At 70.4% G+C, this 57,671-nt stretch carries 48 protein-coding genes, 1 other RNA gene and 2 pseudogenes (1 of these 51 cut by a window edge); 28 read left to right on the top strand and 23 right to left on the bottom strand.

The window, feature by feature from the left end; translation table 11 throughout:
- The 5 genes in view from M878_RS79695 to M878_RS79675 are tightly spaced (at most 3 nt apart) and all read left to right on the top strand, a layout consistent with a single transcriptional unit that may run on beyond the window.
- On the top strand, positions 1-654 hold the 3' portion of the coding sequence (locus tag M878_RS79695) for an ABC transporter substrate-binding protein (RefSeq protein ID WP_023551188.1). Its footprint begins 963 nt before the window's first position; the window shows 654 of its 1,617 coding nt (coding positions 964-1,617); the start codon falls outside the window, past its left edge; it ends in the stop codon at positions 652-654.
- Positions 655-657: 3 nt separating this feature from the next.
- A complete protein-coding gene (locus M878_RS79690) occupies positions 658-1,617 on the top strand; it encodes an ABC transporter permease (protein WP_023551187.1) in 960 nt (319 codons plus the stop codon).
- A complete protein-coding gene (locus M878_RS79685) occupies positions 1,614-2,537 on the top strand; it encodes an ABC transporter permease (protein ID WP_023551186.1) in 924 nt (307 codons plus the stop codon). Before M878_RS79690 ends, M878_RS79685 begins: the two co-directional genes overlap by 4 nt.
- Complete coding sequence (locus tag M878_RS79680; RefSeq protein ID WP_037730972.1) at positions 2,534-4,225, top strand: dipeptide ABC transporter ATP-binding protein; 1,692 nt, start codon at positions 2,534-2,536, stop codon at positions 4,223-4,225. The genes M878_RS79685 and M878_RS79680 overlap by 4 nt, the downstream gene beginning before the upstream one ends.
- Positions 4,222-5,280, top strand: a complete 1,059-nt coding sequence (locus M878_RS79675; protein ID WP_023551184.1) for an LLM class flavin-dependent oxidoreductase — start codon at positions 4,222-4,224, stop codon at positions 5,278-5,280. The genes M878_RS79680 and M878_RS79675 overlap by 4 nt, the downstream gene beginning before the upstream one ends.
- Positions 5,281-5,709: 429 nt before the next feature.
- Here the strand turns inward: M878_RS79675 and M878_RS000000101140 are convergent, their stop codons facing one another.
- Positions 5,710-10,824 carry a DUF6531 domain-containing protein gene (locus M878_RS000000101140; protein ID WP_158692809.1) on the bottom strand — a complete coding sequence of 1,705 codons (5,115 nt, stop codon included), beginning with the start codon at positions 10,822-10,824 and terminating at the stop codon, positions 5,710-5,712.
- Positions 10,825-12,209: 1,385 nt separating this feature from the next.
- On the opposite strand from M878_RS000000101140, the gene M878_RS79660 reads away from it, so the two are divergent.
- Complete coding sequence (locus M878_RS79660) at positions 12,210-12,890, top strand: erythromycin esterase family protein (protein WP_078630436.1); 681 nt, start codon at positions 12,210-12,212, stop codon at positions 12,888-12,890.
- Positions 12,891-13,804: 914 nt separating this feature from the next.
- Here the strand turns inward: M878_RS79660 and rnpB are convergent.
- From rnpB to M878_RS79650, 3 genes and pseudogenes are all read right to left on the bottom strand, one after another.
- Positions 13,805-14,208: RNase P RNA component class A (rnpB, locus tag M878_RS92790), an RNA gene on the bottom strand.
- 118 nt (positions 14,209-14,326) lie between these two features.
- A pseudogene (locus M878_RS000000101955) lies at positions 14,327-15,043 on the bottom strand (DMT family transporter); the annotation flags it as partial.
- An 85-nt stretch (positions 15,044-15,128) separates the two neighbouring features.
- Positions 15,129-15,950, bottom strand: a complete 822-nt coding sequence (locus M878_RS79650) for an AraC family transcriptional regulator (RefSeq protein WP_023551179.1) — start codon at positions 15,948-15,950, stop codon at positions 15,129-15,131.
- A gap of 272 nt (positions 15,951-16,222) precedes the next feature.
- Here M878_RS79650 and M878_RS79645 point away from each other — a divergent pair, with 272 nt between their 5' ends.
- A complete protein-coding gene (locus tag M878_RS79645) occupies positions 16,223-16,969 on the top strand; it encodes a MerR family transcriptional regulator (RefSeq protein WP_023551177.1) in 747 nt (248 codons plus the stop codon).
- Positions 16,970-16,974: 5 nt separating this feature from the next.
- A complete protein-coding gene (locus M878_RS79640; protein WP_023551176.1) occupies positions 16,975-17,541 on the top strand; it encodes a hypothetical protein in 567 nt (188 codons plus the stop codon).
- Here the strand turns inward: M878_RS79640 and M878_RS79635 are convergent.
- Entirely contained in the window at positions 17,528-18,961 is a 1,434-nt protein-coding gene (locus M878_RS79635; protein ID WP_023551175.1) for an RNB domain-containing ribonuclease, read from the bottom strand. The genes M878_RS79640 and M878_RS79635 overlap by 14 nt on opposite strands.
- 73 nt (positions 18,962-19,034) lie before the next feature.
- On the opposite strand from M878_RS79635, the gene yaaA reads away from it, so the two are divergent.
- Complete coding sequence (gene yaaA, locus M878_RS79630) at positions 19,035-19,826, top strand: peroxide stress protein YaaA (protein WP_023551174.1); 792 nt, start codon at positions 19,035-19,037, stop codon at positions 19,824-19,826.
- A 98-nt stretch (positions 19,827-19,924) separates the two neighbouring features.
- Positions 19,925-20,605: a bifunctional 4-hydroxy-2-oxoglutarate aldolase/2-dehydro-3-deoxy-phosphogluconate aldolase gene (gene eda, locus M878_RS79625; protein ID WP_023551173.1), complete on the top strand. Its 681-nt coding sequence runs from the start codon at positions 19,925-19,927 to the stop codon at positions 20,603-20,605.
- 55 nt (positions 20,606-20,660) lie between these two features.
- Here the strand turns inward: eda and M878_RS79620 are convergent, their stop codons facing one another.
- The 3 genes from M878_RS79620 to M878_RS79610 are packed head-to-tail and all read right to left on the bottom strand — an operon-like array spanning position 20,661 to position 23,466.
- On the bottom strand, positions 20,661-21,842 hold the full coding sequence (locus M878_RS79620; protein ID WP_023551172.1) for a bifunctional RNase H/acid phosphatase: 1,182 nt from the start codon (positions 21,840-21,842) through the stop codon (positions 20,661-20,663).
- Between the two features lie 32 nt (positions 21,843-21,874).
- Positions 21,875-22,618, bottom strand: coding sequence for a zinc ribbon domain-containing protein (locus tag M878_RS79615; protein WP_078630677.1), 744 nt, complete (start codon positions 22,616-22,618; stop codon positions 21,875-21,877).
- On the bottom strand, positions 22,615-23,466 hold the full coding sequence (locus tag M878_RS79610) for a Nif3-like dinuclear metal center hexameric protein (RefSeq protein WP_023551170.1): 852 nt from the start codon (positions 23,464-23,466) through the stop codon (positions 22,615-22,617). The genes M878_RS79615 and M878_RS79610 overlap by 4 nt, the downstream gene beginning before the upstream one ends.
- A 188-nt stretch (positions 23,467-23,654) precedes the next feature.
- Here M878_RS79610 and M878_RS79605 point away from each other — a divergent pair, with 188 nt between their 5' ends.
- Positions 23,655-25,118: a hypothetical protein gene (locus M878_RS79605; protein WP_023551169.1), complete on the top strand. Its 1,464-nt coding sequence runs from the start codon at positions 23,655-23,657 to the stop codon at positions 25,116-25,118.
- 95 nt (positions 25,119-25,213) lie between these two features.
- Positions 25,214-25,372, top strand: a complete 159-nt coding sequence (locus tag M878_RS98505; protein ID WP_023551168.1) for a hypothetical protein — start codon at positions 25,214-25,216, stop codon at positions 25,370-25,372.
- A 54-nt stretch (positions 25,373-25,426) separates the two neighbouring features.
- Here the strand turns inward: M878_RS98505 and M878_RS79600 are convergent, their stop codons facing one another.
- From M878_RS79600 to M878_RS79590, 3 genes are read right to left on the bottom strand one after another with little or no spacing between them, the layout of a single operon-like run.
- A complete protein-coding gene (locus M878_RS79600; RefSeq protein ID WP_023551167.1) occupies positions 25,427-26,368 on the bottom strand; it encodes a 3-oxoacyl-ACP reductase in 942 nt (313 codons plus the stop codon).
- A gap of 10 nt (positions 26,369-26,378) precedes the next feature.
- Positions 26,379-27,455: a Zn-dependent alcohol dehydrogenase gene (locus M878_RS79595; RefSeq protein WP_023551166.1), complete on the bottom strand. Its 1,077-nt coding sequence runs from the start codon at positions 27,453-27,455 to the stop codon at positions 26,379-26,381.
- Between the two features lie 29 nt (positions 27,456-27,484).
- On the bottom strand, positions 27,485-28,360 hold the full coding sequence (locus tag M878_RS79590) for a MaoC/PaaZ C-terminal domain-containing protein (RefSeq protein ID WP_023551165.1): 876 nt from the start codon (positions 28,358-28,360) through the stop codon (positions 27,485-27,487).
- 326 nt (positions 28,361-28,686) lie between these two features.
- Between M878_RS79590 and M878_RS79585 the strand changes: the two genes are divergently transcribed.
- Positions 28,687-29,958 (top strand): sensor histidine kinase, encoded by a 1,272-nt coding sequence (locus M878_RS79585; RefSeq protein ID WP_023551163.1) that lies wholly within the window; start codon positions 28,687-28,689, stop codon positions 29,956-29,958.
- Here M878_RS79585 and M878_RS79580 read toward each other — a convergent pair.
- Complete coding sequence (locus M878_RS79580) at positions 29,936-31,525, bottom strand: alpha-L-arabinofuranosidase B (RefSeq protein WP_031226259.1); 1,590 nt, start codon at positions 31,523-31,525, stop codon at positions 29,936-29,938. The genes M878_RS79585 and M878_RS79580 overlap by 23 nt on opposite strands.
- Before the next feature lie 301 nt (positions 31,526-31,826).
- On the opposite strand from M878_RS79580, the gene M878_RS79575 reads away from it, so the two are divergent.
- Complete coding sequence (locus M878_RS79575; protein WP_023551161.1) at positions 31,827-32,468, top strand: response regulator transcription factor; 642 nt, start codon at positions 31,827-31,829, stop codon at positions 32,466-32,468.
- Between the two features lie 13 nt (positions 32,469-32,481).
- On the opposite strand, the gene M878_RS79570 is transcribed toward M878_RS79575, so the two are convergent.
- From M878_RS79570 to M878_RS79555, 4 genes are all read right to left on the bottom strand, one after another.
- Positions 32,482-33,237, bottom strand: a complete 756-nt coding sequence (locus M878_RS79570) for a hypothetical protein (protein ID WP_245238252.1) — start codon at positions 33,235-33,237, stop codon at positions 32,482-32,484.
- A 35-nt stretch (positions 33,238-33,272) separates the two neighbouring features.
- On the bottom strand, positions 33,273-33,812 hold the full coding sequence (locus M878_RS79565) for a SigE family RNA polymerase sigma factor (protein WP_023551159.1): 540 nt from the start codon (positions 33,810-33,812) through the stop codon (positions 33,273-33,275).
- A gap of 52 nt (positions 33,813-33,864) precedes the next feature.
- Complete coding sequence (locus M878_RS79560) at positions 33,865-35,337, bottom strand: MFS transporter (RefSeq protein WP_023551158.1); 1,473 nt, start codon at positions 35,335-35,337, stop codon at positions 33,865-33,867.
- An 85-nt stretch (positions 35,338-35,422) separates the two neighbouring features.
- Complete coding sequence (locus M878_RS79555) at positions 35,423-36,634, bottom strand: lipid-transfer protein (RefSeq protein WP_023551157.1); 1,212 nt, start codon at positions 36,632-36,634, stop codon at positions 35,423-35,425.
- A 163-nt stretch (positions 36,635-36,797) separates the two neighbouring features.
- Here M878_RS79555 and M878_RS79550 point away from each other — a divergent pair, with 163 nt between their 5' ends.
- The 6 genes from M878_RS79550 to M878_RS79530 all read left to right on the top strand — a co-directional run bounded on the left by M878_RS79550 (position 36,798) and on the right by M878_RS79530 (position 44,414).
- On the top strand, positions 36,798-38,549 hold the full coding sequence (locus tag M878_RS79550; protein WP_023551156.1) for an MFS transporter: 1,752 nt from the start codon (positions 36,798-36,800) through the stop codon (positions 38,547-38,549).
- Positions 38,550-38,709: 160 nt separating this feature from the next.
- Complete coding sequence (locus M878_RS79545; RefSeq protein ID WP_023551155.1) at positions 38,710-39,363, top strand: class I SAM-dependent methyltransferase; 654 nt, start codon at positions 38,710-38,712, stop codon at positions 39,361-39,363.
- A 22-nt stretch (positions 39,364-39,385) separates the two neighbouring features.
- Entirely contained in the window at positions 39,386-40,327 is a 942-nt protein-coding gene (locus M878_RS79540; protein WP_023551154.1) for an N-acetylmuramoyl-L-alanine amidase, read from the top strand.
- Between the two features lie 120 nt (positions 40,328-40,447).
- On the top strand, positions 40,448-42,154 hold the full coding sequence (gene iscB / locus M878_RS49305; RefSeq protein ID WP_342452734.1) for an RNA-guided endonuclease IscB: 1,707 nt from the start codon (positions 40,448-40,450) through the stop codon (positions 42,152-42,154).
- Between the two features lie 343 nt (positions 42,155-42,497).
- The gene (locus M878_RS79535; RefSeq protein WP_209445569.1) at positions 42,498-43,298 is read left to right on the top strand and encodes a DUF5336 domain-containing protein; all 801 of its coding nucleotides are present in this window, start codon (positions 42,498-42,500) and stop codon (positions 43,296-43,298) included.
- 105 nt (positions 43,299-43,403) lie between these two features.
- Positions 43,404-44,414, top strand: coding sequence for an LLM class F420-dependent oxidoreductase (locus M878_RS79530; RefSeq protein WP_023551151.1), 1,011 nt, complete (start codon positions 43,404-43,406; stop codon positions 44,412-44,414).
- On the opposite strand, the gene M878_RS79525 is transcribed toward M878_RS79530, so the two are convergent.
- Entirely contained in the window at positions 44,411-44,983 is a 573-nt protein-coding gene (locus M878_RS79525; RefSeq protein WP_031226253.1) for a hypothetical protein, read from the bottom strand. The genes M878_RS79530 and M878_RS79525 overlap by 4 nt on opposite strands.
- Before the next feature lie 128 nt (positions 44,984-45,111).
- Here M878_RS79525 and M878_RS79520 point away from each other — a divergent pair, with 128 nt between their 5' ends.
- The gene (locus M878_RS79520; protein ID WP_031226252.1) at positions 45,112-45,408 is read left to right on the top strand and encodes a hypothetical protein; all 297 of its coding nucleotides are present in this window, start codon (positions 45,112-45,114) and stop codon (positions 45,406-45,408) included.
- 11 nt (positions 45,409-45,419) lie between these two features.
- Here M878_RS79520 and M878_RS79515 read toward each other — a convergent pair whose 3' ends face one another.
- The 3 genes from M878_RS79515 to M878_RS79505 are packed head-to-tail and all read right to left on the bottom strand — an operon-like array spanning position 45,420 to position 48,693.
- Positions 45,420-46,490: a prenyltransferase/squalene oxidase repeat-containing protein gene (locus M878_RS79515; protein WP_023551148.1), complete on the bottom strand. Its 1,071-nt coding sequence runs from the start codon at positions 46,488-46,490 to the stop codon at positions 45,420-45,422.
- Positions 46,487-47,233, bottom strand: a complete 747-nt coding sequence (locus M878_RS79510) for a class I SAM-dependent methyltransferase (protein ID WP_023551147.1) — start codon at positions 47,231-47,233, stop codon at positions 46,487-46,489. Before M878_RS79510 ends, M878_RS79515 begins: the two co-directional genes overlap by 4 nt.
- Entirely contained in the window at positions 47,227-48,693 is a 1,467-nt protein-coding gene (locus M878_RS79505) for a glycosyltransferase family 4 protein (RefSeq protein WP_023551146.1), read from the bottom strand. The genes M878_RS79510 and M878_RS79505 overlap by 7 nt, the downstream gene beginning before the upstream one ends.
- A gap of 220 nt (positions 48,694-48,913) precedes the next feature.
- Here M878_RS79505 and M878_RS79500 point away from each other — a divergent pair, with 220 nt between their 5' ends.
- Entirely contained in the window at positions 48,914-49,549 is a 636-nt protein-coding gene (locus M878_RS79500; RefSeq protein ID WP_023551145.1) for a TetR family transcriptional regulator, read from the top strand.
- Between the two features lie 11 nt (positions 49,550-49,560).
- Here the strand turns inward: M878_RS79500 and M878_RS79495 are convergent, their stop codons facing one another.
- Entirely contained in the window at positions 49,561-50,445 is an 885-nt protein-coding gene (locus M878_RS79495; protein WP_023551144.1) for a helix-turn-helix domain-containing protein, read from the bottom strand.
- Positions 50,446-50,661: 216 nt separating this feature from the next.
- Between M878_RS79495 and M878_RS79490 the strand changes: the two genes are divergently transcribed.
- Both M878_RS79490 and M878_RS79485 read left to right on the top strand, forming a co-directional pair.
- Positions 50,662-51,045 carry a peptidase inhibitor family I36 protein gene (locus M878_RS79490; RefSeq protein ID WP_023551143.1) on the top strand — a complete coding sequence of 128 codons (384 nt, stop codon included), beginning with the start codon at positions 50,662-50,664 and terminating at the stop codon, positions 51,043-51,045.
- Between the two features lies 1 nt (position 51,046).
- Entirely contained in the window at positions 51,047-51,973 is a 927-nt protein-coding gene (locus M878_RS79485; RefSeq protein ID WP_023551142.1) for a hypothetical protein, read from the top strand.
- Between the two features lie 31 nt (positions 51,974-52,004).
- Here the strand turns inward: M878_RS79485 and M878_RS79480 are convergent, their stop codons facing one another.
- On the bottom strand, positions 52,005-52,238 hold the full coding sequence (locus tag M878_RS79480; protein WP_023551141.1) for a ferredoxin: 234 nt from the start codon (positions 52,236-52,238) through the stop codon (positions 52,005-52,007).
- Between the two features lie 3 nt (positions 52,239-52,241).
- Positions 52,242-53,693: an aldehyde dehydrogenase gene (locus M878_RS79475; RefSeq protein WP_023551140.1), complete on the bottom strand. Its 1,452-nt coding sequence runs from the start codon at positions 53,691-53,693 to the stop codon at positions 52,242-52,244.
- Positions 53,694-53,823: 130 nt separating this feature from the next.
- Between M878_RS79475 and M878_RS79470 the strand changes: the two genes are divergently transcribed.
- The 4 genes and pseudogenes from M878_RS79470 to M878_RS79455 form a co-directional block, all read left to right on the top strand.
- The gene (locus tag M878_RS79470) at positions 53,824-54,849 is read left to right on the top strand and encodes a Strvi_7410 family MBL fold metallo-hydrolase (protein ID WP_023551139.1); all 1,026 of its coding nucleotides are present in this window, start codon (positions 53,824-53,826) and stop codon (positions 54,847-54,849) included.
- A gap of 393 nt (positions 54,850-55,242) precedes the next feature.
- Positions 55,243-56,454, top strand: coding sequence for an SCO2321 family membrane protein (locus M878_RS79465; RefSeq protein ID WP_023551138.1), 1,212 nt, complete (start codon positions 55,243-55,245; stop codon positions 56,452-56,454).
- The gene (locus M878_RS79460) at positions 56,451-57,095 is read left to right on the top strand and encodes an SCO2322 family protein (protein WP_023551137.1); all 645 of its coding nucleotides are present in this window, start codon (positions 56,451-56,453) and stop codon (positions 57,093-57,095) included. Before M878_RS79465 ends, M878_RS79460 begins: the two co-directional genes overlap by 4 nt.
- A gap of 10 nt (positions 57,096-57,105) precedes the next feature.
- Positions 57,106-57,671 (top strand): annotated as a pseudogene (locus tag M878_RS79455) (energy-coupling factor transporter transmembrane protein EcfT); the annotation flags it as partial.

Below are 57,671 nucleotides of genomic sequence, written 5' to 3'. Positions count from 1 at the left end.
CGCAAGCAGATCGCCGACACCGTGTTCCCGACCGGCACCCAGCCGGCGACCAGCGTCCTGGCGCACACCACGCCCGACTACACCGACCTCTCCTCGGACCTCGCCTTCGACGCGGCCAAGGCGAAGTCCCTGCTGGAAGCGGCCGGTTGGAAAGCCGGCAGTGACGGCATACGCGCCAAGGACGGCAAGAGGCTGAGCCTGACCATCAGCTGGTTCCCCAACGCCGCCACCAACCAGCCCGCACTGGAGCTGGTCCAGCAGCAGCTGAAGGCCGTCGGGATCGACGTGGTGCTCAAGCAGCGTCAGGTCAGCCAGTTCGCCACCACGCTCCAGGGCGGTGACTTCGACCTGGTGTGGAGCAACGTGACCCGCTCCGACCCGGACATCCTGCGTACCTCCTTCTCCTCCCGGCTGGCCAACTTCTACCGCCTGCCCGCCACTTCCCTGGACACGGCGCTGTCCGGGCAGGCCGCGACCACGGACACCGCCAAGCGCGAGCAGCTGGTGGACGAGGTGCAGAAGCTGATCGTGCAGAACGCGTACAACGTGCCGGTGGTGGAGCTCCAGACCCAGCTGGCCGTGTCGAAGAAGGTGCACAGCCTCGACTTCGACTCGGGCAGCCGCATCCAGTTGCACGACACCTGGATCGGCTAGCGCATGCGCCGCTATGTGATCAAGCGACTGGCACAGGCGGTCGGGGTGCTGTGGGCGGCGTACACGGTGTCGTTCCTGGTACTGAACTGGCTGCCTGGTGACCCGGTCACCGCGATGGCCGGTGCCGGGATGGACTCGGGGGACGTCGACCCGGCCCGGCTGGCCGCGCTGCGGCACGAGTACGGCTTCGACAAGCCGGTGCTGGTGCAGTACGCCGACTACCTCGGGCGGGCGGTGCGCGGAGACTTCGGCGACTCGGTCGCCACCGGCCGTCCGGTCACCTCGACGCTGGCCGACGCGCTGCCGCAGACCCTCCAACTGACCAGTGCTGCCCTGCTGTTGGCGGTGCTGCTCGGCGGTGGTCTGGCGGTGCTGGCGACCTACACCGCTCGGCGCTGGCTGCGGCAGCTGCTGCTGTCGTTGCCGCCGCTGGGGGTGTCCGTCCCGACGTTCTGGGTGGGGCTGCTGCTCGTCGAGACGTTCTCCTTCCGGCTGCACTGGTTCCCCGCGTTCGGCAACGACGGCCTGAAGGGGCTGGTCCTGCCGGCCCTGACTCTGGCGGTCCCGACCGGCGCGCAGGTCGCCCAGGTGCTCGCCAAGAGCCTGCTCACCGCACTGGACCAGGCGTATGCGGAGACCGCGCGGGCCAAGGGTGCCGACCGGTGGCGGGTGCATCTGCGGCACGCCCTGCGCAATGCGTCCCTGCCGGCGCTGACGGTCGTCGGCCTGCTGGTCGGGCAGCTGATCGCCGGTTCGGTGGTCGTCGAGACGGTGTTCTCCCGCGACGGCCTCGGGCGCGTGACCGCGGCGGCCGTCACCGCCCAGGACATCCCGGTGGTCCAGGGGGTGGTGGCCTTCGGGGCGCTGATCTTCGTGACGACGAACCTCGTCATCGACCTGGTCTATCCACTCCTCGACCCGCGGATCGTGGTGGCCTCAGGCAGAAGGGCGGCACTCGCATGAGCCAGAGCCTTGTCGACGACCCGGCCGAGGCGGCGCTGGGGCTCGCCCGCCCGGTCGAGGCGGGGTCGGGTCCGGAGCCGGGACGCCGCGTGGATGTACGGCGGCTGCTGCGCTTCGCGGTGCGCCGCCCGGGACTGCTGCTGTCGGTCGTCGTCCTCGTGCTGGTGGTGCTGGCCTCGTTCTGGCCCGACCTGTTCACCTCGCAGGACCCGCTGAAGGGCGTGCCGTCGCAGAACTTCCGCGGACCGAGCGGAAGTCACTGGTTCGGCACCGACGAGCTGGGCCGCGATGTGTTCTCGCGGGTCGTCCATGGCGCCCAGCTGTCCCTGAAGGCCACGCTGATCGCGGTGCTGGTGGCGTTCGTGGTCGGCGGACTGCTCGGGGTGGTCGCCGGGTTCGTGGGCCGCTGGGTGGACGACGTGCTGATGCGCTTCGTCGACGTACTGCTGTCCATCCCCGCGCTGTTCATGTCCCTGGCCCTGGTCACCGCGCTGGGCTACGGCACGGTGAGGGTGGCCGTCGCGGTCGGCATCGCCAGCGTCGCCGCGTTCGCCCGAGTGGCGCGCGCAGAGGTACTGCGCGTGCGGCAGGCGGTGTTCGTGGAGGCGTCGCGCGCGAGCGGGGCCCGCTGGTACTCGGTGCTCGGCCGACATGTGCTGCCCAATGCCGCAGGCCCGGTGATCGTCCTGGCCACCCTCGACTTCGGATCCTCCATCCTGGCCGTCTCCGCCCTGAGCTTCCTCGGCTACGGCGCTCCCCCGCCCGCCCCGGAGTGGGGCACGTTGATCTCCGACGGCCGCAACTACCTCGCCAACGCCTGGTGGCTGACCGCACTGCCCGGTCTGGCGATCGCCGCGACCGTGCTGGCCGCCAACCGCATCGCCCGCGCGCTGGACGGCGAATGGTCCCGGCAGCCATGACCGACGAACGTGAGAACGGTGAGGACGTGACCACACCCCTGCTGGAGCTACGCGGCCTGTCTGTGTCGTACCGCACCCGGGGCGGCACGATCCCGGCGGTCCGGGGCGTCGACCTCGACGTGTGGCCGGGACAGGTGACCGCGGTGGTCGGCGAGTCCGGCTCCGGCAAGAGCACGACCGCGCACGCCATCACCCGGCTCCTGCCGACGAACGGCCGTATCGACGCGGGTACGGTCCGCTTCGGCCGGCACGATCTCGCCGCCCTCTCGGAAGCCGAACTGCGCACCGTCCGCGGAGCACGGATCGGACTGGTCCCCCAGGACCCGACCGTCTCCCTCAACCCGGTCCAGCGGATCGGCGACCAGGTCGCCGAGGTGCTGCGCATCCACGGTCTGGCGACCCGCCGCTCGGCCCCCGCCGAGGCGGTCGCCGTCCTGGACCGGGCCGGACTGCCCGACGCGGCCACCCGCGCACGGCAGTACCCGCACGAACTGTCCGGCGGAATGCGGCAACGCGCCCTGATCGCCATCGCCATCGCCGCGCAGCCCGAACTGATCATCGCCGACGAGCCGACGAGCGCGCTCGACGTCACCGTGCAGCGGATCATCCTCGACCATCTCCAGTGCCTCACCGAGGAGTCGGGCACCGCGGTCCTGCTCGTGACCCACGACCTCGGGGTCGCCGCCGACCGGGCACAGCGGCTGGTGGTGATGTCCCAGGGCAAGGTCGTCGAGGCGGGCCCCACCCGTGACATCCTGGCCGACCCGCGGGACGACTACACCCGGCACTTGCTGGCCAGTGCCCCGAGCCTCACCACCGCCCGGCCCCGCACCCCGGTCTCCATCCCGGAGGCGCAGACGGCGCCCCTGGTAGAAGTGCGCAACCTGGTCAAGGAGTTCAGGCTGCCCCGCACCGGGGACGGGCCCCGCACCCTGCGCGCCGTCGACGACGTCAGCCTCACCCTCCACCGGGGCCAGACCCTCGCCCTGGTCGGTGAGTCGGGCTCGGGCAAGTCCACCACCGCCCGCCTGGTGCTCCGCCTTGCCGACGCGACCGCGGGGCAGATCCTCTTCGACGGCACCGACGTCACCACCGCGCGTGGCGCCCAGACCAGGCAGCTGCGCCGCCGCGCCCAACTCGTCTACCAGAACCCGTATGCCTCGCTCGACCCGCGCTTCTCCATCGGCGAGGTGATCACCGAGCCGCTGCGCGCCTTCAAGGTCGGCGACCGCGCCTCGCGGCTCGCCCGGGCCCGCGAACTGCTCGACCGGGTGGCGCTTCCCTCCGCCACACTGGAGCGCCGGCCGGCGGAGCTGTCCGGCGGACAGCGGCAGCGCGTGGCGATCGCCCGCGCGCTCGCTCTCTCCCCCGACCTGGTGGTGTGCGACGAGCCGGTCTCCGCCCTCGACGTGTCCGTGCAGGCCCAAGTCCTGGAGCTGCTTGCCGAGTTGCAGGCCGGCACGGGGGTGGCCTACCTCTTCATATCGCACGACCTGGCCGTCGTACGGCAGATCGCGCACCAGGTCGCCGTGATGCGGACCGGCCGCGTCGTCGAGACAGGCCCGCCGGAGGAACTGTTCACCCGCCCTCGCCACGAGTACACCCGCGAACTGCTCGCGGCGATCCCCGGCGGCCGTGTCCCCTCCCCCGCCCCCGAGACCACCACGAGCCGAGGACCAGCGTCATGAGCACTCCCACCATCACCTCGTTGGCCTTCCTCACCCCGGGCAACTTCGCCGACGACGACCCCTATACGGGCCTGGAGGAGACCCTCCAGCTGTTCGAATACGGCGAACGGCTCGGCTACGACGGGGCCTGGATTCGCCAGCGCCACCTCGAGCACGGCGTCGGTTCCGCCGCGGTGTTCCTCGCCGCGGCCGGCCAGCGCACCGAGCGGGTCGAGCTGGGGACCGCGGTCATCCCCATCGGGTACGAGAGCCCGTTCCGCCTGGCCGAGGACCTCGCGCTGGCCGACGTACTCTCCCGCGGCCGCCTCCAGGTCGGCTTCAGCACCGGCATGCCGCACGCCGAACTGCTCGGCGACCTGGTGTACGACGGGGACTGGCGCGGCTTCGACCTGTCGTACGGCAGGATCGCCCGCCTCGTCGACAACCTGCGCGGCGACTACCTCGGCGGCCCGGACACGGTGATCCACTCGCCCGGCAACATCCAGCGGCCGCGGCTACAGCCGCACAACCCCGGTCTGGTGGAGCGGATCTGGTATGGCGGAGGCAGCCTGCGCTCAGTCCGCTGGGCCGCCGAGAACAGTCTCAACCTGCTGTCCGGCAACATCGTCTCCGGCGAGGGCACCGACGACTTCACCACCGCCCAGCTGAACCTGATCTCCGAGTACCGGCGCACCCTGGGCGACGACCGGCCGACGGCGCGGGTGGCGCTGGGACGGGTGATCGTGCCGTTCGACAGCGCCGACGCGGCCACCCGGGTCCGCTACCGGGACTACGCGGCCAGCCGGCACGAGCGCACCCTGAAGCCGCAGACCCTGGCGGCGCTGGGCCCGAAGCGGTTCCTGTTCGCCCCGGACGTGGTCGGCACCGCGGAACAGATCCTGGAACGGCTGGCGGCCGATCCCGTCCTCGCGCAGGTGTCCGAGCTGCGCCTGGAGCTGCCGTACGAGTTCCATCGCGAGGAGTACGAACAGATCCTGCACGACGTACGGCACCTGATCGCCCCCGAGCTGGGCTGGCGCGCCGCTTCCCCGGCGGTTCATGAGGCAGGCCGGTGAGTCCTGGTCCGGAGCGCCCGGTCCGGCTGGAGGTGCACGCCCGCGAGCCGTTCGCAGAGGCCCACCGCTTCCACGGCGCCGGGGAGTACGAGGCGCTCACCGCCACCGCCCCTACACCAGTCTCAGTTGCCTGCCCGCTACGGAAACTATGTTGCCCGCCCATCGTTTGCGTATCCCAAAGCTTCCCTAAGGGTAAGGAATCGACATTCCCCAGTGGCAAGGTCTACCTGAACAGGGAGGTTTCCGCCGAGTCGGCGGCTAGTGTCACCTTCCAGGAAGGCGACACTGTTATATTGAGCGATGAGTTTATCGCCTGTGACGACTACTTTATCCTCGACAATTCGGACTGGGCCCATTGAGGCCTGACGCTCGTCCAGGTAGCGGCGCGCCAACTCCAGGCCTTCCGCTCGATTTAGCATGTCACTCCTTTCACAGGTTGTCCGTCCTCATCACAAGGAAGCCGTCCCAATTGTCCAGATGAAAGGCGACACCTTGTTGCGCGTCAATGAAAGCTACCCGACCACCATCATTGATGGCGTTGAAGTAGTGACCAATTTCACTACCCTTCTTCGGTAGCCCCAAGATTATCGCACGAGATCCGGGGCCCCACCGCTTCAGATCGCCCACAACTCCAGTCAAGCCGTTTCGGTGGCGCCAAGTACCCCCCATGAAGTCTGCGAAGGGGCCAGCTTCGATGGGTACCCCGTTGGCGGGTACCTCCTGTGGCGGCCTCCGTCCCGCCAGCGCTCCGTCGGCGGAGATAGCGCACAGTGCGCAGTTCATTTGACCGTCTCCGGGGTTGACGGCGTCTTTGAGCCCGGGTGTTTCGGGGGTGTAGTAGTCGACGCCGTTTCGCGTTCTTCCCGCAGCTTTCGTCCACCATCCGGCTCGACCACCAGCCAGACTGGCGCGCTCTCCCAGAGTAATGCCTCTGAAGGCGTTCCACGCTGGTTTGAACAGGTTGCCCAGTCCGCCCGTGAGCGCTCCGACGAGGAGGTCGGTGGCGGAGGTCGACTGGCATTGAGCGGTGTTGATCGCCCACGTCAGCCCCATGCCGATGGTGGCGTCGGTAACCGTGGCGACGGCGAGGGCTCGTCCGCCCTGCAGCCCGAGCTGGGCGGCGAGGCTGGTGCCGGCGGGTGCGAGGAAGCCTCCGACTGCTCCGGTGACGGCGCCCTCTGTGGTCGCGACGGCGAAGTCACGCCAGCTGAAGTCGTCCTGGTGAGTGAGGGCGTAGACGCCTCCGCCGACGACTGCTCCGATGGCTGCGCCGATGCACATCGGGCAGTTACCGGAGGGATCAGAGAGATCAGTGGGGTCGTTGTCGGCGTAGTTGTAGGGGGACTGGTTGGGGTTGTCCGCGGCTGCTGCGGCCGGGTCCTGTGTGGTGAAGCGGTGCTGGGTGGTGTCGTAGGAGCGGGCGCGGAGCTGGAGTCGGTCGGGGAGGTACTGGTCTTTGTACTGGCCGGTGTAGCCGTAGGGGCTGGTCTCGCCGCCGGTGATGGTGGCTTTCCCTGTGGGTGTTCCCCAGGCGCTGTAGGTGTAGTGGTAGTTGTCGGTGCCGGCGGCGTCGTAGACGGCGCTTACGGAGTTCTGGCGGTCCTGTGTGAAGTAGTAGGTGCCGGCGGAGCGGTCCATGGAGCGGGCCGTGCCGTCGGGGTCGTAGTGGTAGTCGGCGACCAGGGCGCCGGAGGCGCCTGTGTCGGTGGCTGTCTGGGGCAGGGGGTTGTTGAGGTCCCAGGTCGAGGTGCCGACGAGCGTGTTGTTCTTCTTGACGGCGGTGCGATTGCCGTCTGCGTCGTTGGTGAAGGCGTAGGTGTTGCTGCCGATGGTGGCGGACTTGAGCCGGTTGGCTGGGTCGTAGGCGTAGGTGCCGTCGTTGTCCTTGGTCTGGTTGCCGTCGGCGTCGTAGGTGTAGCTGGTGGTGGTCGTGCCGTTGGTGGTGGAGGTCAGCTGGTCGCCGGCGTCGTGGGCGTAGGTGGTGGTGGATCCGGAGGTGGTATCTGTCTTGAGGTTGCCGACCTTGTCGTAGGTGTCGGTGGTGCCGGCTGTTCCCGTCAGGCAGGAGGTGGCGGAGACGTCCGTGCAGGTGCGGGTCATTCGGCCTGCGTCGTCGTAGCCGTAGCGGGTGGGGTACCCGGTTCCGGGCTTGTCGCCGATCAGGCGGTCGTTCTCGTCGTAGGTGTAGGTGTTCTTGAGGGTCGGCGTGGTCAGGGTGGTGAGCCGGCCGACGGTGTCGTACGTACGGTTCTCGTTGCGTGCCGTGGTGGTGGGCAGGGCGACCGAGGTGAGGTTGCCTGCCTTGTCGTACCCGTAGGTGACGGCCTTGCTGTTGGTCGTCTGGGTCTTGATCCGGCCGACCTTGTCGTAGGTGTAGCTGGTCGTCCGGCCGTCCGGGTACGTGCGTGAATTGAGGGTGTTGTCGGTGTTCCAGCTGTAGCTGAACGGCTTGGCCGCGCCGGGGGACGTGATCGAGGTGATCTTGTTGCCGACGTCGTAGGCGAGGGTGCGGCTGCCGGTGGCGTCGGTGACGCCGGTCAGGCGGCTGGCGTCGTCATAGGAGTACGACTGTGCCGGGGTGCCGTCGGAGTAGACGATCTTCGTGGGCAGGTTGCGGGCGTCGAGGGTGGTGGTGATCGTCTGGGCGCGGGCGTTGGTGTACTTGGTGCGGTTGCCGTCGAGGTCGTACTCGTACGAGACCGTCCTGCCCAGCGGGTTCTTGACCGACGTCAGCTGGCCTTCGGCACCGTGCCCGTAGGTGGTGGTGTGGCTGTTGGCGTCGGTGCTGGTGGAGAGGAATCCGGCGGTGTCGTAGGTGAACTTGGTCGTCCCTGTGTCCGGCGCGGTGACCGTCGTCGGCCGGTCGAGTTCGTCGTACTCATAGAGCGTCGACTTGTTGCGTGCGTCAGTCACTGAGGTGACGTTGTTAACGCCGTCGTAGCCAGTGGTGTGCGTGTGACCGAGCGGGTCGGTGACCGAGGCCGGGTTGCCGGCCGGGTCGTAGCCGTACGTCCAGGTGTACTTGGCCGGGTCGGCGCCGCTGGCGTTGCCGCGCGGGTCGACGACGGTCTGCAGGTGGCCGTCGTCGTCGTAGCCGTAGGTCGTGCGCTCGGTCTCCGGGGAGGTCTCTGCCGACAGGTGGCTGTCGTCGTCGTACTCGTAGGCGGTGACGTAACCGGCCCAGGTCTTCGACGAGGACAGACGATGGTCGGCGTCGTAGGTCAGAGTCGTGCCGTGGCCGAGGCCGTCGCTGGTCGTGAGGGGGTTGCCGTTGCGGTCGTAGGTGAGGGTGCGGGTGTGGTTCAGCGGGTCGGTGACTGACAGCGGGCGGTTGTCCGCGTCCCAGGAGAAGGCGGTGGTCTTCTTCAGCGGGTCGGTGACGGTCTTGCGGTTGCCGACCTTGTCGTAGCCGATCACCCAGGTGTACTTCGTCGGGTCGGCTCCGGTGTCGTTGCCCCGTGCGGTGACGACCTGGATCTGGTTGCCGGCCTTGTCGTACTGGTAGGTGACGGTCGCTCCGCGGCGGTTGGTCTCCTTGTTCAGGCGTCCCGCCGGGTCATATCCCAGGACGGTCTGCTTCTGGGCCGGGTCCGTGATCGTGCTCAGCCGCCCTGCATCGTCGTGGTCGTAGACGGTGGTGCGCTGCAGGGCATCGGTGACCGTGTGGAGGTTGCCGGCATCGTCGTATCCGTAGGAGGTGGTGTGGTTCCGTGCGTCGGTGACCGTCTTGATGCGGTCCGAGTCGTAGTAGGTGTAGGTGGTCGTGTACTTCGTCGGGTCGGCGCCGCTGACATTGCCACGTGGGTCGACGACCGTGTGCACCCGCTCCGACGCGTCGTAGGTGTAGGTGGTCTTGTTGCCCTTCGGCGTGGTGAGCGACGTCAGATTGCCGTCCGCGTCGTAGCCATATCGGGTGGTCTTGCCGCGCGGGGTGGTGACTGTCTCCAGCAGATGCGTGGTGGGGTTGTAGCCGTATGTCGTCGTTTTGTGCAGCGGGTCCTGGACTGTGGTCAGCTGGTTCAGGTCGTTGTAGCCGAAGGCGGTGGTGTTGTACTCACCGTCTTCGTACGTGGCGACGTTGCCGTTGTCGTCGTAGGTCCAGTCCTCGCGCGACGCGTTGCTGACCCGCGAGGTCATCCTGCCCGCGTTGTCGTACGTCCACTTCACCTCGCGGATCTCGGCGTCGATCGCGCTGGTGCGGTTGTAGAACTTGTCGTAGCTGTAGTAGCTCTTGTTGCCCAGCGGGTCGATCTGTGTGAACAGGACGTTCTTGTAGTAGATGTCCGTCCAGACGCCCTGGTCCGGGGCGGTGGTGTCGACCTGGTCGAAGACGCCGTTCTTCGAGTAGCTGAAGAGGGTCTTGTGGTTGAGCGCGTCCGTCTGGGAGGACACGCGGCCCTGGGAGTCGTACTCGTTGAAGGTGACCGTCTTGTGGAGAGCGTTCGTGATCGTGTTCAGGCGCCCGGAGCCGTCATAGCCGTAGGTGTCCGTCTTGCCGTCCAGTGAGGTGACTCCGGTCAGCTGGTCGCCGGTGTAGCTGTAGACGATGCTCCGGCCTTCCGCCAGCGTCACTTTGTTCAGCCGGGCGCCCGAATACGTGAGGGCGGCCGCGTGCCCAGCGCCATCCGAGATCGTCGTGGGCTGACTGCCCGTGTAGGACAGCGATAGGCCCCGACCAGTGCGGTCCTTGACCGCCGTCAGCTGTCCGGAAGCATTGAAGCCGTAGGCCGAGTGGTTGGCCGTGGTCAGCTTGTAACCGCTGCCGTCCGAAGCCAGGGTGGAACGGGCCTCACCGGGAGTGTCGAACGTCCCGCCCGACTCCTTCGTATAGAGGTGCCGGCTTCCGCCTTCGCCGACGAGCAGGGCGTTGCCGCTGGAGTCGAACTGCAGCCGTGTCTCCCAGGGAAGCTGCCAGCCCTTGCCCAAGGCGCCCACGGACGAGTTGTCCGAGGAGTAGACCCGCCCGACCGTGAACGGCACACCCGGCGCGTCGACCTGAGCATCAGTGAAGGACTCCGTGAACGCACCCGTTGCCGTGTTCACCGGATCTGCGCGCATCACCGTCGTACCGGCCGACCCGCTCGCATCCCCGCACACGGCGCTGCAGGCGGCACCGTCCGGCAACTGAGGCACGATGTCGTACGCGTTGTACGAACCGCAGCTCTCCGTAGCCCCGGGATCGTCGGTGACCGTAGTGCAGGCGTAGAGGAAGTAGCGCGGGACCGGCTGGGTGCAGTCCGTGGTCGGCACCGTGATCGATGCGTTGACGACCGGAAACGTCTTGTCGGTGTTCAGCGTCGGCGCCTGCACCGTCTGCCCGAAGTCGAACCACTTGTCGTCATCCTGGTTCAGACGGCAGCTGTAAGCGTCCAGTTTCCAGCGCACCTTGACCGGGTGCACCTCGCCATCCGCACCACCGGCCTGCCAGATCGCCGCCGACAGCTGCAGCGGCTCCCCCGGAACCGCAGCACCGATGTGATTGCCGAGCGCCATCAGCCAACCACCCTGCTGGGCAGCCGCATTGCCGAAGGGGTCAGTCGTCACCTGATACAGGGCGCCACTGGAGTAGGACGTAGCTGCCGCAGCGGTTGTCCGAGAGGTGAAGGACGCCTGGTGTGCTCTCCCAACGATAGGGGCAGGCGAACCGGCACGCTTGGGGCCGGCGACGCGCATCTCCCGCTGGTTGCGCTTCAGCAGAGTGATCTGCGCAGCCGTGGCCGGCTTGCTCTTCGTCGTCGGCAGCCCATGAGACCTGGTCGGCTTCGCCCGATCCTTAGTCTCCTTACGGCGCTGCTTAGGCGAGATAGCCTTCTGATGCGCGGCCGGTTGCGGCCCTCGGTAGGCGTAGCTGCTGTCGTCGCCTGGATCGCTGGCAGAGACTCTGATCAACCAGCCGCCACCGGCAACCACAGCCAGCACGAGCGCGATCACCAACATGCGCAACCGCGCGGACACAGACGTCAACATCCCCCACCACTTTCACATCACGCGCAGAAGGCTCACGGTTTGTGCGCAAGTTCAAGATCATGAGGGTTTACGGCCCTGCAGACAACAAGCGGGCCAAAGTTGGCCGATTACTACGCTTCCTCACTCCGGCATGAAGTAGTCAACTCTGGGCCTCGTCAAGCAAGTTCACCGGTTTCCTGCATCAAACCATTTCCAGGCGCCAGCTCTGCCTGTGGCTTGATTTACGCGACTTCCACACAATCACGCATCGTGAAGATAACGAGCCAATAACGACACGTGATCATTCAGGGCCCACTGCGCCAATTCACCCTTTTCACCCTTGCCCTTCAGTTAACGAGGGCGGCAAAGTCTTCACGCAACAGGCACACAATGTTTTCCAATGCATAGCTGTTACACGGGGGCGGGAAGTCTGCAAGCCTGCGCATGAACCCTCAATAATCCTGGCGACGCATCCCTTACAACAGGAGCGCCGAGTGAACCGTCGCGGGCACCATCGCCAAAGCCGGCGAAAACAATGACTCATTGCGCTCCGGCTCCCCAATTGTGCAGTTGCTCATCGTCCTGCCCCGAGAGCTGTTGCCAAGCCCCGGACTCTGCGATTTCCTCACAGACTCAAACGGGCTCACCAATCGAAGTGGCCAGCCGTTCGATAAGCCTCAGATCCCATGCCGTCGGCATCCTCTTGTCGACCCCTAGTCAGCCACCTCGGCTATTTTATATGTTGATACATGCCAAGGAACATCGATCCGCCCATTCGAAAGCGGGGGAGAAAATAAACAGAAAGGTAAAAAATAGCGGGTGTTATGTTGGCGGGCTCTTGTTTCTCGGTGCAAGCCCTGCCTACGCGCTCTCGGCGGCGACCGGCGGACATTTACCGGTGGCCGGCACACTGGCGGAAGCCAGGACAGGATCCCTCGTGGCCCAGGGCCCCAGTTCCTTGCCGAAGCACGTGACCTGGAGCGATTCCTCCAGGAAGAGCGGCCCCGGCTTGCCTCGCACATCGGGGACGCGGCCACGATCAAGCACTCAGGCATGCGCGCCTGATCGTGGCCGCAGCCGACGTGGCCTCCCGGCCACCGCGCGGCGACGGCGAGGAGACGTGCGCGCTGGCCGCCCGGGACCGCCACATGGCTCACGCAGTGATCTCCCTGGAGGAGGGGTCCGCCGGGAAGGTGGCTGTCTGGGCCCACAACGGCCATGTCTGCACCGACTGTTACGCCCGAAACATTCCCGCCATGGGACAGCACCTCAGGGACCACTATGGCAAGGGGTACTACGCCCCGGGCCTGCTGTTCGGCGAGGGCGCCTTCCGCGCCCGCCCCGGAAACTCCGCGACACGACCGCCCCGGCAGCACACCACCAGTGCGGCGGGTCCGCGCTCCGTCGAGGCCCAACTGGCCTCGGTCACCTCCGAGGACCACTTGATCGACCTCCGCGCCGGCCGGACCGAGCCCGCCGTCGCCGAGTGGCTGGAGAACCCGCAGTTCATGCGGTCCTTCGGCGCCGGCGTGCCACGCGTGACGTACCGCTTTCTCCATGACTCAAACGGTGCTCATGCGCGAGTACGACGGATTGGCGTACGTGGCCCGCTCGACACCTTCGGTGCCACTGAACTGAGAAGTGGTGTACGGGCTCCCACCTGATCCGGACGTTTGCTCGGGCGTCGGAGTGAGCGTCCTGATACGAGAAACGCCACCGGCTGACAACCTACCGGTTCAGCCGGACAACGGTCTGGATCACGAGCCGGCCGCCCCCGACCGGCGATTTTCCTGTTCCCATGTTCTGTTTCCCCCGCCCGAGACTCGAACCTGCGGCCAGGCGCGGCCGCAGGACCACCATGACGTCCGGCCAACCTGCCCGTGCGGGCGATGACAGGGCCGTTCGTCCCATCCCGGCCCCCAGGGTGCGATCATCCGAAACGCTCGGCCCACGCGGTCATACGCGCCGCCCCTCCGAACTGACTCGTGATTCAGCTGCGTCCAGCCGCGATCCAGCCGGCGTGCAGAGAACGACGGATGACGACAGGTGACGAAGCGTCAGTTCATCCAGCCAAAATCCAGCCACGGGCACACGAACGGGGTCGACCCGAATCCGGGCCGACCCCGCCTGACCTGGCGTTTTGCTAATTCGCCGGATCCACGGTAATGCGTGGCTTACACATTGAAGCGGAACTCCATCACGTTCGCAGACATGCTCCTCAGCGCCGCTGAACTCCCCTACGACGCCCAGGGCCCTGCCACACCTCGCCAGGGCTCGACAGCCATGACCCGTCACCCGGCACACGACACCGCTCGGCTCCAGGGATACGGACTGTCCTGCCGCTGAGACGCAACCGTCCAACGGTTCAGGCTGGAGTCTCTTGGCGGCCCAAGTAACGCCGCCCGGTGCGCTCCGCCAACGTTTCCTGCGAGACAGCCACTCCGACGCAGCAAGATCAATACACACCCCGTGCACAACCGCGCGGGAACTCCCAGGAAACCGCAGGTACAGGCGGGAACTCCGGCCGGACGCATTGGGGCTCTGACCAGGTAGTTTCCCCTGGTCAGAGCCCCAAAGGCAGACGAGTCGGGCTATACGCCGGGTTCTGTTCCGAGGGTCCTCGCGGAGTCCTCGGCGACGGCCATCCATCTAGGGTCGGTGTTGCCACCGGCCTCGTGCGGTCTACCCGCGGACTCGGGCGGGCAGCCCTCGTGCGTCCGCGCAGGGCGCTTTTCACGGCGCCCCTTTTGACCTTGCTCCGGGTGGGGTTTACCTAGCTGCCCAGGTCACCCTGGGCACTGGTGGTCTCTTACACCACCGTTTCACCCTTACCAGGGGCCGAAGCCCCGGGCGGTTTGCTTTCTGTGGCACTGTCCCGCGGGTCACCCCGGGTGGCCGTTAGCCACCACCCTGCCCTGTGGAGCCCGGACGTTCCTCGGGAAGCCCCCTAGGGGGACTCCACGCGGCCGTCCGCCCGGCTCGTCTGCCGTGTCGACCATGGTACCGGGCGCCTGGAGCGGCGAGGACCGGCAGCCGCCGTCGCCAGGACCGAGCCCGCCAGGATCAGGGCGAAGGCCGCCAGGACCGTGGGAGTCAGCCGCTCGTTCAGGAAGAGCGCGCCCGCCGCCACCGCCACCGCAGGGTTGACGTACGTGATCACTGTCGCCCGCGTGGGGCCAGCCTCCTTGATCAGCTCCAGGAAAGCCACGAAGGCCACCGCCGTGCAGAGCACGCCCAGGCCGGTCAGGGCCGCCAAGGCGGAAGGGGAGGGGAGGGAGGTCGGGTGGGCGAGGGCCGCCAGCGGGGCGTAGACCACCGCCGCCAGGGTCAGGCACGCCGCGGTCAGGTGCAGAGACGGGACCTCCTTGAGGCGGCGGGCGGCGATGACGGGGGCCGTCGCATAGCCCAGCACTGTCACGAACACCTCGGCCAGGGAGCGGGCGTCGCCGCCGGTCAGGTGGGGAAGGGTCAGGACCGTCACACCGCCCAGGCCAAGCGCGAGGCCGGTCAGGCGGCGGGCTCCGAGGTGTTCCGTGTCGCCCAAGAGGCGGGCGACGATCACTCCCACGATCGGTACGCCCGCGATCAGCAGGCCCGCCGTCGAGCTGGACAGGTGTCGTTCGGCGTCGGTCAGCGTCATCCAGGGGATCAGGATCTCCAGGCACGCGAAGGCCAGCATGGGGCGCCAGTGGGTGCGTATCGTCCGGGGCAGGCCGCCCTGGCGCAGAGCAAAGGGGAGGAGCAGGACCGCGCCCAGCGCGCAGCGCGTGAACACGACCACCGGCGGGGACACCTCGTCCACCGCCACTTTGATCATCAGATAGGGGACGCCCCAGACCACTCCCATGAGGGAGAACAGGAACCAGCCACGTGCAGTCATGCGGTGAGTTTCGGCCAAGACCTCACCGGGAGTCTTGAACGCTGTTGCGGTACACCGCCGGCGTCACCCCCAGCACCCGGCGGAACCAGCGGGTCAGATGCGCCTGGTCGGCGAATCCCACCAGCGTCGCCACCTCCGCCGGGCGCAGGCCCGCCGCCAGCAGTGCCCTGGCCCTGCTCACCCGGTACTGGGCGAGCCAGGCGTACGGGGGTATGCCCATGGTCGTACGGAAGGCCCTCAGGAGCTGGTAGCGGGACAGGCCCAGGTCGGCGGCGAGGCCGGCCAGCGGGGGCGGTGCCGTGAGGTCGTCGGCCAGGCGGTCGCGGACCAGCCGGGCGATCGCGCCGGCGCCGGGGATCACGTCGGACGCGGGGCGGGCCGTGGAGTGGCGGCGGGCCAGGGCCGTCAGCAGCCAGGGGAGGCGGGATTCGGCTTCGAGGGGGTCGGGGCAGGCGCTGAGCTCCGTGTGGGTGAGACGAAGGGCGGCGGCCAGCTCGGGGTCGTCGAGGAGGGGTTCGCGGAAGTGCGGCAGGCCGCCGAGGGTGCCGTCGGCCAGCAGCGACGGCCCGGCGTACAGGGCGCGGTAGGCGTAGCCGTCGGTGGCGTTGCCGGGGCCGCCGGTGTGCATCTCTCCGGGGTCGAGGACGACGATGGTGCCGGGGCCGGTGCGAATGTGGCCGCCCCGGTAGTCGATGACCTCGCTGCCGCCGACGCAGACGCCGATCGTGTACTCGTCGTGGGCGTGCGGGGCGTAGGTGTGCCGGCGGAAGTTCGCCGTCAGGAGGTCGAGCGGGGGGCCTTCGTGGCCCAGCCGGGCGCGCGTCCACAGCGCCTGTTCCGCCATCCCGCCTCACCCCTTCCGGGTCCCGCTATGGATGCAACGCCTTCGGGCCCCGGTTCCATGCCGCGTTCAGACCGGCGTCGCCGGGAAAGTCACCGGGAAGGTCGCCGGGAAAGCGGCCGTGGATCTTCAGGTTGACCACCGTGCCGTGGGCGAAGGCCCGGACCGCGGAGGACACGGACGCCAAGGAGCTGCCGGAGGCCCCGGAGCGCTGGCTCGGCGTGCCGCACGCCGCCGCTTGACCCTGCCGCGACGTCAACGTCTGTACTGGTCCCATGCGGATCGGAGAACTCGCCGCCGCCGTCGGCGTCACGACGCGCACCGTGCGGCACTACCACCACCTGGGCCTGCTGCCCGAACCGGAGCGCCGGGCCAACGGCTACCGGCACTACACCCTCCGGCACGCCGTCGTCCTCGCCCGGATCCGGCGGCTGACCGAGCTGGGACTGGGTCTCGCCGAGGTGCGGGACGTGCTCGCCGACGACGCCGGGAAGGACCTCGTCGAGGTGCTCACCGAACTCGACGAGGACCTGGCCCGGCAGGAGGCCGCGATCCGGGACCGCCGACAGCGGCTGCGGGCACTGCTGGACGCCGGGGAGCTGCCCGCCGAGGGGCCCGTCTCGCCCCAGTTGGCCGGGCTGCTCGCCGCGCTGCCCGGCAGCGACTCCCCCATGGCCGCCAAGGACCGCGAGGTGCTCGCCCTGATCGACACCGGGGCGGCGCCCGAGGACCGGGAGCGGATGGTGTCCGCGCTGCGCGGCGCCCTGGACGACCCGGACGTCCTGGCGCGGACCCGGGAGGCGTACGCACTGCTCGACACGCTCGTGGACGCCGCACCGGACGACCCGCGCGTGGCCGAGGCCGCACGGGCCCTGGCCGGCTGTGTGCCGCCGGACCTGGTGTCCACCGAACCGCTCGACGGCGACCACGCCGTACTCCGTGCCCTCTACGCCGACTTCGCGCCCGCCCAGGCCGAGGCGATCCGCCGCACGTTGAAGATCCTGGCAGAGGAAGGGAGTTGAGGAACATGCAGGCACTGAGGCGGCTCGCGCGGCATGAGGCGCGGGTGTACGCCAGTCTCGCGCTGTGGCTGGCCCGGCGCACCCAAGGGACCGCCGGTGGGCGGGCGTTCGGCTATACGCGCGGGCAGGGTGCGACGATGGCGGCGCTGGTCTTCGTGTGCGTGGTCGAGACGGTCGGCGTGTCCGTGCTGCTGCGCGGCATGCCCACCGCGCACGACGTGCTGCTGGCGCTGGACGTCTACACCGTGCTGCTGGTCATCGGCCTGCACGCGGCCTGCGTGGTCCGCCCGCACGTGCTGACCGGGGACGCACTGCGGGTGCGCCACGGCGCCCATGTGGACCTGCGGATCCCGCTGGACTCGATCACCGCCGTACGCCGGGAGACCCGCAGCACGCACGAACCCGCGCGGGGCGCACTCGATCTCGCCGTCGGCTCCCAGACCTCGGTCACGCTCGAACTCGCCGAACCTGTCACTCACTTGACGCTGCTGGGCCGCCACAAGGACGTCAGCGTGGTACGGCTGCACGCCGACGACCCCGGCGGTCTCGTCCAGGCACTCACGCGGCCGTGAAGAGGACCTTCGACGTCCCCGGATCGGCCTGAGCGAGCCGGACCCTGAGCCGTTCACCGAGCGGGAGACGGTCGCCCTCGATGCGGCCGATGACGGCCGGGGAGATCAGCTGCACGGTGCCGACGGTCGGCCGGTGTTCGTCGACGTCCACCACACAGCCGTCGAAGACGTCCCCGACCCGGTCCTTGAGCAGGGCCGCCTCCACGATGTCCACGCACTCGCGCTCGACCGTGCCGGCGATACGGGCGCCGTCGGCCATCCGCCGGGGCAGCGCGTCGAGCGCGGCGAGCACCCAGTCCGGCGGGGCCTGACCGGCTGCGGCGGCGAGGCAGATCTCCGAGGCGTACCGGTCGGCGAGGCGGCGCAGCGGGGCCGTGCAGTGGGTGTAGGGGGCGGCGACGGCGGCGTGCGTGGTGATCGCGGGCAGGACGCCGTCCCGGAAGACGGTGTAGCCGGCGCCGCGCAGCAGGGCGGTGCACTCCTGGAGGAAGGCCGCGTGGCGGGTGTTGTGCGGGTCGAGGGAGCGGATCAGGGCCGCGTACGACACATGGTGCGGCCAGTCGATGCGCAGCGCGGTCGCGGTGCGGCGCAGGCGGGCCACGGCGCCGTCCGGGGCGGCCGGGAGGGTGCGCAGGACGCCGGTGCCGTGGGCGAGCATCAAATCGGCGGCGGCCATGCCGGTGAGCAGGGACAGCTGGGCGTTCCAGCCCTCGGCGGGCAGCGGGGCCCGGTAGCCGAGGACGTAGGTGTGGTCCCGCTCGGTGATCTCCTGCTCGGGCACGTTCAGGGAGATGCCGCCGCGCTCGGTCTCCTGCCGTTCCCTGGCCTCGCCGATCTCCTTGAGCAGCGCGACCGGCTCCTCGGCGGTCCCGGCGTCGATCTGCCGCTGCACGCGCGCGTAGTCGAGTTTGGCGCGGCTGCGGACCAGGGCGCGGCGCACGTCGACGGCGAGGGTACGGCCCTCCGCGTCCAGGCCGATCGTCCACAGCACGGCCGGGCGGTCCTGGTCCGGCAGCAGGCTGGCCGCGCCCTCGCTGAGCACGGTGGGGTGCAGCGGGATCTTCTCGTCGGGGAAGTACAGGGTGTTCACCCGGCGCTGCGCCTCGGCGTCCAGCGCTCCGCCGGGTACGACGAAGGCGGCGACGTCGGCGATGGCGTACCGGACCCGGTAGCCGGTGCCCTGCCGGGACAGGTGCGTTGCCTGGTCGAGGTCGGTGGAGGCAGGAGGGTCGAGGGTGAAGAAGGGGATGTCGGTGGCGTCGTACGCCGGGAGGGCGGGGGCTTTCGCCGCGCGCTCGGCCGCCTCCTGGACCTCCGGCGGGAAGGCCTCCGGGACACCGAGCTCGGTGCGCAGCACGGCGAGCGCGGCCCGGAGCGGGGCTTCGGGGGCACCGGTCACGCGGATCTTGCGGCGGGGCATACAGCGAGCGTAGGTCGCGGCCGTACCGGCGGCACGCCGTACGCTGTCGCGGAGGTCTACGTAAGGAGTACGTGTGCTGGTCCTGCTGCCGCCCTCGGAAGGCAAGGCGAACTCGGGCGAGGGAGCCCCGCTGAAGCTCGGGTCGCTGTCCCTGCCGGGGCTCACCGGCGCACGCGAGGCCGTCCTCACCGAGCTGGTCGCGCTGTGCTGCGGGGACCCCGACCAGAACGAGAAGGCGCGCGAGGTGCTCGGGCTGAGCGAGGGGCTGCGTGGCGAGGTCGCGAAGAACGCCGGCCTGCCGGCGGCCGGCGCCCGCCCCGCCGGCGAGATCTACACCGGTGTCCTCTACGACGCCCTCGGCCTGGCCACCCTGGACGCGGCGGCACGGCAGCGCGCGGCCGGCTCGCTGCTGGTGTTCTCCGGACTGTGGGGCGCGGTGCGCGTGACGGACCGGATCCCCTCCTACCGCTGCTCGATGGGCGTGAAGCTGCCGGGGCTCGGCGCGCTGGCAGGGCACTGGCGGGCACCGATGGCCGAGGTGCTGCCGGAGGCGGCCGGGGACGGCCTGGTGCTGGATCTGCGTTCCTCGGCGTACGCGGCGGCCTGGAAGCCGAAGGGTGAGGTCGCGGGGCGGACGGCGACCGTGCGGGTGCTGCACGCGCCGACGCGGAAGGTGGTCAGCCACTTCAACAAGGCGACGAAGGGGCGGATCGTACGGAGCCTGCTGTCGGAGGGCGTCAGGCCGAAGGACCCGGCCGAGCTGGTGGAGGCGCTGCGGGACCTTGGATACGAGGTGGAGGCGGAGGCGCCGGGGAAGGCGGGCAAGGCGTGGTCGCTGGATGTGCTGGTGGAGGAGATTCACTGACCACGAGGACTGACCACGAGGACTGACCACGAGGACGGCGCGTTGCAGTATGCGCAACGGTCGTTGCGGGTAGTGCAGTAGCTGGGCACGATGACGACATGACCTCGCCGATGCCCTCGCCCTCGCCCTCGTCCTCGCCTGCCTCGGTGCTGGATCTCGCGGATCACGCGCCCGTCGTGCCCGTGGTGGTCGTCTCCGGCGCCGCCGATGCCGTACCGCTGGCACGGGCGCTGGTGGCCGGCGGGCTGCCGGCGATCGAGGTGACGCTCAGGACACCGGCGGCGCTGGACGCGATCCGGGCGATCGCCGCCGAGGTGCCGCAGGCCGTGGTCGGCGCGGGCACGGTGATCACGCCGGAACAGGTCGGCGCGTGTGCGGCGGCGGGGGCGCGGTTCCTGGTCAGCCCCGGGTGGACGGCCGCCCTGCTGGAGGCGATGCGCGGGTCCGGGATGCCGTTCCTGCCCGGGGTGTCGACCGCCTCGGAGGTCGTGGCGCTGCTGGAGCGCGGGGTGCGGGAGATGAAGTTCTTCCCGGCGCAGGCGGCGGGCGGCACGGCGTATCTGCGGTCACTGGCCGGGCCGTTGCCACAGGCTCGCTTCTGTCCCACGGGTGGGATCGTTCCGGCGAACGCGCCGGAGTATCTATCGCTGCCCAACGTCGGCTGCGTGGGCGGCAGTTGGATGGCCCCGGCGGACGCGGTGGCCGCCGGGGACTGGGCGCGGATCGAGGAGCTGGCGCGGGGCGCCGCACGGCTCGACGGGGCCACAGAGAACGTCTGAAAAGCCGGGGATGCCGGGACACCGGGGACGCCGGGGACACCGGGGACGCCCGGGTTCAGGGACGCAGGTGGGACGTGTCGTTGAAGAGCCGGACGCTCGCGTTGCCGTCCGCGTAGTATGCCACCGCCGACAGGGAGGCCGCCGAGAGTTCCATGCGGAACAGGGACTCGGGTGGGGCGCCCAGGGCGAGGCGGACGAAGGTCTTGATCGGGGTGACGTGCGTGACCAGCAGGACCGTGCGGCCCGCGTAGGCGGCGACCAGCTTGTCGCGGGTGGCGGCGATCCGGGTGGCCGTCTCGGCGAAGCTCTCGCCGCCGCCGGTGGGGTGGGCCTCCGGGTCGGCCAGCCAGGCGTTCAGGTCGTCGGGGTGACGGTCGCGGACCTCGCCGAAGGTGAGGCCCTCCCAGGCGCCGAAGTCCGTCTCGCGCAGGCCGTCTTCGATCGTGACGTCGAGACCGAGGCGGGTCGCGACGACGGCGGCGGTTTCGCGGGTGCGGGTGAGGGGGGAGGCGAGGATGGTCTGGATGGTGCCGCGCCTGGCGAGTGCCTCCGCGACTCGGTGGGCCTGTTCGCGGCCGGCGGTGGAGAGGGAGGGGTCGGTGCCACCGCTGCCCGAGAAGCGCTTCTGGGGGGTGAGCGGGGTTTCGCCGTGGCGGAGGAGGACGAAGGTGGCGGGTGCGCCGAGGTCCGGCGCGCTGCTCCAGCCCGGCGTTGCGCGGTGCTCCTCGTCGGGGCTGGCAGGGCGCTGCTCGCTCTGAGGTGCCGCTGTCTGCGGGACGGGCGCCGCCCCAGCGGTACGACTGCCCGCAGTCGCGGACCACTGGTCTCCCCTCGCCCCCGCGTCCATCGCCTCGTTCGCCAAGCGGTCCGCGTGTTTGTTCTGTTCGCGGGGGATCCACTCGTACGTGACCTGGTCGGGCGGGAAGACCGACCTCGACTCCGTCGCCAGGGGTTTCATGTCGGGGTGTTTGATCTTCCAGCGGCCCGACATCTGCTCGATGACCAGCTTGGAGTCCATGCGGACGTGGACCATGGCGGCCGGGTCCAGGGTGTGGGCGGCGCGCAGGCCCGCCAGCAGACCCCGGTACTCGGCCACGTTGTTGGTGGCGACACCGATGTACTCGGCCAGCTCGGTCAGCGTCTCCCCCGTCGCCGCGTCGCTGACCACCGCGCCGTAGCCGGCCGGCCCGGGGTTGCCCCGCGAGCCGCCGTCCGCCTCGACAATGAACTCCCGCACCCGACAAGCCCCTTGTCCACAGACCTACAGACCTACAGACCCGACTCGGCCGTACGCACCAGGATGCGGCGGCAGTTCTCGCAGCGCACCACGGTGTCCGGCGCCGCCGCGCGGATCTCGCTCAGCTCGGTGATCGCCAGCTCCTGCCGGCAGCCCTGGCAGGTGCGGGCGTACAGCTTGGCCGCACCGATGCCGCCCTGCTGCTCGCGCAGCTTGTCGTAGAGCTTGAGCAGGTCGGCGGGGATCGCGGCCGCCACGATCTCGCGCTCCTTCGTCACCGTCGCCGCCTCGCCGTCGATCTCCTCGAAGGCCGAGTTCCGGCGGGCGCTCGCGTCGTCGATCTTCGACTGGACCGAGGCGACCCGCTCGGTCAGTTCATTGACCCGCTCCTGCGCGGACTCGCGGCGCTCCATGACCTCCAGGACGACGTCCTCCAGGTCGCCCTGGCGCTTGGCGAGGGAGACGATCTCGTGCTGGAGGTTGGCCAGGTCCTTCGGCGAGGTGACCGCGCCGGAGTCCAGGCGCTGCTGGTCGCGGGCGGCGCGCTGGCGCACCTGGTCCACGTCCTGCTCGGCCTTGGTCTGCTCGCGGGCGGTGTCGCTCTCCTCGGTCTGCGCGGCCACGAGCAGGTCCCGCAGCTGTGTGAGGTCCTTGTTCAGCGTGTCGATCTCGGCGTGCTCCGGCAGCGACTTCCGCTTGTGCGCGAGCTGCTGCAGGCGGACGTCGAGGGCCTGGACGTCGAGGAGTCGGATCTGGTCGGCGGGCGCGGCGTTCAGTTGGGGGCTCCTGCAGGTGTCGTACTGGACGCCGCGTGGGCGGTCCAGGGGTCGGTGACCGTCTTGGAGACATGGACCCGGAGGTCCCAGCCGTGGCGGTCGGAGATCTCGTCGAGCTGGGCTGCGGCCAGCTCGCACCAGGGCCACTCGGTGGCCCAGTGCGCCGCGTCGAGCAGCGCGAGGGGGCTGTGGGCGACCGCCTCGCTGGCCGGATGGTGGCGCAGGTCGGCGGTGAGGAAGGCGTCGACGCCGGCCGCCCGGACCTCGTCGAAGAGGCTGTCGCCGGAGCCGCCGCTGACCGCGACCGTGCGGACGACGGCCTCGGGGTCGCCGGCCACCCGGATGCCCTGGGCGGTGGCGGGCAGCCGCTCGGCGGCGCGCGCGGCCAGCTCGCGGACGGTCACCGGGTGGTCCAGTTCGCACACCCTGCCCAGGCCCCGGCGGCCCGCCGGATCGGTGGGGTCCGGGACCAGCGGTCGTACGACACGCAGGTCGAGCGCGCCCGCGAGGGCGTCCGAGACACCCGGATCCGCCGTGTCCGCGTTGGTGTGGGCTACGTGCAGGGCGATGTCGTTCTTGATCAGGGTGTGGACCACCCGGCCCTTGAAGTGGCTCGCCGCGACCGTGGTCGTCCCCCGCAAATAGAGCGGGTGGTGGGTGACCAGCAGGTCGGCGCCCAGCTTCACCGCCTCGTCGACGATGTCCCGCACCGGATCGACGGCGAACAGGACCCGGGTGACCGCCTGGTCGGGGTCGCCCACGACCGTGCCGACCGCGTCCCAGGACTCGGCCCGCTCGGCGGGCCACAGGTTCTCCAGCGCGGCGATGACTTCAGACAGACGGGGCACGAGGGAAAGGCTACCTGGCTGGTCCGCGCGGCCGTACCGCATCCGACGGCTCTGATCCCGCTCAGCACAAAGGTCCCGGTTTCCTCAGGCGAATCGCTTCTGCGCCACCCGTATGTGTGAAGCCGCCGTCGGCCGATCCCACGCCTGTGCGTGCGAAAACTAGCTTCGTCGCCGGAGGTGACCGAACGATGACGGCCTGTGCGATCGAACCCCCCTCCACCGGCGAGGACGACGGCGCGCCGGGGACGGGGTGCGCCATCACGACGGACGGGGCCTACGCCGCCCGGCTGGCGCCGGCCGGTGACTGCTGGTTCCCGGAGCGCTGGACGCTGGACGGTCCCGAGCCGTACGCGGTGCCGCTGCCCGGCAACCAGCCGGAGGAGCCCGGCACCGAGGTGCAGCCGCTGTCCGACGGCCGGGTGCTGATCCACCGGCTGGTGGAGCGGCGGCACCTCTTCGCCCTGCTGTATCCGACCGGTCCCGGCACCGGCGAGCTGCCGCTGGGCGCGGTGGAGTGCCCCGAGCCCGGCGCCCGGCTCACGCTGCTGCCGCCCGCACCGGGCGGCGCGCGGGCCTACGCCCTCGCCGTCGGACCGCGCTCCAGCGTGGTCTGGCTGGTGGCGGGCGGGGCGTTCGGTCCTGAGCGGCTCGCGGAGGTGCCGGGGCGCTGTTCGGGCGGGGTCTGGCTGGATCGCGCGGGGCGGATGCTGGCGCTGGACCGGGAGCCGGCCGGCGGGCCGGTCAAGACGGTCGTGGTGGACCTGGAGCGCGCGGAGGTCTCGCCGTTGCTGCAGATCGCGGCCGGGAGCGCCGACCGGCTGCTGCTCGCCGACCCCGACAGCGGACTGCTGCTCATCTCCTCCGACGCGCCCTCGCCGGGGCAGGAACGATTGGGTTGGGGCGTGCTCGGCAGCACCCTGCCGGTGCGCTTCCCGGAGAGTCTGCGGGTGCCGGACTGCGCGGTGACGCCGTTCGCGATCCAGCCCGAGCAGGTGCTGACGCCGGAGAACTGCGCGGTGGCGCTGCGCGTCGAGGGGCCGTTCGGCAGCTGGGTGGGCATCTGGCGGCCGGCCGGCAGGCAGGTGAACTACCTCCCGGCGCCCGCGGGGTGGCTGGCCGGGGCCGGGCTGTGGACACGGGACGGGGTGCTGCGGCTGCCGTGCGCCACGGAGGAGACTCCGTGCGGCGTGACGGAGCTGACGGTGCCCGGGGAGACGGGGGGCACGGGGGCCGCGGGGAGCAGGACCGCCGCGGCTCCGGGGGGAACCGGGGGGTCGGGGGGACCGGGGGAGGCGGGTCTGGAGGGTCCGGTCCGGGACGGCACGGCTGCCGGGGCGCCCGCGGCATCGTGGCAGCCGACGGAACCGGACCCTCCGGAGCCCGGGGAGCCGGTGGAGCCTGTGGAGGGGAGGGCTCCGGAGGCCGTGGCTTGGAGGGGTGCGGAGGCTGGGGGGCGGAAAGCCCCGGAGGCTGGGGGGCGGAAAGCCCCGGAGGCCGGCACGCAGAACACCCCGGAGGCCTGCACGCAGAAGACCCCGGATAGTGTGGAACAGAGGGCTCCGGATGGGCTGGAACCGGAGGCTCCGGAGCCGGTCGTGGCGCGTCCGGTGCCGTTGCAGCAAGCACCTCTGGGACGTCTTGTAACGAACTAGTGCCGGTTGGCGTGTGCGCCTGGATTCGGCCGGTGGTGCGCCGGTTACACTCGCCCGGCTGTACGAAAGATCATGTGACGGGGTGAATACGTCCGATGAGCGACACCAGCACGACGGAGCAACTGTCTGCCGACTCTTCCGAGGCTGCCGGCCACGGCCGGCACCGGGGGCCGGTCGCGGCCCAGGAGAGCGAGGCATCTCCGCACGGCCGGCACCGCAAGCCTGCGGCGGAGACCGCGGAGGCGGCCGCCTGACGGTCGTAACGGAGGAGGGGGCGCCCCGTGTGGGCGCCCCCTCCTCCCTTTTCCTCACCCGCGTTTCAGCCCCAGCACCTCCGCCGCCGCGAAGGTCTCCCCCGGCGGCAGGCCCGCGTAGTGCGGGGTGAGCAGCGCGTCGAGTTCGTCGTACGTGAACGTCTCCTGCTTGCTGTCGAACTTGGCCCGCACCCGCGGCCGTTCCACGATCGCGACCATGCCGCCGTGCACGACGAGCAGCTGGCCGTTGATCCGGGCGGCGGCCGGTGCGGCCAGATAGCCGACGAGCGGGGCGACATGCCCGGGGGACAGCGGGTCCAGGCCCTCGTCCGGCAGCTGGAAGCCGGCGAACACGTCCTCGGTCATCCGGGTCCGGGCGCGCGGGCAGATCGCGTTGGCCGTGACGCCGTACTTGGCGAGGGCGAGGGCCGTGGAGGTGGTCAGCCCGACGATGCCGCCTTTCGCGGCCGCGTAGTTGGGCTGGCCCGCGGAACCGGCGAGGAACGCCTCCGAGGAGGTGTTCACGATCCGCCCGTAGACCTCCTCTCCGCCGGCCGCCTTGGACCGCTCCCGCCAGTGTGCGGCGGCGAAGCGGGTGGTGTTGAAGTGGCCCTTGAGATGGACGCGGATCACCGAGTCCCACTCGTCCTCGGTCATCGAGAAGACCATGCGGTCACGCAGGATGCCCGCGTTGTTGACGAGGATGTCCAGCTTGCCGAACTCGGCGACGGCCAACTGTACGAGTTCCCGGGCCTGCTGGAAGTCGGCGACGTCTCCGGTGTGGGCGAGGGCCCGGCCGCCCTGGGCGCGTATCTCAGCGGCGACCTGTTCGGCCGGTCCGGCCGAGGCCTGCCCCGACCCGTCCCGCCCGGGCTGCCCGTAGTCGTTGACGACGACGGCCGCGCCCAGCCGGGCGAGTTCCAGGGCCTCGGCCCGGCCGAGGCCGCGTCCGGCGCCGGTGACGACGGCGGACAGCCCTTCAAGTGGCAGTGACATCGGCGGGTCCTCAGATCTCGATGCACGTACGCAGGGCCGTCCCCGTACGCATCTGGTCCAGTGCCTCGTTGATCTCGGCCAGTTGGACCCGGTGGGTGATCAGGCCCGCCAGGTCGATACGGCCGGCCCGCCACAGGGCGATCGCGCGCTCGTAGGAGCGCAGCACATCGCCGCCGCCGTACATGGACGGCAGGATGCGCTTCTCGTCGAAGAACAGCTCGAACATGTTGAGCTGCAGGAAGTCGTCCATGGCGCCGGCGCCGACCACGACGAGGGTGCCGCCGCGCCGGGTGTTCTCGTAGGCGGTGCGGGCGGTGGCCGACCTGCCGACGACCTCGAAGACGTAGTCGAAGCCCTCGCCGCCGGTGACCCGCTGCTTGGCCTCGGCCAGCTCGTCCGGTGACACCGCCTTCGTGGCGCCGAACCTGAGGGCGGACTCGCGCCGGGAGGCGACCGGGTCGACGGCGACGATCTCGGCGGCGCCCTTGAGCCGGGCCCCCTGTACAGCCGAGATCCCGACACCCCCGCACCCGATGACGGCGACCGACGAACCGGCCTGTACATCGGCGGTGTTGAGCGCGGCACCGAGGCCCGTCGTGACCCCGCAGCCGATCAGCGCCGCGATGTCGAAGGGCACGTCCTCCGGGATGGGCACCGCGCAGCCGGCGTCGACCACGACCTCCTCGGCGAAGGTGCCGGTGCCCGCGAAGCCGAAGACGTCACCGCTCGTGCGCTTGAAGTTCGGGGTGCCGGCGTTCATGAACCCGGCCAGGCACAGCTGGGTCTGGCCCCGCTTGCAGGCCGGACAGGCACCGCAGGCGGGCAGCCAGCACAGGACGACCCGGTCGCCGGCCTTCAAGTGCCGTACGCCTTCGCCTACTTCGAGGATCTCGCCCGCACCCTCGTGGCCCGGCACGAACGGCGCGGGCTGCGGCAGTACGCCGCTCATCGCGGACAGGTCCGAGTGGCACAGCCCGGTGGCCCGCACCCGGACCCTGACCTTGCCGGGCCCGAAGCCCACCGCCTCGACGTCGTCGTGGACCTCCAGCTTTTCCTGGCCGATCTCGTGCAGTACGGCTGCGCGCATGGTGCGGCTCCCCTCGGAAGGACAGGTTCTTAGGAGTGCTGTACGACGGTGTCGGCGAGGACCGGCGCGTCGCCCCTCTCGACGGCGCTCACGGCCACCCGGACGCCCCCCTCCCCCTGCCACATGCGGATGCGCAGGGTCTCCCCCGGGAACACGACTCCGGCGAACCGGGTGGTGTACGACCGCACCCGGCTCACGTCCCCGCCGAGCAGGGTGTCCACGACCGCCTTGAGCGTGATGCCGTAGGTGCACAGCCCGTGCAGGATCGGCTTGTCGAAGCCGGCACGCTCCGCGAATTCGGGATCGGCGTGCAGCGGGTTCCAGTCGCCGGAGAGGCGGTAGAGGAGGGCCTGGTCGGGGCGGATGGGCCGCTCGACCGTCCGGTCGGGCTCACCGACGGGCGGTTCCAGACGCATGGAAGGACCGCGCTCTCCGCCCCATCCGCCTTCCCCTCGTACGAAGATCTGGGCGTCGCTGGTCCACAGCGGGCCGTCGTCGTCGGCGACCTCGGTGCGCAGGACCAGGATGGCGGCCGTGCCCTTGTCGTAGACGGCGGCGAGCCGGTTGGTCGCTCTCGCAGTGCCCTCGGCCGGGATGGGCCGGTGGATCTCCAGCGTCTGCCCGCCGTGCAGGACCTTGGCGAGTTCGACCTCCACACCGGGCAGGGACAGCCCGCTGATCACGCCGGGCGCGCCGGAGCCCGCGACGGTGGCGAAGCTCGGCAGGACGTGGAGCCGGGACTCCAGGGTGTAGCGCAGTTCGTCGGGGTCCGTGGCGGGGCTGTGTCTGTCGGGATTCGCGGCCGCGCCGATGCCGAGGTGGTAGAGCTGGACGTCCTTCGTGGTCCAGGAGATGTCCCCGGTACGGGGCTCGGCCGCGAGGGCTTTGGCTGCGTCGATGGGCATACGGCTCCTGTGGCGGTTCAAGACCCCGGCACGGCCGTCCGCACCGTCGGCCGCACCGAGGTCGTCCTTGGGGCGGATCTAGAACGCGTTCCAGTCCAGCGCCCTAGGTATAGCCCAGCGCTCCTCAGTTGTGAAGGCTCCTGACGGGGTGTCAGGTAGGTGACGGCAGTGACATTTGTACTGCCCGAGTGCGTACATGCGCATCTGCCCGGAGCCGGACGCGGGTGCCATCATCGTGCTGATGGCACGGCTGGAACCGTTCGGTTCGTACGCTGTGCTGTCGTACCGCCGTGCGGCGGGGACCAGCTGATCGGGGGATCACGGATATGACGGTGTGGCACAGACTGCGGAGCCAGGCGCGGGCCTGGCAGACGGCACGGCTCCAGTGGAAGGCGGAGCACGAGCGCTTCAAGGCCGCGCAACGGGCCGCCAGGAAGCGGGGCGGGAACCCGGACGTCGACCATCCGGGCCCGCCGCCCACCGGCTTCGCCCTGCTGCCCTGGCTGCTGATGGGGATGGGGGCCCTGTTCGACCTCCTGCAGGGCAAGACCCCGAACCCATGGATCGGCGGCCTGGGCCTGCTCGCCTTCAACTCCCTGTATGTCTACGTCACGTTCCGCTCCTTCGACCGGGCCGAGCGCGAGGCGGTCTCCACCCGGGTGGCACTGGGGCTGATGGGCCTGGTGACCACGGGTCTGGCCCTCGGTTACGGCGGCAGCTGGCTGTTCTTCTTCCCGCTGCTGGGGCTCGCGACGGGCGCGGTGCTGCGCGGCCCGTGGCTGGGCCGTACGGGTCTGCTGCTGGCCGCGTACGCGGGTGCGATCTCCGCCGTCCGCGACGGCGGAGACGCGGTGAACATCGCCTATGGCACCTTCCTCTCCAGCATGGTGACCGCCGCGATCCTCGGTCTGTCCGAGGCCGTACGGGAGCTGCGCGCCGCCCGCGAGGAGCTGGCCCGGCGCGCGGTGGAGAAGGAGCGGCTGCGTTTCTCGCGGGATCTGCACGACCTGCTGGGGCACACGCTGTCGGTGATCGTGGTGAAGTCGGAGGCGGCCCGGCGACTGGCCGTGCGCGACATGGACGCGGCGCTGGGCCAGATCACGGACATCGAGTCGGTGGGCCGGCAGGCGCTCACCGAGATCCGGGAGGCGGTGACCGGCTACCGGGAGGGCAGCCTCGCCACCGAGCTGACCCGGGCCCGCTCGGCGCTGTCCGCGGCGAGCGTGGAGCCGGTGGTACGGCAGTCCGGTACGCCGCTGGAACCGCAGACCGAAGCGCTGCTCGGCTGGGTGGTGCGCGAGGCGGTCACCAACGTGGTCCGGCACAGTGACGCGAGCCGCTGTGAGATCACCGTGGACAGCGGCACCGAGCAGGTCCGGCTGACCGTCACCGACGACGGCAGCGGCACGCCCGTCACCCGGGCGCAGCCGGGGATCGGCGGCACGGGCCTGAAGGGGCTGACCGAGCGCCTCGCGGCGGCGGGCGGCTCGCTGACAGCCGGCCCGTCGCCACGCGGCGGTTTCACGGTGCACGCCGAACTCCCGGTGCAGTCGGCGGAGTTCGCGGACGCGGCGGCTACGGCGCCCAGGGCGAGCTGACCGCCCAGCTGACGTCGTCGGTCCAGGACGTGCTGCTGTCGAAGTCGTTGGAGCCGCCGTCGCTCGCTATGTACAGGTTGTAGTTGTAGTGGCGCAGGTATCTGGTCGGGTAGTTGTACGAGGCGAACGAGGTGCCGCTGCCGCTCTTGCCGGTCTGCGGGCAGAAGGTGGCGTCGGACCGGAACTGGGCGGTGCCGTCCATGGGCTGCCGGTAGAGCTTGAAGTTGTAGTGGCGCAGGAAGTCGCCGGGGTAGTTGCGCGATTCGAAGGAGACACAGGAGTTGTCGACGAGCCCCTTGCGGACGATCCAGGTGGCGTCGTTCTTGTCCAGGCCGGAGCTGCTGGAGGTGATGGCGGAGAGGACGCCGGCGTTGTTCTGGTGGCGGACGTAGTCGCTGGTGCAGCAGGAGGTGGTCGCGCGCAGTGAGATCTCCGAGCCGGCGCCCAGCGTGCCGGTGCTGCCGGTCGCGCCGCCGTAGCCGACGGAGACGATGTCCGCCTGAACGGCGTTGTCGGCGGCGTCGGTCGGGATGCCGGAGGTCATGACGCCCTCGAAGAAGGAGCCGATGGAGCCGTTGCTGTTGTCGCCGCCGGTGCCGAGGACGATCGCGCCCTCCTGGTGCATCGGCGAGTACCCACTGGTGGTCGGCTCACCTCCGGAATAAGTGGTCGTGAGCCCGCCCGATTGCGCATTCCCGTATTTCAGCGCGAAATGGTTCTGGCCGTTGTTCTTGAGCAGCGCCGTCACGAAAGGCAGGGGTCCGGTGCCGGTGTTGGAGGTGTTCTTGCTGTATCCGGCATCCGACTGGAACAGCCCGTTCTCCAGGTCGGCCTGCACCCAGGGGCCCTGTCCGTAGCAGGGCGAGAACCAGCACTCGGTGCCGAAGTTGATGGCGTCCATGTGCCCGTTGCCGGTGTCCTTGTTGTTGGTCTCGGCGTTGCCGTAGTCGAAGCAGCAGGCGCCGTTGACATGGGTGCCGGACGTCACCATGTACATCCCCTCGGCACCGCCGTTGGTGGCGACACCGGAGGTGGAGTCGTCCCGGTAGCCCATGCCGGCGGAGATCTCCAGGCCGTAGACCTGGCGGCCGCCGACGGTCACCGGGAGCGCGTCGGCGGGCGCCCCGACATCCGCCTTGCCGGCGCCGCCCGCGCCCTCGATGGTGAGGTCGTTGTGGCGCGAGGACTGGTCGTAGATCTTGGTGATGACGCAGGTCGTGCCGGAACAGAAGGAGTCCTGGGCGGCCGCGTCGGCGTATCCGCCGGCGGACAGCAGGCCGATGTTCGCGGTGGCCCCGTCGGAGGCTCGCTGCACCTGGTAGAGCGAGCCGTCGTACGAGGAGTACAGCGCCCGGACCAGACTGTGCGCGGCGACGCAGGGGGTGCCCGTGGCGGCGTAGACGTCACAGGGCAGCGAACTCGCGGCGGCGGCCTGGGGCACACCGACGCCGAGCAGCAGCGCGGCGAGGGTGGCACAGACGGCGAGCACGGACAGGGCGGCGCTTCTCGGAAGCCGGGGGCGAGGGAGCCGCGGAAGCCGCGGGAGGCGGGGGGTTTCGGGGAGCAAGGTGTACCTCGGTTCGTCTCGGGGCAGGCCTTGTTCGGAATCTCGGACAACGTTCGATCGAAATACCGAACCCATTCGACTGCCAAATTGCAGAGGGGTTCCGGAAATGCAGGGGCGATTGTTTGCACGCTGTCGGCAGCCGTCAACCCCCGCTGCACCGAATAAGGCGGATTCTTTGCTGGCGGCCGGTGAACACGGGGCAACTACCGCAAGAAACCGCCTCTTCGGGCACCAGCCAGACGATGATCACAAAACCCTCGGCGCGACCGGCGGCTCGGCCCGATAGCCGTAACCTGAGCCCATGAACGAGATGCCCCGGGACCGTCGGCCCGCCAAGTGCATCCGGGTTCTGCTGGCTGAGGACCAGGGGATGATGCGCGGGGCCCTCGCGCTGCTGCTCGGTATGGAGGACGACATCGAGGTCGTCGCCCAGCTCTCCCGCGGTGATGCGATCGTCGAGGCGGCGCTGCTGCACCGGCCGGACGTGGCTCTGCTGGACATCGAACTGCCCGGCATCAGCGGGCTGGACGCGGCGGCCGAGTTGCGGGAGCAGGCGCCTGGCTGCCGGGTGCTGATCCTCACCACCTTCGGCCGGCCCGGCTATCTGCGCCGGGCCATGGAGGCCGGGGCGGCCGGGTTCCTCGTCAAGGACGGGCCCGTGGAGGAACTGGCCGCGGCGATCCGGCGCGTGCTCGCCGGGGAGACCGTCGTGGACCCCGCGCTGGCCGCCGCCGCGCTCAGCGCCGGGCCCAGTCCGCTGACGGCCCGTGAGTGCGATGTGCTGAAGGCCTCCGTGGACGGGACGACCGTCGCCGACATCGCCGGCAAGCTGCATCTGTCCGAGTCCACCGTCCGCAACTACCTCTCCTCGGCCATCGGCAAGACGGGCACCCGGAACCGGGCGGAAGCCGTACGGGAGGCCCGGCAGCAGGGGTGGCTCTGAGTCGCGTGCACTACTACTGGATCACCTCCGCGTTCTGGTAGGCCGTCCCGTCCGGAGCCGCGCAGGCGAACCACTCCACCGGCGAGCCGGCCACCGCCTGGGGCTGGACCACGGTGCTGGTGCCGTCCTTCCAGCCGCACTTGACGTGCCGGGCGGTGATGGCGACCGCGCCCACCACGAGCCGGTCGGGACCGTCGGAATTCGCCTTGCCCAGGGGGAGGGCCCCCGACATCAGGCTCGTGCCCGTCAGGGGCTCCCACCCCTTGACCGTGTCGAAGATGATCGTTCTGAGCGGGTTGCCGCCGTAGTACAGGCCCGAGTAGTACGAGGTCATGCCGACCAGGTGCCGGTGCCGGTGGTCGGGAAGCAGGGCCGGCTCGATGCCGTACTTGCGCATCGCGGCCAGCTGCACGGCCGCCTCCGACTCGTCCTGCGGCGCTCCCCACACGGAGACGACCACACGCCAGCTGTTGCCGTGGTCCGTCCCGCGCGCCAGCTCCGTGACCTGCGGCACGGACACATGCCGGGCCTCGGGTGTGGTCGGCCCGGTCGCCACGGTCGTATGCCCGTCGGTGTGGCCGGGCAGCCCGGTGACCGCCAGTGTCGCCCCCGTCGACCCCGCCAGCACCAGGGCCGTGACCGTCGCCACCGCCCAGCGGCGGGCTCTGCGACGGCGGCCGCCGCGGATGACCGCTTCGACGGGGGCTATACCGATCTCGACCTCGTCCGCGGCGTCCGCGAGCAGGAGGGCGATGTCCGTCTGTGTCATCTCGGTCCTCTCATGGGTCTCCCGGTCCGCGCTCATCACTTCCGCCCTCCGTGCGTCACCGTCTCGGCCAGTGCCGGTATGGCCCGGAGTTTCGCGATCCCCTTGGCCGCGTTGCTCTTCACCGTGCCGACCGAGCAGCCCATCGCCTCCGCCGCCTGGGTCTCCGTGAGGTCCTCCCAGTAGCGCAGGACCACCGCCTCCCGCTGCCGCACGGGCAGTTGGGCGAGCGCCGTGAGCAGCGCCCTGCGGTCGTCGGCCTGCGCGATCCGGTCCCCGGTGTCGGCAACCTCGTGCATCAGGCCCGAGTCGTCCTTCGGAGCCAGGAACTCCTTGAGCCTTCTTCTGTGTTTGCGCGCATGCAGGTTGATCATCACGCGCCGTACATACGCCTCCGGCTCGTCTGCCGCGCCGACCTTCCGCCAGGACACATAGACCCGCTCCAGCGTCGACTGGACCAGGTCCTCGGCGGCGTGCTGCTCCCCCGTGAGGAGAAATGCCGTACGCATCAGCCGCGGCCAGCGGCCGACCATGAAGCTCTGGAACTCCTCGCTCCGAGCCCGCTTGCCGTCCCCCATGGGCACCTCCCTTGATGTCAGAAGGAGTCCATGAGCGGCCCGGACCGTTGCCTCATCCGCGAGAAGTCGCGGAATCCTTTCCGGCGGCCCGCGCCGCGGCCGTCGCCGTCGCCGGGTTCTGCCGCGGCAGCCACAGCAGCATCACCACGGCCCCGCCCAGCAGCACCGCCGTACTGGCCCGGAAGGCCAGCGCGTAGCCGTCCGTCAGCGCCTCGGGGCCGTGGCCGCTGCCCGTCCCGGCCGCCGCGACGGTCGACATCACGGCGAGGCCGAGCGAACCGCCCATCGTGCGCGAGGTGTTGACCAGCCCCGACACCACACCGGCCTCGCCCGGCGCCGCCCCCGACGTGGCCAGGGCGGCGAGCGGGGTCGCCGCCAGACCCGCGCCGAGCATCATCAGGATCCCCGGGACCATGATCGCGGTGAGATACGCCTCGTGCGCGCTCATCGTCGACTGCCAGCCGAATCCGGCCGCGGCCACCAGCGTGCCCAGCGCCGCCACGGTCCGCGCGCCCGCCGTCCGCATCAGGCGCGGCGCCATCTTGGAGCCGACGACCACGGACAGCGAGCTCGGCACCAGGGCGAGACCGGCCTCCAGGGGCGAGTAGCCGAGGACGTTCTGGGCGTAGAGCGTCATGAAGTACCACATGCAGAACATGGCCGAGCCGGAGAGGAACATCGCCGCGTTCGCCGACGCGACCGAGCGCAGCCGGAGCAGGCCGAGCGGCATCAGCGGGGCCGCCGTACGCGCCTCGACCAGCAGGAACAGACCGATCAGCAGCAGCCCGGCGAGCAGCGGCAGCAGCGTGTCCGGGGCCGTCCAGCCCGCCGCCTCCGTCTGCGAGATGCCGTAGGCCAGGGTCGCGAGGCCCGCTGTGACCAGCAGCGCGCCCGGCAGGTCCAGGCGCCGCCCGTCCCCGGCCCGGCTCTCGCCGAGCCACACCACCGAGCCGGCCAGCACCAGCGCGCCCACCGGCACGTTGATCAGCAGTACCCAGCGCCAGTCCAGCGCGTCCACGAGGACCCCGCCGACCAGTCCGCCGGCGGCTCCGCCACCGGCGCCGACCGCGGTCCAGGTCGCTATCGCTCGCGCCCGCGCCGCCCCCTCCGGCACCGCGGACGTCAGCAGGGTCAGCGTCGAGGGGGCCAGCACCGCCGCGCCGAGCCCCTGCACGGCCCGCGCCAGCAGCAGCTGCCAGCCCTCCTGGGCGAGGCCGCCGCCCAGCGAGGCCAGTGTGAACAGGCCGAGGCCGACCAGGAACATCCGCTTGCGCCCGAACAGGTCGCCGGCCCGGCCGCCGAGCAGCATGAACCCGGCGAAGGCGATGGCGTACGCGTTCACCACCCACTGCAGACCGGACGGTGTCAGACCGAGACCGGTCCGCATGGACGGCAGGGCGACGTTCACCACCGACACATCGAGGACGACCAGAAACTGCCCGGCGCAGGCGAGCGCCACGACCAGCCAGGTGGGCGCGGTCGTACGGCGGGATATGTGAGGTGTGGTGCCGGCGGCTTCGAGCATGGGTGTCATGTTCTCAACCCGGTTACGGTCCTTGCATCGGCATTTCGGACCACTGGCACGACCCCCGGGTACTAGGCCGTACGACCTAGACCGCGCGCAGCACCGTCACCACCGCGGCCCCGCCCAGTCCGATGTTGTGCGCGAGTCCCACGCGCGCGCCCGGCACCTGCCGCTCCCCCGCCGTGCCCCGCAGCTGCCACACCAGCTCCGCCGTCTGGGCCAGGCCGGTCGCGCCCAGCGGATGCCCCTTGGAGATCAGCCCGCCCGAAGGGTTCACCACCCAGCGGCCGCCGTACGAGGTGGCGCCCGACTCGACCAGCTTGCCGGACTCCCCCATCGCGCACATGCCGAGCGCCTCGTACGTCAGCAGTTCGTTGACCGAGAAGCAGTCGTGCAGCTCGATCACGTCCACGTCCTCGATGCCGAGCCCGGCGCGGTCGTACGCCTGCCGGGCCGCTTCCCGGGACATGGGCTGCCCGACGACGTCGATGCAGGAGCCGGACGCGAAGGACTCCTCGGTGTCCGTGGTCATGGCCTGCCCGGCGATCTCCACGAGACCGGTGAGCCCGCGCCGCGCAGCGAACCGCTGCGACACCACGACCACGGCCGCTGCGCCGTCCGAGGTCGGCGAGCACTGGAGCTTGGTGAGCGGCCGGTGGACGGTACGGGAGGCGAGGATGCCGGCGACGTCGTACACGTCGCGGAACTGGGCGTTGGGGTTGTGCGCGGAGTGCCGGTGGTTCTTGGCGGCGACCGCGGCGAGCTGGGCCTCGGTCGTGCCGTACTTCTCCATGTGCTCGCGGGCCGCGTCGCCGAAGATCTGCGCGGTGGGCGGGCTCATCTCGAAGCCGTGCCGGGCGGCCATGATCTCGTAGTGCCGGGCGACGGGAGACGCCGAACTCCCGTCATCAGCGGCTCCGCCGCGGGCAACGCCGTCGGCTCCCCCGCCCAGCGCGCCCTTCTTCATCTTCTCGAAGCCCAGCGCCAGCACGCAGTCGGCGGCGTCCCCTTCGACGAGCTGCCGGGCGAGCATCAGCGCGGTCGAGCCGGTCGCGCAGTTGTTGTTGACGTTGTAGACGGGGATGCCGGTGAGGCCGAGTTCATAGGCGGCGCGCTGGCCGGCGGTGGAGGGCTGGAAGCAGTAGCCGACGGGAACCTGTTCCACGTCCGCGTAGCCGATCCCGGCGTCCGCCAGGGCCGCCTCGCCCGCTTCCCGCACCATGTCCCAGTACTGCCATGAACGGGTCTCGGGCTTCTCGAACTTCGTCATCCCGACCCCGGCGACATAGGCCTTCATGGCGCGAAGACTAGAACGCGTTTCATCAACTCACCAGCCCCTGACGACAGATCAGAAACCCATGAGCTGGTCAAGGATTCATTAGAGGCCCGAAGCAACGGAATAGTTGCCTGTGCATACGAGGTTTACCCAGCACTCATCACTACGGGGAGGCCTCGACTCCATGTCCCACACGACGACCGACCAGCCGCGCCCGAGGGCCGGCGGTGCCGTGGTCCCGGTGCTCGCCTTCGCCGGCATCGTGGTCGCGGTGATGCAGACGCTGCTCGTGCCGGTCATCAAGGACCTGCCGCAACTGCTGAGCACCGCCCCCAGCAACGCCACCTGGGTACTCACCTCGACCCTGCTGTCCGGCGCCGTGGCCACCCCGATCATGGGCCGCCTCGGCGACCTGTACGGCAAGCGGAAGATGCTGATCCTGAGCCTCGCCGTCATGGTGGCCGGCGCCCTGATCAGCGCGCTGACCAGCCAGTTGCTCACCATGATCGTCGGCCGCACGCTGCAGGGCTTCGCCATGGGCGCGATCCCGCTCGGCATCGGCCTGATGCGCGACATGCTGCCGCGCGAGAAGCTCGGCTCGGCCATGGCCCTGATGAGCTCCTCCATAGGCGTGGGCGGCGGCCTCGCGCTGCCCGCCGCCGCCCTGGTCGCGCAGCACACGAACTGGCACGCCCTCTTCTACGGCGCCGCCGGCCTCGGCGTGCTCTCCATCGCCCTGACCCTCCTCGTCGTACCCGAGTCCCCGATGCGGGCGGAGGGCTCCTTCGACCTGCTCGGCGCGATCGGCCTGTCCGGCGGTCTGGTCCTGCTCCTGCTGCCGATCACCAAGGGCAGCGACTGGGGCTGGTCCTCCGGCACCACGCTCGGCCTGTTCGGCGCGTCGGTTGTCGTACTCCTCCTCTGGGGCCTGTTCGAGCTGCGCGTCAAGGCGCCCCTGGTCGACCTGCGCACCACCGCGCGCCCGGCCGTCCTCTTCACCAACCTCGCGTCGATCATGGTCGGCGTCGCGTTCTACGTCGTCTCGCTGGTCCTGCCCCAACTGCTCCAGCTGCCGAAGGCCACCGGCTACGGACTCGGCCAGTCCATGGTCGTCGCGGGTCTGTGCGTGGCCCCGCTGGGCCTGACGATGATGTTCACGGCACCGGTGTACGCCCGGCTGTCCGCCAAGTACGGCCCCAAGGTCACCCTCATCATGGGCCTGCTGATCATCGCGCTCGGCTACGGCGGCGGCCTCGGTCTGATGGACGCGGCCTGGCAGACCGTCGTCACGTCCGTCGTCCTCGGCGCGGGCATCGGCCTCGCCTACTCCTCGCTGCCCGCGCTGATCGTCGGCGCGGTGCCGGCGTCGGAGACGGGTGCGGCGAACGGCCTCAACACGTTGATGCGGTCCATCGGTACGTCGGTGTCGAGCGCCGTCATCGGGATGGTGCTGGCCAACACGGCGAACAACGTGGGGGGCGTCGCGATCCCGACGATGCACGGCTTCCGGGTGTCCTTCCTGATCGCTACGGCCGCGGTCGCCGTGGGCCTGCTGCTGGCGCTGTTCCTGCCGAAGGCCGCCCGCCCGGCTCAGCGGAGTCAGCACACGCAGCTCCGGGCGAGCAGTGAGGAGGACGCCGCGCTGGAGCGGGCGGAAGAGGTGCTGCGGGGGTTCCGGGGGCGGGTTCTGGGCGCCGATGGTGTTCCCGTCGCCCGGGCCAAGGTCACACTGATCGACCGACGGGGGCGGCAGGCGGGGGCGACCGTCTCCGACGAGTACGGCAGTTATGTGCTTGCCGTGCCGGCACAGGGGGCGTATGTGCTCGCCGCGAAGGCCTCCGGCCATGGGCCGCTCGCTTCCTCCGCGACGCATTCCGGGGAGGAGCGGGCTGTCGAGCTGGATCTTTCATTGCCTCGGGAGATTGTGAGCGCGTAGCGCTCCGCGGGGTGCCGCGCTGTGCCGGCTGGCGGCTGACTCGCCGTCGTGGCCATTCGCGCAGTTCCCCGCGCCCCTGTGAAACGCACCCCCTGTCGATAAGTGACCGGGGGTGCGGCAGCATGGGCGGTCGGACTGTTGTACGACCGGAAGGCCCTCCATGCCCGCGCACGCCCCCAAGCCCGAGATTCTGGACGCGTTCGAGGCTGCCAAGGGGTTCATGCCCCTGGATGAGGGGCTGGCGTTGTACGTGGCCGCGGTGGAGGCAGGGCGGATGGGGTTGCCCTTGCTGGAGGTCGGGACGTACTGCGGGCGGTCCACCGTGTTGCTCGCCGATGCCGCACGGGCCGCCGGGGTCAGCGTGCTGACCGTCGACCATCACCGGGGGAGCGAGGAGCAGCAGCCCGGGTGGGACTACCACGATCCGGAGACCGTGGACCCCGAGATCGGGCTGATGGACACGCTGCCGGTCTTCCGCCGGACCCTGTTCAAGGCGGGCCTGGAGGAGCACGTGGTCGCGTTCGTGGGCCGTTCCCCGCAGATCGCGGCGATCTGGAACTCCCCGCTCGGCTTCGTCTTCGTCGACGGCGGCCATACGGACGAGCATGCGAGCGCCGACTACGAGGGCTGGGCGCCCCATGTGGCCGAGGGGGGCCTTCTCGTCATCCATGACGTCTTCCCGGAGCCCGAGGACGAGTTCACCGGGCAGGCGCCGTACCGCGTGTACCTGCGGGCCCTTGAGTCCGGGGCGTTCACGGAGGTCTCGGTGACCGGCTCGCTGCGTGTCCTGCGGCGAACGGGCGCAGGGATCTGAGGGCCCGGTTAGAGTCGCAGACGTGTCGTACGTAGGCCCGGAGTTCGAACCCGCACAGCCCCGCAGGCCCCGGCGCGGGCCGCTGACCGTGGCGCTCGCCGCGCTGGTGCCCGGCGCGCTGCTCGGCTGGATGGTGTACGAGGCGGTGGGCGGAGGTACCGGAGGCGGCTCGGATCGCGCAGCCGCCACCGCCTCGCCCTCCGGCAGCGCCGCCGTGTCCTCGTCCCCCTCCCCCACGGACGACGGCAAGGGGGCGTCCGGGGCCGCGGCCGGATCCGGGTCGCTGAAGGGGAAGGTCGTCGTCATCGACCCCGGGCACAACCCGGGCAACTTCCAGCACGCGGCCGAGATCAATCGCAAGGTCGACATCGGGACGAACGACAAGGAGTGCGACACCACCGGGACGTCCACGAACGACGGTTACACCGAGGCCCGGTTCACCCTCGACGTCGCCCACCGGCTGAGTGCGCTGCTGCAGAAGCAGGGCGCCACGGTGAAGCTGACCCATGACGGCGACCGCCCGGCCTGGGGGCCGTGCGTGGACGAGCGGGCACGGATCGGGAACGACGCGCACGCGGACGCGGCGATCTCCATCCACGCCGACGGCTCCGCAGCCGGCAACCGCGGCTTCCACGTCATCCTTCCCGGATCCGTGCACGCCGGTGCCGCCGACACCCGTAAGATCGTGGGCCCTTCGCACGACCTCGGTACGCGCGTCGCGGGCGCCTTCCTGCGCGACACCGGTGAGCCGCCGTCCAACTACCTCGGCGAAGGTACCGGTCTCGTTACACGTACGGACCTGGGTGGTCTCAATCTGTCAACAGTTCCGAAGGTGTTCATCGAGTGCGGCAACATGCGCGATAGCAAGGACGCGGCACTGCTGACCAGCGGCGCCTGGCGGCAGAAGGCGGCGCAAGGGCTTTTTGATGGGATCTCGGACTTCTTGAACGCGCAACGGAATTGACTCAGTAACGTTCCTGCACCCCGCAAAGAGAAGAATCGGAATTCCTTACACACTCCGCCTGAGTACGCGATACCGTCGTCCACACGTTGCAGGGCTGCACGATGCTCACGCCGAGCCTTAATGCCCTCGGCGAAGCTCTCAACGACCGACGAAGGACCTGAAGTCATTCACTCCCGGCCCGATGGCCGGAGCGTACTTCTCAGCCGAGAGATGCACTCATGTTTGACCAGCCCCAGTCATCATCATGAGGAGGTGCCTCTGATGACTACGTTCAGTTCACGTGAGAAGACCCACCGCGCCGTGCTTCCTCAGCGGCGTGCTCTGGAATCCGCAGGAGCAGACACCCCAGGGAGTAGGGACGAAACGGCCTGCGGACTTCCGGCAACCATGTCGGGCACGGCTTCTGAACATGGGCGAGGGGAGACCCTGCCGGAGGGCACCCCTCCGGCAGGGCGTCACCCCAACCCCGCTTCTGCGGGGAAGGGCGAGGCTCGTGAGGGTCATCCATCGGTGTTCGTTTTGGACAAGCACCACCAGCCGCTCATGCCCTGCACACCGGCTCGCGCCCGTAAACTCCTCAAACAAGGCCGAGCCGTCGTACACCGCCACACCCCATTCGTCATTCGCCTCAAAGAACGCACCATCTCCAGCTCCGAAGTGACGGGCGTGGAACTGGGTATCGACCCAGGCAGCAGATTCACGGGTATCGCACTCTTTCGCACCCACGGCAAGCCGATGGAAACCGTGCGCCATGGTCTCTTCGCGATCGAGCTGGCGCATCGAGGCGGAGCGATCAGCAACAGACTCACCGCACGGGCCACGCTACGCCGAGCGCGGAGACAGCGAAACCTCCGCTATCGAGCGCCCTGCTCCAGCAACCGCGCTCGGCCGGAAGGCTGGCTCGCGCCGTCTCTCAGGCACAGGGTGGATACAACCAGCGCTTGGGTGGACAGAATCGCCCGCTGGGCCCCCGTACGGACCGTGCATGTAGAGCAGGTTGCGTTTGACACTCAGGCCATGAGCGCGGACCGGTTCGCGTCCGATGCGGAGTACGTGCACGGCACCCTGCAAGGGATGGAGGTGCGTGAATACCTCCTGGCGAAATGGAACAGGACATGCACCTACTGCGGCGCAACAGGCGTCCCGCTCAACATCGACCACATCCACCCCCGGTCCCGAGGTGGTTCCGACCGCATCTCCAATCTCACCCTCGCCTGTATTCCCTGCAACGAGCAGAAGGGAAACAAGCCGGTGGAGGAGTTCCTGAAGAAGAAGCCCGCCTTGCTCTCGAAGGTCTTGCAACAGGCAAAGGCCCCTCTACGGGACCCGGCAGCGGTCAATGCCACCCGCTGCGCACTCATCCAAACACTCAAAGCCAGCCACCAAGACGTACGACCATCCTCGGGGGGCCGAACGAAATGGAATCGCGAGCGCACCGCAACGCCCAAGACGCACACGCTTGATGCCTTGTGCGTCGGAGCCCTTGAGAGCGTGGCACGTCACCCGGGGACGGTCCTTGTTGTAACCGCGACCGGACGCGGGACCTACCGTCGCACCACCCCTGACCGATACGGCTTCCCCCGGCTGAACCTCCCCCGCGCCAAGCAACAGTTCGGCTTCGCAACCGGTGACCTCGTACGCGCGAACGTCCCCACAGGCAAGAAACAGGGACGCCACACCGGCCGCGTCGCCGTCCGCGCCACCGGGAACTTCAACATCAAGACAGATCACGGACTGGTTCAGGGCATTCATCACCGGCACATCCGTCTCCTCCAACGCGCCGACGGCTACGGCTACACCACCCGGGCGGAAGCCGACCACGATTGAGAGGCAACGATGGGTGTCGGTGAGGACTTCGTCGGTCTCAATCTGCCAACGGTTCCTCACGCCGTCATCAGCACGGCAACATGCACGGCCGGAAGGGCATCGCATCGCTGACCAGCGGTGCCTGGCGCCATCGGGCTTCACGTGGAGTCTCTGAGGGAATCGTGGGATTACTGCGGGAGTAGTGTTCGCGGCGTCGAACCCGAGGGACAGCCAGCTCGGACGGACGATAGTGTCACTCCTAGGATGAGGGGCCACCCCCGCGCTTCACACCGCGTCCTGAGGCGACACGGTGACAGCGACGCCTCCACGATGACGAGACGACTGACCCGAAGGACCTTTTGAAGTGAATATCCGCTCCCTCACTAGAGGCGACGGCGTGGTGATCGGAGCAGCGGTGTTGCTGTTCATCGCGTCGTTCCTCAAGCTCTACTCCTACTCGGTCTCCGGCTTCTCGGACAGCCAGAGCGTGTGGGACAACCTCGGGACGGGCCTCGGCACGTACATGGGGGCCGTCATCGGTGCCGCGCTGGTCGTGCTCAACCGTTGCCTGCCGCAGCAGCGCAAGGTGCTGGGCCTGGATCTCGGCATGGTGGGCACGGGTTTCACGATTCTGTCCGCGTGGACCCTCTTCTGGACGCTGGTGGACGTCCCTGACCACATCGACGCCGGCTCCGGCCTCATCCTCGGGTTCATCGCAGCCCTCGTCCTCGCCGCCACCGCTGTCGCGACCCCCCTCGTCCCCGCCCTCCAGGCCGCCCTCCTCCCGGCCCCCAAGCCGGTCTCCCCTCAGCCCTACGGCGCCCAGCCGCCCGGTGGTTACGGCTACCCGGGTGCCCAGCCGCAGCCGGGCCAGCCGTACGGTGCGCAGCCGCAGCCGGGGCAGCCGTTCGGGCACCAGCCGGCTCCGCAGGGTGCCGCTCCGGCGGCGGCGCAGCCGGCCTCGGCGGACTTCTCGCCGTTCTGGTTCGCCGTGCCGGTGACCCGCCCGCTGTTCCCGGAGGACGGCTCGCAGGCCCCGATCGCCGAACTGGCGCCGGGCACCTGGTACCTGGCCGTCGAGCAGCGCGGTGCCCAGCTCATCGCGCAGACCCAGGACGGCCGCCGGGGTGTGCTCCAGGACACCTCCGGCATCCAGCGCGGCTGAGTCCCGCACACCGCCGCACACGGCCCCACGCCCTTCCGGGCGGGGGGCCGTTGTCGTACAGTCGCCTCCGGTCGGTAACTGACGGTCCGTCAGGAGGAATGTGTCATGCGGCTCGGTCTGGCACTCGGGTACTGGGGACGCGGTCCGGACGCCGGTCATGTGCCGCTCGCCCAGGAGGCGGAGCGGCTCGGCTACCACTCGGTGTGGACGGCGGAGTCCTGGGGCTCGGACGCCTTCACCCCGCTGACCTGGATCGCGGCGCGGACGTCGACGATCAGGCTGGGGACGGCCGTTGCCCAGATGGCCGCCCGCTCGCCGACCGCCACCGCGATGCACGCGCTCACCCTGGACCACCTCTCCGGCGGGCGGATGCTGCTCGGGCTCGGCCTGTCCGGGCCGCAGGTGGTGGAGGGCTGGTACGGCCGTCCCTTCCCGAAGTCACCGCTGACCGCGACCCGGGAGTACATGGACGTCGTACGGCAGGTGCTGCGGCGAAAGGCGCCGGTGGCGGTGGACGGGCGGTTCCATCCCCTCCCCTACCGGGGGCCTGACGGCACGGGGCTCGGCAAGCCGCTGAAGCCGATCACGCATCCGCTGCGGGCCGGTCTGCCCGTGCTGCTCGGCGCCGAGGGGCCGAAGAACGTGGCGCAGACCGCCCGGATCGCCGATGGCTGGCTGCCGCTGTACTGGGCGCCGAGCAGGCCCGAGGTGTACGGGGAGGTGGTGCGCGAGCTGCCCGAGGGGTTCCTGGTGGCCCCGATGGCCCGGGTGAAGGTCTGCGACGACATCGCCGAGGGGCTGCTGCCGGTCAAGGCCATGCTCGGCTTCTACATCGGCGGGATGGGGCACGCGGCCCGTAACTTCCACGCCGACCTCATGGCGCGCATGGGATACGAGAAGGAGGCCCGGCGCATCCAGGAGCTGTTCCTCGCCGGGCGGCAGGAGGAGGCCGTGCTGGCCGTGCCGGATGCCTTCGCGGACGAGATCTCACTGGTCGGCCCGCGTGAACGCATCGCCGAGCGGCTTGAGTTGTGGCGCGCGGGCCCGGTGACGGACCTGCTGGCCCTGTCCCCGGACCCGCACAGCCTCAGGGTGCTGGCGGAGCTGAACTCCTAGCTCCCCTTGGCGAGTTGGGATGCGGACGGTACCTGGTCCTTGACCGGGGCGCCGGCGCTCGCGCCCGCTCCCTTGACCTTGTCGATGGTGTCGTTGAAGGAGTTGACCGCGCTGTCGTCGCCCTTGCGGAGCCTGGACGGCAGGTCCTTCAGGGCGTCGATGCCCGAACTGAGCGGCGCGAGCGCCTTGGACAGCGTCGGGTCGCCCTGGGCGTTCCGCTCGGCCGCCTTGAGGCGGTTGTAGGTGAAGGCACCGGCCAGACCGGCCTTCACCAGGGCCGCCTTGCGCCCCTTGGCGCCCTTCTTGAACGTGCCGGCCTTCCATGGCTTCACGATCCACTGGTAGGTCGCGCCGGCCGCGAGGCCCGCGTTCGTCACGAACCGGGTCTTGGCGAACTTCTGCCGTTCGGCGGACGTGGTCGGGCTGGGGGTGTCGGCAGCGGGGACGGTCTGGACCGCCGCGGTGTCCTTCGTGCTGGTCTTCTCGCCGGTGCCGCAGGCCGTGGTCCCGGCCAGGAGAGCGGTACAGAGCGTGAGCGCCACGCAGAGGCGCCGTATGGGTACGGGCACGGAGTCCTCCGGACGTGTCCTCCCCGAGCGGTCTGTTTCCTCCGGCAGCCTGACCCGGGGCGGGAGTGTCCGCCACTCGGGGGACACCGTTCGGGTTTCATCGACCGTTTAGCGGCAATCCGGCAGGTATGACCCGTCGCTATCTCTCCTACGGCGCGAATCCGGCCGGGAGGGTGATCGCAGCCGTCAGCAACGTCATGGCGCTGATCATCGGACTGTGGATCCTGCTGTTCCTGCTGGACGCGAACCGGTCCAACGGGGTGGTCCGGTTCGTCCACGACGCAGCGACCTGGCTGGCGGGCTGGGCCCAGGGCATCTTCACCTTCGACCAGGAGTGGGCGCGGGTGGTCGCCGACTACGGCCTGGCGGCGGTCGTGTACCTGTTCGTGGGCCACGCCATCGCCAACTGGGCACACCGGTTCTGAAGGCCCGGGGGCTAGTCGCAGCAGTCGGGGTCCAGGCCTTCCGGCAGGCGCTCGCCTCCGAAGACCGCGCACGTCGCCTCGTGGCCGCCCAGGGCCGCTACCGCGAGCAGCAATGAGCCTGCCGTCCAGGTGGTGAGTTCGCGGGGCCAGATCGCGTCGTCGTCGAAGACGTAGCCCGTCCAGTACAGGCCGCTCTCCGGGTCGCGCAGGTGCTGGATGGACTGGAGGATGTCCAGGGCGCGGTCGGACTCGCCGACCGCCCACAGGGCCAGGGCGAGTTCGCTGGACTCGCCGCCGGTGACCCAGGGGTTCGGGACCACGCAGCGCACACCGACGCCGGGCACGACGAACCGGTCCCAGGACTCCTCGATGCGGGCCTTGGCCTCCTCGCCGGTCAGCGCGCCGCCGAGGACCGGGTAGTACCAGTCCATCGAGTAGCGGTCCTTGTCCAGGAAGCGCTCGGGGTGCCGGCGTATCGCATGGCGCAGTCCCCCCGCCGCCAACTCCCAGTCCGGCTGCGGCTCTTCGCGCTGCTCCGCGATGGCGAGCGCACAGCGCAGCGCGTGGTGGATCGAGGAGCTGCCGGTGAGCAGGGCGTCCGCGGTGGGCGTGCCGTCGTCCTCGCGGCGCCAGCCGATCTGGCCGCCGGACTGCTGGAGCCCGAGCACCCATTCCATGGCCGCGTAGACCGTCGGCCACATGCGGTCCAGGAAGGTGTCGTCGCCGGTGGACAGGTAGTGGTGCCACACGCCCACGGCTATGTAGGCGACGAAGTTGGACTCGCGGGCGCGGTCGGTGACGTCGTCGTGGGCGCCGTCGGCGTAGGCGGCGTACCAGGAGCCGTCCGCGTTCTGGTGCCGGGCGAGCCAGGTGTACGCCCGCTCGGCGGCCGTGTGCTCGCCGGCCGCGTCCAGGGCCATCGCGGCCTCGGTGTGGTCCCATGGGTCCAGGTGGTGCCCGCGGAACCACGGGATCGCGCCGTCCTCCCGCTGTACGGCGAGGATGCCGTGGACGGTCGCGGCAGCCTGCTCGGCGGTGAGGACCCCGGGCAGCACGAGGTGTTCTGTCCGGGGGGTGGTCACTCGGCGGCCGCCTCTTCGGTGATGCGCGGGAGGTGCGGCTTGGTCGCGTAGACCACGAAGCTCTTGCCGATCAGCGGGTTCAGCGCCTGCTCGGCGACCCGGGTGGCGAGCGGCTTCTTCATGATGTCCCAGACCAGCAGCTTGTGGTACGCCCGCACCGGCAGCGCCTTGTCGTTGTCGACGCCGAACGCGCACTTCAGCCACCAGTACGGCGAGTGCAGCGCGTGCGCGTGATGGCTGCCGTACGGCTTCAGACCCGCCTCGCGGACCTTGGCCGTCAGCTCGTCGGCCTTGTAGATACGGATGTGGCCGCCCTCGACCTCGTGGTAGGCGTCGGACAGCGCCCAGCAGACCTTCTCGGGGCCGTAGCGGGGCACGGTGATCGCGATACGGCCGCCCGGCTTGAGCACCCGGACCATCTCGGCGAGCACGCCCTTGTCGTCGGGGATGTGCTCCATCACCTCGGAGATGATGACCACGTCGAAGGACTCGTCCGGGAAGGGGAGCGCGAGGGCGTCTCCTTCCATGGCGGTGGCGGTGGCGCCCTCCGGGGCCTCTCCGGCCTCCTTCATCGCCGCGAACCACTTGGCGACCTCGCGGATCTCCTCGCCGTTCTGGTCCAGGGCCACCACCTGGGCACCGCGCCGGTAGCACTCGAAGGCGTGCCGGCCGGCCCCGCAGCCGAGGTCCAGGACTCGGTCGCCGGGGGCGAGCGGGAACCGGGAGAAGTCGACGGTCAGCACGTGGCCCTGCTTTCGGAAGAGACGCCTGCAACACTTGCCGGGGCCGCGGAACGGCCGGGAATCGGGGCCGCGGTGGGGGTCCCCGCGCGTGAGCCTGTTCGAGCGTGAGCGAGGCTGCTGTCCGCCGCGGAGCGGGCATCGCGGGGGCCCGCCGAACGGCTCTCGTGGGCGATGGCCTCGCGGTACCGGGCCACCGTGCCCTCCGCGGCGCGCGCCCAGGTGAACTTCGACAGCACCCGCTCACGGCCGGCGCGGCCGAGCCGCACCCGAAGCTCCGGGTCACCGAGAAGCCGGCCGAGCCCGGCGGCCAGCGCCCCCGCGTCGCCGGGCGGTACGGCCAGGCAGGTCTCGCCGTCGCGGCCGGCGACCTCGGGGATGGCACCGCCGGTCGTGGCGAGCAGCGGGGTGCCGGTGGCCATGGCCTCGGCGGCGGGCAGCGAGAAGCCCTCGTACAGCGAGGGCACGCAGGCGATCTCGGCCGAGCGGATGAGGTCGACCAGTTCGGCGTCGGAGATGCCCTTGACGAAGTCGACGGCGCCGCCGAGGCCGTAGCGCTCGATGGCCGCCGCGACCGGCCCCTCCTCGGGGCGCTTGCCGACGACGACGAGATGGGCGGCCGGGTGCTCGGTGCGCACCTTAGCCAGCGCCTCCACCAGGAACACCAGCCCCTTCAGCGGCACATCGGCGCTGGAGGTGGTGACGATCCGGCCCGGCACCTCGGGCACGGCCGGATTCGGCGCGAACAGATCGGTGTCGGCGCCGATGTGGACCACGTGCACGCGGTCGTCGTGGACGCCGAGGTGGTCGACGATCTCCTGCTTGGAGCTGCCGGAGACGGTGAGGACCGAGGGCAGCCGGCGCGCGACGCGCTTCTGCATCCGGGTGAAGGCATACCAACGCCGGACCGAGTACCGCCGCTGCCAGCCCTCGGCCGCGTCCAGCTCCAGCTGCCGGTCGACGGTGATGGGGTGGTGGACGGTGGTGACCAGGGGGGCGCCGATGTCGCCCAACAGGCCGTACCCGAGGGTCTGGTTGTCGTGCACGACGTCGAACTCACCGCGCCGGGCGCGCAGATGACGGCGGGCGCGGAGAGAGAAGGTCAGCGGCTCCGGGAACCCGCCGGTCCACATCGTCGCGACTTCCAGGGCGTCGACCCAGTCCCGGTACTCGTCCCGTTTCGGGGTCCGGAAGGGATCGGGCTGGCGGTAGAGGTCGAGGCTGGGCAGCTCGGTGAGGGTGAGCCCGGGGTAGCCCTCGTCGAGGACGGGGTACGGCTGCGATCCGATGACCTCGACCCGGTGCCCGAGCCGGGCCAGCTCACGCGAGAGATGCCGGACGTAGACGCCCTGGCCGCCGCAGAACGGGTTCCCTTTATAGGTGAGGAGCGCGATGTCGAGCGGTCGCCCGCCGTCGGCAGCGGGGTCCTCCTGGGCACCCGCCTCCCGGGCCTCAGCGGTCACTCCGTGCCCCCTTCTGCCTGCACTGTCCCGCGAGACTACGACGGGACGCTAATCTAGAACAAGTTTCAGACTTGATCGTTCAAGAGGCTCTGAATCTACCGGCAGGTAGGAGCGCTGTGAGCAGTGGATCAGGTGATTCGCGCCACGGCGCGCCGCCCTGCCATGCTGTCTGATCACGTGCCCCACAGACGCCTTCACCGACTGTCACGGAACGGGACCCATGCCTGCGGAACCCAAGGTGGAAACAAGTACGTCCCGGCCCTCGCCGTCTCCGTCGTCTCCGCTCACCGAGCGCCAGGAGGCCCGGCGCCGCCGGATCCTGCACGCGAGCGCCCAGCTGGCCAGCCGGGGCGGCTTCGACGCCGTACAGATGCGCGAGGTGGCGGAGTCCTCCCAGGTGGCCCTGGGCACCCTCTACCGCTACTTCCCCTCCAAGATCCACCTGCTGGTGGCGACGATGCAGGACCAGCTGGAACACATGCACGGCACGCTGCGCAAGAAGCCGCCCGCGGGCGAGACGGCGGCCGAGCGCGTCGCCGAGACCCTGATGCGCGCCTTCCGCGCCCTCCAGCGCGAGCCGCACCTGGCCGACGCCATGGTCCGCGCGCTGACCTTCGCCGACCGCAGTGTGTCGCCGGAGGTCGACCAGGTCTCCCGCCAGACGACCCTGATCATCCTGGACGCGATGGGCCTGGAGAACCCCACCCCCGAGCAGCTCTCGGCGGTCCGCGTCATCGAGCACACCTGGCACTCGGCCCTGATCACCTGGCTCTCCGGCCGCGCCTCCATCGCCCAGGTGAAGATCGACATCGAGACGGTGTGCCGGTTGATCGACCTGACGGAGCCCACCGCCTAGCCCGGACCCGCTCAGCACCGGGGCAGGATGGCGCTGGTGATCTGACCGGGCACGAAGTCCTGGGCGTCCTGGGCCGACGCGGACGTACGGTCGGCGCGGAAGCTGGTCGGGGTGCGGCCGGTCATCGCCTTGAACGTGCGGTCGAAGTGCGGCTGGTCGTGGTACCCGGCCTGGGCCGCCGCGTCGGCCCAGGAGGCGCCGGATTCCTTCAGCCGCAGGGCCGACTGCAGGCGCAGCACCTGCGCCGCGCCCTTCGGGGTCAGCCCGGTCTGCAGCAGGAAGCGGCGCTCCAGGTGGCGGCGGCTCCAGCCGGTGCCGGCCGCGAGCGCCTCCACTCTCACCCGGCCCGCCGAGTCCCGCAGCGCGCTCCAGGCCCAGGCCACCTCGGGGCTGTAGGCGGGACCCGCTCCCAACAGGGCTCGCAGCGACCGGTCGAGCAGGGCGAAGCGGGTCTCCCAGTCCGGTACGGCGGCCAGGCACTCGGCCAGCCGGGCCAGGTCGGTGCGGCCGAACGCGGACGGGCACGCCGACAGGTTCGCCCACTCGGACAGGGGCGCGCCGAACACGCGATAGGCGGCCAGCGGGGTCAGCAGCACGGTGACGCCGTGGATCCGGCCGGCGTGCTCGCCGATGGCGGCCGTCGTACGCGCCCCGTTGACCAGGGAGACCGCGCTGGCGGAGCGCGCGGGCTCGAACGGGTCCACGACGCGCAGCGGATCGCCGAAGCCCAGCATCACCTTCACCACCGCGTCCGGGATCATCAGGCGCCGGCGCACCCCGATCGCCCCGAAGCGGAATCCGCGGTAGCCGAGGACATGTCCGCGCAGATCCGGCGCGGCCGGGCGGGCGAACAGCTCGTGACCGGAGCGGGGAGAGCTGGTGAGGTGCCTGGACATGGACCGATCCCCCGTTCGGCCGACGTGTGACACGGCAGCGATCGTAGGGCCGGGACCATCCGGATGCGGGCGAGAACGGCCGAGTTGGCCGATATCCGACGCTCCGGGCGCGCAGGTCGCATTCGTACAAGAATCCCGCTCGGCGCCCCCACGAGACTGGCCGCGCCGTCCACAGCCGGACGTGCTCGACCATCCACGGAATCGGGGACAACTCGCATGGCCAGACGACTCTTCGCCGCCCTCGCCGTCGCCGCCGGCCTGGCAGCCACCACCGCGGTCGCGGCCCCGGCCGCCCAGGCCTCGGCGCCCTCGGACTGTCCGTCCACCGCGCTCTGCGCCTACTGGGGAGCGAACTTCACCAACGGCTCGGGCCACCCGGTGGAGAAGGTCTACCAGGACAACGACGACCTCACCATGTACCCCAACTTCTACTACTCCCAGGGCGGTTCGCTGTACAACCACGGCGCGAGCTGCAACGTGACCGTGTACACCGCCACGAACGGCGGCGGCACCCCCTACAACCTCAACCGCGGCACCGGCTGGGCCAACATCGGCTCAAACCTGCCGCACATCGAGTCCAACAGGTGGTGTCTGTACTGACGTGGCCAGCACCCGCCGTCTGACGAGCGCGGTGCTGCTCCTGGCGCTGGGCGTGGCCGGCTGTACCTCGGCCGGCCACGCCCGGCCCGAGCCCACCGCTCCCCGCCCGTTCCAGGGCGTCACCTACTACGGCCCCGGCAGCCGGGCCGCGCTGCACACCGCGGAGGAGCACCTGATCGCGGCCTGCATGCGCGGCAAGGGTTTCACCTACCACCCGCAGCCGCAGCCCACGGGCCCCAACCGGCTCGACACCAGCCCCTATCTCCTGCTGACCGAAGCGCAGGCCCGGCGGGACGGCTACGGCGAGACCGACGCGGTCCTGCGCGCACCGCGCCCGGCCGGCGCCACCGGCACCAACGCCCACGAGGAGAACGATCCGCGCTGGAAGGCCGCCCTGCTCGGCACCGACCGGCACCGGGTCTACGTCCGCCTGCCGGGCACACTGGAGTTCTTCTACGACACCGACTCCTGCGTCTCGGCCGCCGGCACCCAGCTCTACGGCCGTGACTACCAGCGGCTCTACAACACCTTCCAGGTCCTCACCGGCCGGGTCGTGAACCGGGTGACCGGCGACGCCCGGTACCGTGCCGCGATGCGGCGCTGGCAGGGCTGTATGCGGGACGCCGGGCAGCGGGCGCACACGCTCGACGAGCCACCCGCCGCGATCCAGAAGCAACTTCAGCGGGCCGGTACCGATCCGACCGCCCTGCACGCGGTCGCCGGGCAGGAGCTGAAGCTGGCCGGGACCGACGCCGGGTGCCAGCGCCGGGCGGGTCTGTTCGACGCGGTGGCCCACGCCCAGCGCGACGCGGAACAAGCGGTGCTGCGCGCGGCGGGAGCGGGGGCGGACGCGGACCTGGCGCGGCTGCGCGAGGCACGGCAGCGGGCCATTGCCCGCGCCACCGAGTCCGCCACACCACCGGCGTGATCCCCACCTGTTCCTCCGGCACGGACACCGCCTACTCCTCGGGAGGAAACACCGCCTCCCCGCTCTCCAGCAGCGTGATCAGGATCGCCTCCACCGGGCAGTTCTCGGCCGCTTCCAGGACGGGTTCGGCGGCGTCGGTGCCGGGGGCCAGCGGGTGGGACTGGCGGGCGGAGTCGAGGCGGAAGTGGTCCGGGGCGTGATGGACGCACTGGGCCGAGCCGATGCACACCGACCGGTCGACCTCGACGTGCCAGCGGTCACCCATGGCCTACGCCCCCGCCGGCAGGTGGATCATCTTGTGCTCCAGATACTCGCCGTACCCCTCCGGGCCGAACTCCCGCCCCAGACCGGAGTTCTTGTAGCCGCCGAACGGGCCGAGCATGTCCAGGCTGAAGGTGTTGACCGAGTAGGTGCCGGTGCGGACCTGCCGGGCGACCTCGATGCCGTGTTCCACGTCGGCCGTCCACACGCTGCCGGACAGGCCGTAGTCGGAGTCGTTGGCGATCTTCACCGCCTCGGTCTCGTCGCCGTACGGGAGCAGGCAGATGACCGGGCCGAAGATCTCCTCGCGGGCGATGCGCATGGCGTTGTGGACGTCGCCGAAGAGGGTCGGTTCGACGTACCAGCCCTGGTCCAGGCCCTCCGGCCGGCCACCGCCGGTAAGGACCTTGGCGCCCTCCTCCTGCCCGATCCGGATGTAGTCGAGGTTGCGCCGCTGCTGGCGGCGGGCGACCAGCGGGCCGACCTGGGTCGCCGGGTCCAGCGGGTCGCCGACCTTCAGCGCGCTCGCGGCAGCGGCGAAGGCGTCGGCGAACTCGTCGTAGCGGGCGCGCGGGACGAGGATGCGGGTCTGGGCCACACACGCCTGCCCGTTGTTCATCCAGGCCGCCGGGACGATGCCCGATACGGCCGCCTGGAGATCCGCGTCCGGCAGCACCAGCGCCGCCGACTTGCCGCCCAGCTCCAGGGTCACGCGCGTGAGATTGCGGGCGGCCACCTCCATCACCCTCTTCCCCGCCGCCACCGAGCCGGTGAAGGAGACCTTGTCGATGCCGGGGTGTCCGACCAGGTACTCGCTGACCTCGCGGTCGGCGGGGAGGATGGACAGCACGCCCTCGGGGAGACCGGCGTCCCTCGCGATCTCCGCCAGCAGATACGCGTCCAGCGGGGACTCCGGGGACGGCTTGAGTACGACCGTGCAGCCGGCCAGCAGCGCGGGCGCGAGCTTGGCGGCGGCGACGAACTGGGGGACGTTCCAGGGAACCACGGCCGCGACCACCCCGACCGGCTCCCGTCGGACGAGGATCGGACCGAGGACACCGTCCCGGCGCTCCTCGTACGTGAAGTCCCGCGCGACCCTGATCGCCGCGTCCCACACCATCATCGCGCCGAGCGCCTGGGCGAGGACGCTCCAGGAGTACGGCGAGCCGTTCTGCGAGGAGATCACCCGGGCGATCTCCTCATGCCGTGCGGCGATGCCGTCCTTGATCCGGGTGACGGCCTCGATCCGCTCCTCCAGGGTGGCCCGCGGCCACGGCCCCTCGTCGAAGGCGCGGCGCGCGACGGCCACGGCCCGGTCCACGTCCTGCCGGGAGGCGTGCGGTACCCGGCCGATGACCTCCTCGGTGTGCGGGGAGATCACCTCGATGACGTCCTTGCCCAGGGGATCGGTCAACTCCCCGCCGATGAACAGCTGTCCGTGTTCCACGAGCCCGGTCATGGCCGTCCGCCTCCCACCGCACCGCACGTATTTCTGACGCTGTTTCAGAACTGATATCAGTTCTAGTTATCATGGGCAATGGCCGTGAGGCGGCCCGGCGGGGCCGCTGGGCGGAGGGGCGGAGGACCTGATGGTGACGACGTTCGATCACGGCGGGGGCGTACGGTCCGTGGCGGTCCCCATACCGGACAACCCGCTCGGCCACACACTGGTGTACGTCGTGGACACCGACCGCGGCCCGGTGCTGGTCGACACCGGGTGGGACGATCCGGCGTCCTGGGACACGCTCGTGGCGGGGCTGACGGCCTGCGGTACGGCGGTGCCGGAGGTGTACGGCGTCGTCATCACGCACCATCACCCCGACCACCACGGCCTGTCGGCCAGGGTGCGCGAGGCCTCCGGCGCCTGGGTGGCGATGCACGCGGCCGACGCGGCGATCGTGCGCAGAACACGCGGGACCCGGCCCGAGCGGTGGTTCACGTACATGGCCGCCAAGCTGACGGCCGCCGGGGCGCCCGAGCAGCATGTGGCACCGCTGCGCACCGCCCGTGGCCGGCGGCTGGCCGGCCTCTCCCCCGCCCTCCCCGACCGGGAGATCGTCCCCGGCGAACTCCTCGACCTGCCCGGCCGCCGGCTGCGCGCGATCTGGACCCCGGGCCACACCCCCGGCCATGTCTGCCTGCACCTGGAGGAAGAGCATCCCGCCCAACTCCCCGGCCATGGCCGCCTGTTCAGCGGGGACCATCTGCTGCCTCGGATCACTCCGCACATCGGCCTGTACGAGGACCCCGACGACGCGACCGTGACCGACCCCCTCGGCGATTACCTCGACTCCCTGGAACGGATCGGCCGGCTCGCCCCCGCCGAAGTCCTCCCCGCCCACCAGCACACCTTCACCGACGCGTCCGGCCGGGTACGGGAGCTGCTCGACCACCACGAGGAACGACTGGCCGGTCTGCTCGCCCTGCTCGCCGAGCCGCTCACCCCCTGGCAGCTCGCCGAGCACATGGAGTGGAACCGCCCCTGGACCGAGATCCCCTACGGCTCCCGGAACATCGCCGTCTCGGAGGCCGAGTCCCATCTGCGCCGGCTGGTCAAGCAGGGCCGGGCGGAGGCGGTGGCGGGGAGCGAGCCGGTGGCGTACGTCGCGGTGTAAACGGTTCGCCTCCGGGCGACCCTGCTGCGGCGGAGCCGCATTTCGATACAGCCCCGCGCCCGTTCTCGGCACTGCCGCACAGCCACTCCTCAGGGTGCTGCGGGCTGCCGGTAAAGTGGCCGGGTCGTCATCACACCCGTACGGGGGGGAAGCCGGTGCAATTCCGGCGCTGACCCTCCCCCAAGCTCTCGGCTTCGTCGAGCCCGGGGGCACCCCCATCCGTGAGCCGTTCGCCATCGGACGGTGAGCCGGACTGCCCCGGACGGGACGTTGACCGGCTCGTGTGCGTCGGCGGTCCGCCGTGCACGGCACCGTCGAGGTTCACGGAGCCGAGCCGCCCGGGGTGTCTCCCCGTGCGCTGCCGGTTCCCCGCAGGAGAGGCAGTCGCCGACCATGAACGTCCGCCGCAGTGCCGCGGTTCTCGCCGCCGTAGGCGTGCTGGCCGCCGCCGCGCCCGCCACGGCCGCCGGCCCGTCCCCTTCTCCGAAGGCCGCGCTCCCGTCGGGGCTGTACGGCACGTCCGACCCGGCCTACGACGGCGTGTGGCGGCAGTCGCTGACGCTGATCGCCCAGCGGACCCTCGGCTACCGGCCGGCCGCGCAGGCCGTGGACTGGCTCGCCGGACAGCAGTGCGCGAGCGGCGCCTTCGCCGCCTTCCGGGCTGACCCTGCCAAAGCCTGCGACAGCAAGGTCATGGTGGACACCAACAACACCGCCGCCGCGGTCCAGGCCCTCCAGGCCACCGGCGGGCACCACGACGCCGTCGGCAAGGCGGTGACCTGGCTGAAGTCCGTGCAGAACAAGGACGGTGGCTGGGGCTACTCGCCGGGCGGGGCCAGCGACACCAACTCCACCTCCGTCGTCGTCGGCACGCTGGCCGCCGTCGGCACGGACCCGGCGGACGTCCGCAAGGCGAGCAAGTCCCCTTACGACCTGCTCGCCGCCATGGCCATCCCCTGCGACCAGGACGGCGGCGGCGCCCTCGCCTTCCAGCCGGACAAGAAGGGGAAGCTGGCCGCCAACGCGGACGCTACGGCGGCCGGGGTGCTCGGCGCGCTCGGCAAGGGGTTCGTCGCCGAGGCCGGGAAGGCGCCCGCGCAGGAGGCGTGTGCCAAGGCCGGTCATCCCACTCCGGCGCAGGTGGCCGACAACGCCGGCGCCTATCTGGCGGCCGCCGTCGCCAAGACCGGGCATCTGCAGTCCGCACTGCCCGGCGCCGAGGACCAGCCGGACTACGGCAACACGGCGGACACGGTCGTCGCACTCGCCGCGGACGGCCGGGCCGAGCAGGCGAAGAAGGCGTACGGCTGGCTGGAGAAGAACGCCGGGAAGTGGGCGGCGCAGAGCGGCCCGGCGGCGTACGCCCAGCTGATCCTCGCCGCGCACGCGGTCGGCGCGCAGCCGGGTGACTTCGGCGGCACCAGCCTGGTCCGGTCCCTCAACGCGCTCGGCCCCCTCCCGCAGATGGCGGCGACCGGGTACCAGCAGGAGACCAAGTCCGACGGCGGCTCCGGCTTCGGCGTCTGGTGGTTCGTCGGCGTCTGCCTCGTCGCGGGTATCGGCGTCGGCTTCCTGCTCAGCGGCCGGAAGAAGCGGCAGCCGTGACCGCCGTCCGCCGCGCCGCGAGTGTCCTGTGCGCCGCGCTCGTCCTGCTGGCGGGTGCCGGGCAGGCGCAGGCCACCGGCTACCGGTACTGGTCCTTCTGGGAGCGGACCGGCGGGCGCTGGACGTACGCCACCATGGGCCCGTCGGGCGCCCGTCCCGACGACAGCGCCGTGGAGGGTTTCCGCTTCGCGGTGAGCGCGGACTCGGCGGACGCGAGCCGGCCGCGCGGAGCGGCGGACTTCGGCACGATCTGTTCGTCCACACCGGCCAAGTCCGGTATGAAGCGGGTGGCCCTGGTCCTCGACTTCGGCACACCGGCGGACGCGCCGTCCGGCGAGACACCGCCGGCGCGGCGTACGGCCTGCGCGCGCGTGTCCGACGACGCGACGACGGCCGACGCCCTGGCGGCCGTGGCCAAGCCCCTGCGCTACGACACCAACGCCCTGCTGTGTGCGATCTCCGGGTATCCGAAGCAGGGGTGCGGGGAGCAGGTGGCCTCCGGCCGGAAGAGCGGCTCGGACCAGAAGAGCGGCTCGGACAGCGGGCCCTCGCTGGGTCTGCCGATCGGTGCGGGTGTCGTCGCCGTCCTGGCAGGTGCAGCGGTGTGGCAGTCCCGACGGCGACGCGATGCATCCGGGTAACTGCGACCCGGTGGGGGCTGGTCGGGCCCCTGGGAAGTCGCAGCCGCCGCGCCTGTCCGGAAAGCGAGCCACCCTTCACCCCGGTGCCTGGTGGCTCTGGGCGCTCAGCCTGGGCACGGCCGCCACCCGCACCACCAACCCCCTCCTGCTCGCCCTCCTCATATCCGCCTCCGCCTACGTCGTGGCAACGCACCGCACCCCCACCCCCGCCTCCCGCGCCTACACCGCCTTCGCCAAGCTCGCCCTCGCCGTCCTCCTCATCCGCCTCCTCTTCGCGATGGCGCTGGGCTCCCCCATCCCCGGTACCCACACCCTCCTCACCCTCCCCGAAGTCCCGCTCCCCCACTGGGCACAGGGCATCCGCCTGGGCGGAAAGGTCACGGCGGAGGCGCTCGTCTTCGCCGGCTACGACGGGCTCAAGCTCGCCACCCTCCTGATCTGCGTCGGCGCGGCGAACGCGCTCGCCGGCCCCGCCCGCCTCCTCAAATCCCTGCCCGGCGCCCTGTACGAGACCGGCGTCGCCGTGGTCGTCGCGCTCACCTTCGCGCCGCACCTGATCGCCGACGTCCAGCGGCT

The sequence above is a fragment of the Streptomyces roseochromogenus subsp. oscitans DS 12.976 genome (assembly GCF_000497445.1).
Lineage (GTDB): Bacteria > Actinomycetota > Actinomycetes > Streptomycetales > Streptomycetaceae > Streptomyces > Streptomyces oscitans.
The sequence above is the reverse complement of the archived record's forward strand: the minus strand, read 5'-3'. Positions and strand labels throughout refer to the sequence as shown.

Bases quoted from the DNA above. Each gene is read 5' to 3' on its own strand.
- M878_RS79690 (WP_023551187.1), top strand. From the start codon at position 658: ATGCGCCGCTATGTGATCAAGCGACTGGCACAGGCGGTCGGGGTGCTG.
- M878_RS79685 (WP_023551186.1), top strand. From the start codon at position 1,614: ATGAGCCAGAGCCTTGTCGACGACCCGGCCGAGGCGGCGCTGGGGCTC.
- M878_RS79680 (WP_037730972.1), top strand. From the start codon at position 2,534: ATGACCGACGAACGTGAGAACGGTGAGGACGTGACCACACCCCTGCTG.
- M878_RS79675 (WP_023551184.1), top strand. From the start codon at position 4,222: ATGAGCACTCCCACCATCACCTCGTTGGCCTTCCTCACCCCGGGCAAC.
- M878_RS79650 (WP_023551179.1), bottom strand. From the start codon at position 15,950: ATGGCGGAACAGGCGCTGTGGACGCGCGCCCGGCTGGGCCACGAAGGC.
- M878_RS79645 (WP_023551177.1), top strand. From the start codon at position 16,223: ATGCGGATCGGAGAACTCGCCGCCGCCGTCGGCGTCACGACGCGCACC.
- M878_RS79640 (WP_023551176.1), top strand. From the start codon at position 16,975: ATGCAGGCACTGAGGCGGCTCGCGCGGCATGAGGCGCGGGTGTACGCC.
- M878_RS79635 (WP_023551175.1), bottom strand. From the start codon at position 18,961: ATGCCCCGCCGCAAGATCCGCGTGACCGGTGCCCCCGAAGCCCCGCTC.
- eda (WP_023551173.1), top strand. From the start codon at position 19,925: ATGACCTCGCCGATGCCCTCGCCCTCGCCCTCGTCCTCGCCTGCCTCG.
- M878_RS79605 (WP_023551169.1), top strand. From the start codon at position 23,655: ATGACGGCCTGTGCGATCGAACCCCCCTCCACCGGCGAGGACGACGGC.
- M878_RS98505 (WP_023551168.1), top strand. From the start codon at position 25,214: ATGAGCGACACCAGCACGACGGAGCAACTGTCTGCCGACTCTTCCGAG.
- M878_RS79600 (WP_023551167.1), bottom strand. From the start codon at position 26,368: ATGTCACTGCCACTTGAAGGGCTGTCCGCCGTCGTCACCGGCGCCGGA.
- M878_RS79595 (WP_023551166.1), bottom strand. From the start codon at position 27,455: ATGCGCGCAGCCGTACTGCACGAGATCGGCCAGGAAAAGCTGGAGGTC.
- M878_RS79590 (WP_023551165.1), bottom strand. From the start codon at position 28,360: ATGCCCATCGACGCAGCCAAAGCCCTCGCGGCCGAGCCCCGTACCGGG.
- M878_RS79585 (WP_023551163.1), top strand. From the start codon at position 28,687: ATGACGGTGTGGCACAGACTGCGGAGCCAGGCGCGGGCCTGGCAGACG.
- M878_RS79575 (WP_023551161.1), top strand. From the start codon at position 31,827: ATGAACGAGATGCCCCGGGACCGTCGGCCCGCCAAGTGCATCCGGGTT.
- M878_RS79570 (WP_245238252.1), bottom strand. From the start codon at position 33,237: ATGACACAGACGGACATCGCCCTCCTGCTCGCGGACGCCGCGGACGAG.
- M878_RS79565 (WP_023551159.1), bottom strand. From the start codon at position 33,812: ATGGGGGACGGCAAGCGGGCTCGGAGCGAGGAGTTCCAGAGCTTCATG.
- M878_RS79560 (WP_023551158.1), bottom strand. From the start codon at position 35,337: ATGCTCGAAGCCGCCGGCACCACACCTCACATATCCCGCCGTACGACC.
- M878_RS79555 (WP_023551157.1), bottom strand. From the start codon at position 36,634: ATGAAGGCCTATGTCGCCGGGGTCGGGATGACGAAGTTCGAGAAGCCC.
- M878_RS79550 (WP_023551156.1), top strand. From the start codon at position 36,798: ATGTCCCACACGACGACCGACCAGCCGCGCCCGAGGGCCGGCGGTGCC.
- M878_RS79545 (WP_023551155.1), top strand. From the start codon at position 38,710: ATGCCCGCGCACGCCCCCAAGCCCGAGATTCTGGACGCGTTCGAGGCT.
- iscB (WP_342452734.1), top strand. From the start codon at position 40,448: ATGCCCTCGGCGAAGCTCTCAACGACCGACGAAGGACCTGAAGTCATT.
- M878_RS79530 (WP_023551151.1), top strand. From the start codon at position 43,404: ATGCGGCTCGGTCTGGCACTCGGGTACTGGGGACGCGGTCCGGACGCC.
- M878_RS79520 (WP_031226252.1), top strand. From the start codon at position 45,112: ATGACCCGTCGCTATCTCTCCTACGGCGCGAATCCGGCCGGGAGGGTG.
- M878_RS79500 (WP_023551145.1), top strand. From the start codon at position 48,914: ATGCCTGCGGAACCCAAGGTGGAAACAAGTACGTCCCGGCCCTCGCCG.
- M878_RS79495 (WP_023551144.1), bottom strand. From the start codon at position 50,445: ATGTCCAGGCACCTCACCAGCTCTCCCCGCTCCGGTCACGAGCTGTTC.
- M878_RS79490 (WP_023551143.1), top strand. From the start codon at position 50,662: ATGGCCAGACGACTCTTCGCCGCCCTCGCCGTCGCCGCCGGCCTGGCA.
- M878_RS79480 (WP_023551141.1), bottom strand. From the start codon at position 52,238: ATGGGTGACCGCTGGCACGTCGAGGTCGACCGGTCGGTGTGCATCGGC.
- M878_RS79475 (WP_023551140.1), bottom strand. From the start codon at position 53,693: ATGACCGGGCTCGTGGAACACGGACAGCTGTTCATCGGCGGGGAGTTG.
- M878_RS79470 (WP_023551139.1), top strand. From the start codon at position 53,824: ATGGTGACGACGTTCGATCACGGCGGGGGCGTACGGTCCGTGGCGGTC.
- M878_RS79465 (WP_023551138.1), top strand. From the start codon at position 55,243: ATGAACGTCCGCCGCAGTGCCGCGGTTCTCGCCGCCGTAGGCGTGCTG.